Source organism: Sphaerisporangium melleum (genome assembly GCF_014646695.1).
In the GTDB taxonomy this organism is placed as follows: Bacteria; Actinomycetota; Actinomycetes; order Streptosporangiales; family Streptosporangiaceae; genus Sphaerisporangium; species Sphaerisporangium melleum.
The window spans coordinates 1-57671 of record NZ_BMNT01000011.1 but is presented as its reverse complement, the minus strand read 5'-3'; the positions used below and the strand labels follow the sequence as shown (position 1 = coordinate 57671).

50 protein-coding genes and 2 riboswitches (1 of these 52 running past the window's edge) are annotated in these 57671 nt (G+C 71.5%); of the genes, 14 read left to right on the top strand and 36 right to left on the bottom strand.

What is annotated here, in order from left to right:
- From IEY93_RS11570 to IEY93_RS11545, 6 genes are all read right to left on the bottom strand, one after another.
- On the bottom strand, positions 1–2164 hold the 5' portion of the coding sequence (locus IEY93_RS11570; protein WP_189163010.1) for an ATP-dependent Clp protease ATP-binding subunit. It extends 383 nt beyond the left edge of the window; only the first 2164 of its 2547 coding nucleotides appear in the window; its start codon is at positions 2162–2164; its stop codon lies beyond the left edge, outside the window.
- 312 nt (positions 2165–2476) lie between these two features.
- Positions 2477–2812 (bottom strand): histone-like nucleoid-structuring protein Lsr2, encoded by a 336-nt coding sequence (locus IEY93_RS11565; protein ID WP_189163009.1) that lies wholly within the window; start codon positions 2810–2812, stop codon positions 2477–2479.
- Between the two features lie 118 nt (positions 2813–2930).
- A complete protein-coding gene (locus IEY93_RS11560) occupies positions 2931–3080 on the bottom strand; it encodes a hypothetical protein (protein ID WP_189163008.1) in 150 nt (49 codons plus the stop codon).
- Positions 3081–3367: 287 nt separating this feature from the next.
- Positions 3368–4096, bottom strand: a complete 729-nt coding sequence (locus IEY93_RS39340; protein ID WP_189163007.1) for an RDD family protein — start codon at positions 4094–4096, stop codon at positions 3368–3370.
- Between the two features lie 166 nt (positions 4097–4262).
- Positions 4263–5561: an RDD family protein gene (locus IEY93_RS11550; RefSeq protein ID WP_189163006.1), complete on the bottom strand. Its 1299-nt coding sequence runs from the start codon at positions 5559–5561 to the stop codon at positions 4263–4265.
- A gap of 116 nt (positions 5562–5677) precedes the next feature.
- Positions 5678–6223, bottom strand: a complete 546-nt coding sequence (locus IEY93_RS11545) for an amino-acid N-acetyltransferase (RefSeq protein ID WP_189163005.1) — start codon at positions 6221–6223, stop codon at positions 5678–5680.
- Positions 6224–6593: 370 nt separating this feature from the next.
- Positions 6594–6801: riboswitch (cyclic di-AMP (ydaO/yuaA leader) on the top strand.
- Positions 6802–6806: 5 nt separating this feature from the next.
- On the opposite strand from IEY93_RS11545, the gene IEY93_RS11540 reads away from it, so the two are divergent.
- Entirely contained in the window at positions 6807–7877 is a 1071-nt protein-coding gene (locus IEY93_RS11540) for a C40 family peptidase (RefSeq protein ID WP_189163126.1), read from the top strand.
- Positions 7878–7962: 85 nt separating this feature from the next.
- Here the strand turns inward: IEY93_RS11540 and IEY93_RS11535 are convergent, their stop codons facing one another.
- From IEY93_RS11535 to IEY93_RS11515, 5 genes are all read right to left on the bottom strand, one after another.
- Positions 7963–8154 carry a helix-turn-helix domain-containing protein gene (locus IEY93_RS11535; RefSeq protein WP_307784623.1) on the bottom strand — a complete coding sequence of 64 codons (192 nt, stop codon included), beginning with the start codon at positions 8152–8154 and terminating at the stop codon, positions 7963–7965.
- Between the two features lie 642 nt (positions 8155–8796).
- Positions 8797–9579: a type III pantothenate kinase gene (locus tag IEY93_RS11530; RefSeq protein WP_189163003.1), complete on the bottom strand. Its 783-nt coding sequence runs from the start codon at positions 9577–9579 to the stop codon at positions 8797–8799.
- On the bottom strand, positions 9579–12131 hold the full coding sequence (locus IEY93_RS11525; RefSeq protein WP_189163002.1) for an L-aspartate oxidase: 2553 nt from the start codon (positions 12129–12131) through the stop codon (positions 9579–9581). The genes IEY93_RS11530 and IEY93_RS11525 overlap by 1 nt, the downstream gene beginning before the upstream one ends.
- Positions 12132–12256: 125 nt before the next feature.
- Positions 12257–13039 (bottom strand): pantoate--beta-alanine ligase, encoded by a 783-nt coding sequence (gene panC, locus IEY93_RS11520; RefSeq protein WP_229691068.1) that lies wholly within the window; start codon positions 13037–13039, stop codon positions 12257–12259.
- A 403-nt stretch (positions 13040–13442) separates the two neighbouring features.
- The gene (locus IEY93_RS11515) at positions 13443–14333 is read right to left on the bottom strand and encodes a Rossmann-like and DUF2520 domain-containing protein (protein WP_189163001.1); all 891 of its coding nucleotides are present in this window, start codon (positions 14331–14333) and stop codon (positions 13443–13445) included.
- A 421-nt stretch (positions 14334–14754) separates the two neighbouring features.
- On the opposite strand from IEY93_RS11515, the gene IEY93_RS11510 reads away from it, so the two are divergent.
- Complete coding sequence (locus IEY93_RS11510) at positions 14755–15744, top strand: SAM-dependent methyltransferase (RefSeq protein WP_189163000.1); 990 nt, start codon at positions 14755–14757, stop codon at positions 15742–15744.
- Between the two features lie 7 nt (positions 15745–15751).
- Here the strand turns inward: IEY93_RS11510 and IEY93_RS11505 are convergent, their stop codons facing one another.
- Positions 15752–16954 (bottom strand): cytochrome P450, encoded by a 1203-nt coding sequence (locus IEY93_RS11505; RefSeq protein ID WP_203968578.1) that lies wholly within the window; start codon positions 16952–16954, stop codon positions 15752–15754.
- A 181-nt stretch (positions 16955–17135) separates the two neighbouring features.
- Complete coding sequence (locus IEY93_RS11500) at positions 17136–17960, bottom strand: TerC family protein (protein WP_189162998.1); 825 nt, start codon at positions 17958–17960, stop codon at positions 17136–17138.
- Positions 17961–18444: 484 nt separating this feature from the next.
- A riboswitch (SAM riboswitch) is annotated at positions 18445–18560 on the top strand.
- A 280-nt stretch (positions 18561–18840) separates the two neighbouring features.
- Here IEY93_RS11500 and IEY93_RS11495 point away from each other — a divergent pair.
- Together IEY93_RS11495 and IEY93_RS11490 are read left to right on the top strand one after the other, a co-directional pair.
- Positions 18841–20082, top strand: a complete 1242-nt coding sequence (locus IEY93_RS11495) for an aminotransferase class V-fold PLP-dependent enzyme (protein ID WP_189163124.1) — start codon at positions 18841–18843, stop codon at positions 20080–20082.
- A 416-nt stretch (positions 20083–20498) separates the two neighbouring features.
- Positions 20499–21671, top strand: a complete 1173-nt coding sequence (locus tag IEY93_RS11490; RefSeq protein ID WP_189162997.1) for an NADH-quinone oxidoreductase subunit D — start codon at positions 20499–20501, stop codon at positions 21669–21671.
- A 650-nt stretch (positions 21672–22321) separates the two neighbouring features.
- Here IEY93_RS11490 and IEY93_RS11485 read toward each other — a convergent pair.
- The 11 genes from IEY93_RS11485 to dacB all read right to left on the bottom strand — a co-directional run bounded on the left by IEY93_RS11485 (position 22322) and on the right by dacB (position 32640).
- Entirely contained in the window at positions 22322–22777 is a 456-nt protein-coding gene (locus tag IEY93_RS11485) for a DUF3180 domain-containing protein (RefSeq protein ID WP_189162996.1), read from the bottom strand.
- A 314-nt stretch (positions 22778–23091) separates the two neighbouring features.
- Positions 23092–23598, bottom strand: coding sequence for a 2-amino-4-hydroxy-6-hydroxymethyldihydropteridine diphosphokinase (gene folK, locus IEY93_RS11480; RefSeq protein WP_189162995.1), 507 nt, complete (start codon positions 23596–23598; stop codon positions 23092–23094).
- Positions 23595–23954, bottom strand: coding sequence for a dihydroneopterin aldolase (gene folB / locus IEY93_RS11475; protein WP_189162994.1), 360 nt, complete (start codon positions 23952–23954; stop codon positions 23595–23597). Before folB ends, folK begins: the two co-directional genes overlap by 4 nt.
- 84 nt (positions 23955–24038) lie before the next feature.
- Positions 24039–24479, bottom strand: coding sequence for a nuclear transport factor 2 family protein (locus tag IEY93_RS11470; RefSeq protein ID WP_189162993.1), 441 nt, complete (start codon positions 24477–24479; stop codon positions 24039–24041).
- Positions 24476–25333, bottom strand: a complete 858-nt coding sequence (gene folP / locus IEY93_RS11465; protein WP_189162992.1) for a dihydropteroate synthase — start codon at positions 25331–25333, stop codon at positions 24476–24478. Before folP ends, IEY93_RS11470 begins: the two co-directional genes overlap by 4 nt.
- 255 nt (positions 25334–25588) lie before the next feature.
- Positions 25589–26176, bottom strand: a complete 588-nt coding sequence (gene folE / locus IEY93_RS11460; protein ID WP_189162991.1) for a GTP cyclohydrolase I FolE — start codon at positions 26174–26176, stop codon at positions 25589–25591.
- Between the two features lie 3 nt (positions 26177–26179).
- On the bottom strand, positions 26180–28201 hold the full coding sequence (gene ftsH, locus IEY93_RS11455; RefSeq protein WP_189162990.1) for an ATP-dependent zinc metalloprotease FtsH: 2022 nt from the start codon (positions 28199–28201) through the stop codon (positions 26180–26182).
- Between the two features lie 282 nt (positions 28202–28483).
- Entirely contained in the window at positions 28484–29041 is a 558-nt protein-coding gene (gene hpt / locus IEY93_RS11450) for a hypoxanthine phosphoribosyltransferase (protein WP_189162989.1), read from the bottom strand.
- 13 nt (positions 29042–29054) lie between these two features.
- Entirely contained in the window at positions 29055–30065 is a 1011-nt protein-coding gene (gene tilS, locus IEY93_RS11445) for a tRNA lysidine(34) synthetase TilS (protein WP_189162988.1), read from the bottom strand.
- Positions 30066–30125: 60 nt separating this feature from the next.
- Positions 30126–31217, bottom strand: a complete 1092-nt coding sequence (locus IEY93_RS11440; RefSeq protein ID WP_189162987.1) for an Rv3626c family coenzyme F420 biosynthesis-associated protein — start codon at positions 31215–31217, stop codon at positions 30126–30128.
- A 28-nt stretch (positions 31218–31245) separates the two neighbouring features.
- A complete protein-coding gene (dacB, locus tag IEY93_RS11435; protein WP_203968579.1) occupies positions 31246–32640 on the bottom strand; it encodes a D-alanyl-D-alanine carboxypeptidase/D-alanyl-D-alanine endopeptidase in 1395 nt (464 codons plus the stop codon).
- 103 nt (positions 32641–32743) lie between these two features.
- Here dacB and IEY93_RS11430 point away from each other — a divergent pair, with 103 nt between their 5' ends.
- A complete protein-coding gene (locus tag IEY93_RS11430) occupies positions 32744–33286 on the top strand; it encodes an inorganic diphosphatase (RefSeq protein WP_203968580.1) in 543 nt (180 codons plus the stop codon).
- Between the two features lie 188 nt (positions 33287–33474).
- On the opposite strand, the gene IEY93_RS11425 is transcribed toward IEY93_RS11430, so the two are convergent.
- From IEY93_RS11425 to IEY93_RS11395, 7 genes are all read right to left on the bottom strand, one after another.
- The gene (locus tag IEY93_RS11425; protein WP_229691053.1) at positions 33475–34101 is read right to left on the bottom strand and encodes a C40 family peptidase; all 627 of its coding nucleotides are present in this window, start codon (positions 34099–34101) and stop codon (positions 33475–33477) included.
- Positions 34102–34280: 179 nt separating this feature from the next.
- Positions 34281–34934: a hypothetical protein gene (locus IEY93_RS11420; RefSeq protein WP_189162986.1), complete on the bottom strand. Its 654-nt coding sequence runs from the start codon at positions 34932–34934 to the stop codon at positions 34281–34283.
- On the bottom strand, positions 34918–36405 hold the full coding sequence (locus tag IEY93_RS11415; RefSeq protein WP_189162985.1) for an RNA polymerase sigma factor: 1488 nt from the start codon (positions 36403–36405) through the stop codon (positions 34918–34920). The genes IEY93_RS11420 and IEY93_RS11415 overlap by 17 nt, the downstream gene beginning before the upstream one ends.
- A 355-nt stretch (positions 36406–36760) precedes the next feature.
- Entirely contained in the window at positions 36761–37942 is a 1182-nt protein-coding gene (locus IEY93_RS11410) for a saccharopine dehydrogenase family protein (RefSeq protein WP_189162984.1), read from the bottom strand.
- Between the two features lie 86 nt (positions 37943–38028).
- Positions 38029–38853 (bottom strand): FxLYD domain-containing protein, encoded by an 825-nt coding sequence (locus IEY93_RS11405; RefSeq protein ID WP_229691052.1) that lies wholly within the window; start codon positions 38851–38853, stop codon positions 38029–38031.
- A gap of 90 nt (positions 38854–38943) precedes the next feature.
- Positions 38944–40554, bottom strand: coding sequence for an ABC-F family ATP-binding cassette domain-containing protein (locus tag IEY93_RS11400; RefSeq protein WP_189162983.1), 1611 nt, complete (start codon positions 40552–40554; stop codon positions 38944–38946).
- A 150-nt stretch (positions 40555–40704) separates the two neighbouring features.
- Complete coding sequence (locus IEY93_RS11395; RefSeq protein WP_229691051.1) at positions 40705–42111, bottom strand: multicopper oxidase family protein; 1407 nt, start codon at positions 42109–42111, stop codon at positions 40705–40707.
- 504 nt (positions 42112–42615) lie between these two features.
- Here IEY93_RS11395 and IEY93_RS11390 point away from each other — a divergent pair.
- Positions 42616–43101: an MSMEG_6728 family protein gene (locus tag IEY93_RS11390; RefSeq protein ID WP_189162981.1), complete on the top strand. Its 486-nt coding sequence runs from the start codon at positions 42616–42618 to the stop codon at positions 43099–43101.
- Positions 43102–43546: 445 nt separating this feature from the next.
- On the top strand, positions 43547–44884 hold the full coding sequence (locus tag IEY93_RS11385) for a glycoside hydrolase family 6 protein (RefSeq protein ID WP_189162980.1): 1338 nt from the start codon (positions 43547–43549) through the stop codon (positions 44882–44884).
- A 219-nt stretch (positions 44885–45103) separates the two neighbouring features.
- Here IEY93_RS11385 and IEY93_RS11380 read toward each other — a convergent pair whose 3' ends face one another.
- The 4 genes from IEY93_RS11380 to IEY93_RS11365 all read right to left on the bottom strand — a co-directional run bounded on the left by IEY93_RS11380 (position 45104) and on the right by IEY93_RS11365 (position 48311).
- Positions 45104–46078, bottom strand: coding sequence for a hypothetical protein (locus IEY93_RS11380; RefSeq protein WP_189162979.1), 975 nt, complete (start codon positions 46076–46078; stop codon positions 45104–45106).
- Between the two features lie 128 nt (positions 46079–46206).
- Complete coding sequence (locus IEY93_RS11375) at positions 46207–47367, bottom strand: CU044_5270 family protein (protein WP_189162978.1); 1161 nt, start codon at positions 47365–47367, stop codon at positions 46207–46209.
- Entirely contained in the window at positions 47364–47891 is a 528-nt protein-coding gene (locus IEY93_RS11370) for an RNA polymerase sigma factor (RefSeq protein WP_229691050.1), read from the bottom strand. The genes IEY93_RS11375 and IEY93_RS11370 overlap by 4 nt, the downstream gene beginning before the upstream one ends.
- A 234-nt stretch (positions 47892–48125) precedes the next feature.
- Positions 48126–48311 carry a hypothetical protein gene (locus tag IEY93_RS11365; protein ID WP_189162977.1) on the bottom strand — a complete coding sequence of 62 codons (186 nt, stop codon included), beginning with the start codon at positions 48309–48311 and terminating at the stop codon, positions 48126–48128.
- Positions 48312–48659: 348 nt separating this feature from the next.
- On the opposite strand from IEY93_RS11365, the gene IEY93_RS11360 reads away from it, so the two are divergent.
- Positions 48660–49535 (top strand): helix-turn-helix domain-containing protein, encoded by an 876-nt coding sequence (locus tag IEY93_RS11360; protein ID WP_189162976.1) that lies wholly within the window; start codon positions 48660–48662, stop codon positions 49533–49535.
- A 55-nt stretch (positions 49536–49590) separates the two neighbouring features.
- Here the strand turns inward: IEY93_RS11360 and IEY93_RS11355 are convergent, their stop codons facing one another.
- Entirely contained in the window at positions 49591–49788 is a 198-nt protein-coding gene (locus tag IEY93_RS11355) for a DUF397 domain-containing protein (protein WP_189162975.1), read from the bottom strand.
- Positions 49789–49832: 44 nt separating this feature from the next.
- Between IEY93_RS11355 and IEY93_RS11350 the strand changes: the two genes are divergently transcribed.
- The 6 genes from IEY93_RS11350 (at position 49833) to IEY93_RS11325 (ending at position 57524) form a co-directional block, all read left to right on the top strand.
- The gene (locus IEY93_RS11350; protein ID WP_189162974.1) at positions 49833–50930 is read left to right on the top strand and encodes an AfsR/SARP family transcriptional regulator; all 1098 of its coding nucleotides are present in this window, start codon (positions 49833–49835) and stop codon (positions 50928–50930) included.
- On the top strand, positions 50927–53164 hold the full coding sequence (locus IEY93_RS11345) for a hypothetical protein (protein ID WP_189162973.1): 2238 nt from the start codon (positions 50927–50929) through the stop codon (positions 53162–53164). The genes IEY93_RS11350 and IEY93_RS11345 overlap by 4 nt, the downstream gene beginning before the upstream one ends.
- 37 nt (positions 53165–53201) lie before the next feature.
- The gene (locus tag IEY93_RS11340; protein ID WP_189162972.1) at positions 53202–54086 is read left to right on the top strand and encodes a hypothetical protein; all 885 of its coding nucleotides are present in this window, start codon (positions 53202–53204) and stop codon (positions 54084–54086) included.
- Positions 54083–55345: an OmpA family protein gene (locus tag IEY93_RS11335; protein ID WP_189162971.1), complete on the top strand. Its 1263-nt coding sequence runs from the start codon at positions 54083–54085 to the stop codon at positions 55343–55345. Before IEY93_RS11340 ends, IEY93_RS11335 begins: the two co-directional genes overlap by 4 nt.
- Before the next feature lie 10 nt (positions 55346–55355).
- Positions 55356–56738, top strand: a complete 1383-nt coding sequence (locus IEY93_RS11330; protein ID WP_189162970.1) for a hypothetical protein — start codon at positions 55356–55358, stop codon at positions 56736–56738.
- A gap of 150 nt (positions 56739–56888) precedes the next feature.
- Positions 56889–57524, top strand: coding sequence for a DinB family protein (locus tag IEY93_RS11325; protein WP_229691049.1), 636 nt, complete (start codon positions 56889–56891; stop codon positions 57522–57524).
- Positions 57525–57671 lie beyond the last annotated feature (147 nt).

Below are 57671 nucleotides of genomic sequence, written 5' to 3'. Positions count from 1 at the left end.
CCGGAGTGAGCTGGTGGAAGACCACGACGTCGTCGACGCGGTTGAGGAACTCGGGCCGGAAGTGCTGCTTGAGCTCCTCCTGGACCTTGGACTTCATCCGGTCGTAGTTGCCCTCGACGTCGTTGTTCTTCGCGAACCCGACCCCGATGCCCTTGGAGATGTCCCTGGTGCCGAGGTTGGTCGTCATGATGATGACGGTGTTCTTGAAGTCGACGACGCGGCCCTGGGCGTCGGTCAGGCGACCGTCTTCCAGGATCTGCAGCAGCGAGTTGAAGATGTCCGGGTGCGCCTTCTCGATCTCGTCGAACAGGACCACGGAGAACGGCTTGCGCCGGACCTTCTCGGTGAGCTGGCCGCCCTCTTCGTACCCGACGTAGCCGGGCGGGGAGCCGAACAGCCGTGAGACGGTGTGCTTCTCCATGAACTCGGACATGTCCAGCATGATCAGCGCGTCCTCGTCCCCGAAGAGGAACTCGGCGAGCGCCTTGGACAGCTCGGTCTTACCGACACCGGACGGACCGGCGAAGATGAACGAGCCACCGGGACGGCGCGGGTCCTTCAGGCCCGCACGGGTGCGGCGGATCGCGCGGGACAGCCCCTTGATGGCGTCGTCCTGGCCGATGATCCGCTTGTGCAGCTCGTCCTCCATGCGGAGCAGCCGCTGCGACTCCTCCTCGGTCAGCTTGAAGACCGGGATGCCGGTGGCGGTCGCGAGGACCTCGGCGATGAGCTCCTCGGTGACCTCGGCCACGACGTCCATGTCGCCGGCCTTCCACTCCTTCTCACGGCGGTCGCGCTTGAGCTGGAGCTGCTTCTCCTGGTCGCGGAGCGCGGCGGCCTTCTCGAAGTCCTGCGCGTCGATCGCGGACTCCTTGTCGCGGCGCACCTGGGCGATCTTCTCGTCGAACTCGCGCAGGTCCGGCGGCGCGGTCATGCGGCGGATGCGCATGCGCGAGCCGGCCTCGTCGATGAGGTCGATCGCCTTGTCCGGCAGGAACCGGTCGCTGATGTAGCGGTCGGCGAGCTGGGCCGCGGCCACGAGCGCCGCGTCGGTGATCGTCACGCGGTGGTGGGCCTCGTAACGGTCGCGCAGACCCTTCAGGATCTCGATCGTGTGGCTCAGCGAGGGCTCGGCGACCTGGATCGGCTGGAAGCGGCGCTCGAGCGCGGCGTCCTTCTCCAGGTGCTTGCGGTACTCGTCGAGCGTGGTGGCACCGATCGTCTGCAGCTCGCCGCGGGCCAGCATGGGCTTGAGGATGCTGGCGGCGTCGATGGCGCCCTCGGCGGCACCGGCGCCGACGAGGGTGTGCAGCTCGTCGATGAACAGGATGATGTCGCCGCGGGTGCGGATCTCCTTGAGGACCTTCTTCAGGCGCTCTTCGAAGTCACCGCGGTAGCGCGAGCCCGCCACGAGCGCGCCGAGGTCGAGAGTGTAGAGCTGCTTGTCCTTCAGCGTCTCGGGCACCTCGCCCTTGACGATCTTCTGGGACAGGCCCTCCACCACGGCGGTCTTGCCGACGCCGGGCTCTCCGACCAGAACGGGGTTGTTCTTGGTCCTGCGGGACAGGACCTGCATGACCCGCTCGATCTCCTTGTCACGCCCGATCACCGGGTCCAGCTTGCCCTCGCGGGCGGCCTGGGTCAGGTTCCGGCCGAACTGGTCGAGCACAAGGGAGGTCGACGGTGCGGACTCCTGCGGGCCTCCAGCGGCCGCCGGCTCCTTGCCCTGGTAGCCGTGGAGCAACTGGATGACCTGCTGGCGCACCCTGTTGAGGTCGGCACCAAGCTTCACCAGCACCTGAGCGGCAACGCCCTCGCCCTCACGGATGAGGCCCAAGAGGATGTGCTCTGTGCCGATGTAGTTGTGACCCAGTTGCAAGGCCTCGCGGAGCGACAGCTCAAGGACCTTCTTGGCGCGCGGGGTGAAGGGAATGTGCCCCGACGGCGCCGACTGCCCCTGGCCGATGATCTCCTCGACCTGCTGGCGCACACCTTCAAGACTGATGCCGAGGCTCTCAAGTGCCTTGGCGGCGACACCCTCGCCCTCATGGATCAAGCCAAGAAGAATGTGCTCAGTGCCGATGTAGTTGTGGTTGAGCATCCGGGCCTCTTCCTGGGCCAGGACGACAACACGCCGTGCGCGGTCAGTGAACCTTTCGAACATCTCGTCGCTCCTCACAGAGCGGTCAGGCAGCTCGGGATATCCGGGCCCGCCGCATCCGCATGCTAGCCCCGACCGGTGACCGCTCTAGACAGGAGACGTTCCCCGAGAGCAGGGCGTTCACGCTCCATCCAACTACTGTTGGGGGGTCACATGTTCCCACTACGCCGCAAGCGAACGACGTTTAGCACCGGCGTTTTACGTGAAGTCCCGGACCGCGCCCCGGACGATCACTCCGGCATAACTCGATCATCCGGCTATGGCGGCGAATCACGGCCTGCCGCCGCCATAGCCCGATGATCTCCAAAGAGCCCGTCAGTGCGCCGCTTCGTACTGCTCGACCACGGAGGACGCAATACGACCGCGCTCGCTGACGGAGATCCCGTGGGCCTTCGCCCACGCCCTGATCTCCGAGCTCTTTTCCCGAGACGGACGCTGACCACCGCCCCGCTTGCGGCCCCGGGCGCTGGTGGCACCCTCGGCACGGCGGGCGTGGGAGACGAAAGACGCCAGCGCGTCACGCAGACGCTTGGCGTTATCGCCGCTCAGGTCAATCTCGTAAGCGGAGCCATCAATCGCGAAGGTGACAGTCTCATTGGCCTCGCCACCATCGAGGTCGTCGATGAGTATCTTCTGGATCTGCGTGGCCATCTGGCAATCCTTTCGCAGAGCATTGTTCGATTCAACAGCCAAAGATATACCCGCTAACCCCGGCTGACAATTCGCGGAACCCACAGCTTCAGAAGGCGCGCGGGGCCCGGGCCGTCGGTCAGTCCGAAGAAGCCTCGGACGACTTCTCCGGAGGCTCCGCTTCCTGGCGCGGCCCTCCCGCCTCGGAACGGAACAGCTTGACGACCGCGATGATGACCACCGCCGCGACCACCAAGGGTGGTATCAACGCGGACAATACATCGTTCATTGATCCTCGCTCCACGCGGGGGGTGGCATTCCGGCACCTCCCACGTTAATTGTCACACGAGACTCCCTCGCTCCGTGCCATGGTCGGCTGATCCGGGAGTCACGATCCGACTCTAGCCCCACAGGAGGTCAGCGGGGTTGCCGGGCGGGGACCAAAGCCGCCCACGGACCGTTCCACGGCATTCTCCGTCTCTCCAGCCGTCTTACCGGATGCCCGGGGAAAGGTGATCGCGTGGAAAACACGGACGGGGCGGCCGCAGCGCGGCCGCCCCGTCAATAAAGCCGATCTCAGGCTAGAGCCTTGACGACAACCGTGCCCGCGACCTTGTCGTGCGGGCCCTGCCGTAGCGGCTTGTCGGTGAGGATAAGCACACCGAGGACGAGGACGAAGATGCCGGCGAGCGTGCCAAGGAGGGGAATGCCGTACAGCACCATCACGCCCGGGAAGATAGCGCTGCGCTTCAGCAGGGCCGCCGAATCAAGCGGAGCGCCGCCGACGCCGGCCAGCCGGATCTTCATCACCTTCTTGCCGATGGTCCGGCCGTCCTTGGAATGGAGCAGGTAGTCATAGACGGCGTACGCGCCGTAAGCGATGATCCCGGCGACCAGGGCCGGAATCACCGATGCGCCGCCCAGCGCGGCCGCCGGATCGGCCCTGATCTCCTCGGCCGACGGCACGAACATCGGCGCCAGGATGAAGCTGACGATCATGTAGAGCACGAAGGGGACGAGGGAGTCGATGATCCGCGCGACCCACCTCTCCCACCACAGCGCCAGCGGCGCCGGGGCGCCCGGGGGCAGCGGCTCGCCATAGGGGGCGCCGTAGCCGGCCTGCGGGGCTCCGTAGCCCTGCGGACCACCGTAGGGGCCCTGCGCGGCCCCCTGGCCACCCTGAGGAACACCGCCATGGCCCGCGTTCTGCGGCGGGGCGTACTCGCCGCCCCTCGGAGCCGCGTACGGGTCACCGGCCCCTGGCGCGGGACCGTGCGGACTCCCGGGGGGTGGTTCTGTCGTCATGTGATCACCTTTCGCGACAGGCGCAGGACGCTACGGTTCGTGCAAGGTCCTATCGCACATAGAGGGATGTCCGTTACCTTTTCCGGAACTTCACCCATCGCGACGCGTCGGGCACGGAACGCGAACGGGGCCGGAGGATGCCCCTCCGGCCCCGTCGACCAACGCCTTACTTGATCTTCACCACGATGGTGCCGCCCACCTTGTCGTGCAGGCACTGCTGAAGCGGCTTGTCCCAGAACTGCCACAGGACGTTCACCAGGTAGAAGATGTAGGTCAGGAACCCGACGAACGGGACCCACGACAGCAGCTGCGGGCCGAACAGCACGCCGGCCCGCTTGACGGCGGCGTCGGAGGTCAGCCCGCCCTCGACGGTGCCGCCCACCGGGACGACCTTGATGCCCATGACGATCTTGCCCACGGTCTGGCCGCGCTGCTTGAGCATCAGGAACTCGTAGGCGATCCAGATGGCACCGCCGACGAGCGCGGTCAGCAGGGTGGCCACGAAGAGCCCGCCGCCCTGGGTGATCGCCCCCGTGGTGGGGTCGAAGCTCGCCTGGGTCACGATCACCGCGGTCACCACCGCGCTGATGATGAAGTACGGGATCCCCAGGATGACGCCGTCGATGATGCGGGCGACCAGGCGCTGCCACCACTCCGCCAGCGGCGCGGGAGCGCCCGGCGGCTGCACGCCCTGCACGCCGTACGGCTGCTGGTAGCCGGGCGCGCCGTACCCGGGCTGGCCGTACTGCTGCTGGCCGTAACCCTGCTGCCCGTACTGCGCCGGCTGCTGTTGCCCGTACTGCTGCTGCTGGCCATAGGACCCCTGCTGGCCGTACTGGGCCTGCTGGTCGTAGCCGCCCTGCTGGCCGCCGTACTGGGCCTGCTGGTCATAGCCCTGCTGGTCATAGCCCTGCTGGCCGTACTGCGGCTGCTGCCCGTACTGCTGCTGCTGGCCGTAGCCGCCCTGACCGTAGGAGCCCTGCTGACCCTGCTGACCCTGCTGGCCGTACTGCGGCTGCTGCCCGTAGCCCTGCTGCGGCTGCCCGTAGGCACCCGTGCCGCCCTGCTGGCCCTGCTGGCCCTGCTGTCCGTAGGAGCCCTGCTGGCCGTAGCCCTGACCTGTGTCCTGACCGTAGGAGCCCTGCTGGCCCTGCTGCCCGTACTGCGGCTGCTGCCCGTAGCCTCCCTGGCCCTGCTGGCCCTGCTGGCCGTACTGCGCCTGGGGCTGCTGGGGATAGCCCGGCTGCCCGTAGGCGCCCGTGCCGCCCTGCTGTCCGTACGCCCCCTGCTGGCCGTACCCCTGCTGCGGATAGGCCGCGTTCTCCGAGGTCGGCTGGGGACGGTGGACGACGGTTACCTCCGGATCGATGCCCGGGGGGTTCTGCTGCCCATATTGCGCAGAACCGGACGACGAGTGCCCGTCGTCCGGTTCATCGCGTGGGTACGGCGGCTGTCCGGTGCTCACCGTGTCACCTCACTTCGGCTTCGCACGTGGCCTTCGGTCAGGCGCACATGCCATGGTGTTGCCAAGGTAGCGACAGCGGCATCAACAGTCACCTTTCCAGCGCGTCACTCCCGGCGTCAGGAGCGCGGCGCGAGGTGCAGCAGCATCCGCGTGTTGCCCAGAGTGTTCGGCTTGACGTGCTCCAGGTCGAGGAACTCCGCCACGCCCTCGTCGTAGGAGTCCAGCAGCTCGGCGTACACCTCGGGGGACACCGGGGTGCCCTGGATCGGCACGAAGCCGTGCCTGGCGAAGAAGTCGACCTCGAAGGTCAGGCAGAAGACGCGCCGAACCTCCAGCTCGCGCGCGGCGTCGATGAGGGCTGCGACGATCTTGTGGCCGACGCCCTTGCCGCGGCAGCTCACGTCGACGGCGACGGTGCGGATCTCGGCGAGGTCCTCCCACAGCACGTGCAGTGCCCCGCACCCCACCACCCGGCCGTCCCACTCGGCGACCCGGAACTCCTGGACGTCCTCGTAGAGCGTCACCGTGGACTTGCGCAGCAGCCGCGGCCCGTCGCCGGAGTAGGTGTCGACCAGTGCTCTGATGGCCCGGACGTCCGAGGTGCGGGCCCGCCTGACGACGGGCGCCCCCACGGCGGGTACCGGCTGCGCGGCCTGCTCCATGAGGCGTCAGCGTATCCGCCCGACCGGTGGCGATCGCTTCCGGCCTTTCCGGCCGAGGCCCAATATCGGCCCGACCGAAACCCCGACAGCCTTCCTTCCTGCATCACCACAAGTGATCGGAGAGGCACGGTCGGTACGCCGCGTCCGTGAGACGGGCCCGGGGAAACCCACAAGCCGCACCACCTGGGAATTCGCCGGGGAAGAACGGCCGACGGACGGGTTGTCGCAGCTCGGCGGGGTGACCGCGCCGCCCCGGGCGTGATCTCGCCGTAACAGGGCGGTTGTGCGACCTCTACAGATTTCTCAGTTCTGGTTGAGCAGGAACCTGAACTGCACTAATGTCCAGCGTCAATGTCGGCCATCGTCCACGATGGCCGCTCCGCCTAATTTCCGGCCGGCCCCCACCGCCGGAAAACCGGGGACCCAAAGGCAGGCGACGGGGATGATCTCCGGCGATCCCGCCACCCCTGGGGTGAATCCGAGAGGGAGGCGTCGAAACCTCCATGTCCAGGTGCTCGGTAGGGCTTCTCCGGCCCGAACCCGTCAGCTAACCCGGTAGGCGACCGAGGAGAGGAGCTCGTTGGTGCAGCCTAGGCGCACGCCTGGAGGACGCGCGGGCAGACACGCCCGCGAACGCGGATCCCGTTTCCGGCTCGGCGGAGCCGCGGGGCCGTCCTGGCGCCTGCCCCGCCGCATCGCGCTGGTCACCGCCGTGCTCACGGCCCTCACGTTCGGCTCGCCCCTGGTGGCGGCGACGGCCGAGCCCAAGCCCAGCCTCACCCAGCTGAAGAACCAGGTCGAGAAGCTCTACGAGCAGATCGAGTCGCTCACCGAGCAGTACAACGGCCAGCGAGAGCGGTTCAAGCAGGCGCAGCGCTCGGCCGAGTTGGCCAAGAAGACGCTCGCGAAGAGCGAGAGCGAGCTTGAGGACAAGCGCCGCAAGGCCGGGCTGTACGCCCAGGACGCCTACATGACCGGCGGCATCGGCAATCCGCTGGCCCTGGCCATGTCCGGCGACCCGGACGCCTACCTGGACCGGGTGGCCACGACCTACGCGTTGCAGTTGCAGCAGGGCGAGGAGGTCTCCCAGATCGCCAAGGCGATGGCCGCCGCCGAGCGCGCCAAGGCCGGCGCCAAGGCGCGCGAGGCCGAGGTCAAGAAGCTCGTGTCCGAGCTGTCGGCGCAGCGCGACAAGATCCGCGGCCTCATCGCCAAGACCGAGAACAACCTGTTCCGCCGTGCCCTCGCCAAGACCAGCGGCGCGTCCCGGGCGGTCAAGATCGATATCCCGATCCCCGGAGACGGCAAGGCCGCGCAGGCGGTGCGGTGGGCGCTCACCCAGCAGCTCAAGCCGTACGTCTGGGGCGCGGCGGGGCCGAGCTCCTTCGACTGCTCGGGTCTGGTGCTGTGGGCCTACCAGAAGGTCGGCATCAGCCTGCCGCACTACACCGGGGACCAGTGGACCGCCGGCACGCACGTGTCACGCGAGGACATGCGCCCCGGCGATCTGGTCTTCTTCTACAGCGACCTGCACCACGTCGGCATCTACATCGGTGGCGGCATGATGGTGCACGCGCCGCGCACCGGTGACGTCGTCCGGGTGGTGCCGCTCGGCAACCGTCCGTTCGCGGGAGCCGTGCGCATCGCCGACTAGCGTCGCCCGCGCGGGCGCGTCGCATGCGGAGGTTCCGCTCGGCGCGCCGCGCGCGAAGGCGCCGCCCGACGGGGTGGCACGGGTGTCAGATGAGTCGGCGTCGCGCCGCCCAGGCCACGGCCTCGATGGCGGTGGCGACGCCTATGCGGTCGCAGATGCCCCGCAGGCGGCGTCGCACGGTGCGGCCGCTGACGTCGAGCCGCCGCCCCACCCGGTCGACGGTCACGCCCTTGGCCAGTTCGGCGAGCAATAGAAGATCATCGTCGCTCAGTCCCACACCGTCTGATCCCGAAGGAAAGCCATTCCCTCGGGAAACCAGATCCGGATACGCCATCGGGTGTCCTCCCCCACGACGAACTCGGCAACATACTGAATGCTTCGGCCCGCCCGTCAGGAACGTTAAACGCCGCGTTGAAAGGTCGTCAAGCTCCGACCTCGATACCCATGACGTTTGTGATTGACATACCACCGCATATGTGAACTACTCATGACATGTCCCCGACCCATCGGTTCGGGGTGATGCCGACGGAGATCACCAACGCCGGCGGGGCGGCCGGCGACGCGAGGGCGACCGCATCGCTGGTGGAGGCCGGGTTCACGGAGTGACCGCCCCCTGGGTGCCCTGCGTCGGGTATATGCCGCCGGCGTGCTATCCACCGAATTCGCCCGGCGAAACCGCTGCCGCTTTCTGCCCTTTTCCCCCGGCGCGGCCGACGGCGTAACATGCCCGCCACATCGGATTTGCCGGAGTGGATCATCATACGCGGTCCTATTCGGCGGACCTGGCCCGTGCGGTGACCGCCGGGACACCGGTTTTCCGATCTCCACCCCCCTCGATCACCGGCTCCGGCCCGGCGTCGCAGGGCACGGCGCGCCGCCATGATGGAGGCGCACCGGCTCGCCCGCTGCTACGGCCCGGTCAGGCGGTGTTGCGGTTGTAGATCAGCCGCAGCCCGATGAGCGTGAGCCAGGGCTCGTGCACGTCGATCGAACGCGCCTCGTTCACCAGCAGAGGCGCCATCGAACCGGTGGCCACGACCGTCACGTCGTCGGGGTCGGTGGCCAGCTCGGGGGCCATGCGCTCGACGATGCCGTCCACCTGCCCGGCGAAGCCGTAGATGATGCCCGCCTGGAGAGCCTCGACGGTGTTCTTGGCGATCACCGAGCGGGGGCGCACCAGCTCGACCTTGTGCAACTGGGCCCCCGCGGCCGCCAGGGCGTCCACCGAGATCTCGATGCCCGGAGCCGTCACCGAGCCGACGTACTCCCCCTTGGCCGACACCGCGTCGAAGGAGGTCGCGGTGCCGAAGTCGACGATGATGCACGGCCCGCCGTACAGGGTGACGGCGGCGAGCGCGTTCACCACGCGGTCACTGCCGACCTCCTTGGGGTTGTCCATGCGCACCGGCACGCCCGTGCGCACCCCCGGCTCGACGATCACGGCGCTGACGTCGCCGTAGTAGCGCCGGCACATCTCGCGCATCTCGTTGAGCACGGAGGGGACGGTCGAGCAGATGGCGATGCCGCTGATGTCGGCGTCCTTCAGCAACGGGCTCTGACCGAGCAGCCCCTGCAGGACGACCGCGATCTCGTCGGCGGTGCGCCGCGCGTCGGTGGCGAGGCGCCAGTGCTCGAAGACCTCCTCGCCCTCGAAGAGGCCGAGCACCGTGTGCGTGTTGCCGACGTCGATCGTGAGCAGCATCAAGCCCCCCGAAGGTCCAAAGCGATGTCGAGTGCGGGCGCCGAGTGGGTCAGCGACCCCACAGCAAGGTAGTCAACACCTGTCTCGGCGACCTCACGGGCGGATTCCAGGTCGAGCCCACCGCTGGATTCCAGCCGGGCCCGGCCGCCGACCAGCGCGACCGCGTGCGCGAGCTCCTCGATGGTGAAGTTGTCCAGCAGGATCTCCTCCGCCCCCTCGGCGAGCACCGGCTCGATCTGGTCGATGCGGTCGACCTCCACTTCGATCGGCAGGTCCGGGTAGGCCTGTCGTACCGCGCGGAACGCCTCGGCGACGCCGCCCGCCGCCACGACGTGATTGTCCTTGATCAGAGCCGCGTCCGACAGGGACATCCGGTGGTTCACCCCGCCGCCGCACCGCACGGCGTACTTCTCCAGGGCCCGCAGGCCCGGGAGGGTCTTGCGGCTGTCGCGGACCCGGGCGCCGGTGCCGCTCACCGCCTCGACCCAGCGGTGGGTCAGGGTGGCGACGCCGGACAGGTGGGTGAGCAGGTTGAGCGCGGTGCGCTCGGCGGTGAGCACGTCCCGTACGGGCCCGGCGACCGTCATCAGCACGTCACCCCGCTCCACCCGCTCGCCGTCCTTCACGTGGCGTTCCACGGTGAGCCGCCCCTGTGAGGAACGGTGGAACACGGCCGCGGCCACCGCGAGCCCCGCGACCACGCCGCCGGCCCGGGCCACCACGTCGGCCACCGCCGCCTGGCCGGCGGGCACCGTGGCGATCGTGGTGACGTCGCCCTCGCCGGTGACGTCCTCCTCCAGCGCGCCGCTGATCAGGGCGGTCACCGCGACGGGGTCCAGGCCCGCCTCCGCGAGGTCGGCCTCGATCTGGGCCGGTAGGCCGCCCGTCCGGTCGTCCTCGTGCTTGACGTAGGTCATGGTCAGTCCCTCCTCGGCCAGGGTCACGTCCAGGTGCCCCAGCCACCAGGCGTCGTCGCGTTCCGGGAAGTCCTCGCGCCAGTGGGAGCCGCGCGTCTCCTCACGGGCCCGGGCCGCGGTGACCACGGCCGTGGCCACGGTGAGCAGGTTGGTGGCCTCCCACGCCTCGGTGCACGGCTCGACGGCCACCGGAGTCCAGCGGGCGTCCAGCAGTCCGTGGCTCACCTCGGCCAGGCTCCGCCCGCTGCGCAGCACCCCCGCGCCGGTGCTCATGCGGGCCTGCACCCGCGGCCGGACCCGGGGATCGACCAGGCCGGTGGCGCGGCCGTCATCGACCGGCTCCCCGGGCGCGACCCGCGGCAGGCAGGCCAGGTCGGCCGCGATGCGCTCGGCGAAGACCAGCCCCTCCAGCAGCGAGTTAGACGCCAGGCGGTTGGCGCCGTGCACGCCGGTGCAGGCGACCTCACCGCAGGCGTACAGGCCAGGGACGCTCGTCCGGCCGTGCAGGTCGGTGCGGACGCCGCCGCTGGCGTAGTGCGCGGCGGGCGCGACCGGGATGAGCTCGCGCGCCGGGTCGATGCCGTGTTCCCGGCACACCGCGTAGATCGTCGGAAAGCGCGTGCGCCACTTCTCCTCGCCGAAGTGCCGGCCGTCCAGCAGCACGTGGCTCTCGCCGGTCTCCAGCATCCGCCGCATGATCGCCTTGGCCACCACGTCGCGCGGCGCGAGCTCGGCGAGCTCGTGGACCTCGGTCATGAACCGCCGCCCGGACGCGTCGAGCAGCACGGCGCCCTCGCCGCGCACCGCCTCGGAGATCAGCGGCTGCTGGCCGGTCGAGCCCTCCCCGAGCCACAGGACGGTCGGGTGGAACTGGACGAACTCCAGGTCGCGGAGCACGGCGCCCGCCCGCAGCGCCAGCGCCACACCGTCCCCCGTGGAGACCAGGGGGTTGGTCGTCGCCGCGTACACCTGCCCCATGCCGCCGGTGGCCAGCACGACGGCGCCCGCCCGAACGGCCCCCACGCCGTCCCGCGCGCCCTCGCCCATCACGTGCAGGGTCACCCCGCACGCGCTCCCGGAGGCGTCCTTGAGCAGGTCGAGGACCAGCGCGTGCTCGATGACCTCGATGCGGCCCGCCGGAGACCCGCCCGCGCGGACGGCCTCGGCCAGCGCGCGCTGCACCTCCGCGCCGGTGGCGTCGCCCCCGGCGTGGACGATGCGGTCTCTGCGGTGGCCGCCCTCCCTGGTGAGCTGCAGCTCGCCGTCGGGGCGGCGGTCGAACCGGGCACCATGCGCCATCAGCCGCCGCAGCGCGTCCGGTCCCTCGGTCACCAGTGCCTGGACGGCCTGCGTGTCGCACAGGCCGACCCCGGCGATCAGCGTGTCGCTCAGGTGCTCGGCCCAGGAGTCGGCGGGGTCGAGGGCGGCGGCGATGCCGCCCTGCGCCCACCGGGTGGAACCGGCCGACAGCACGTCCTTGGTGACGACCAGGACACGGGCGTCGGGCACCAGCTCGGCGTACCGCAGCGCCACCGTGAGACCGGCGATGCCCGAACCCACGACGACGATGTCGGCGCGGACGGTCCAGCCGGGCTCGGGCGCGGTGAGTCTGCGGGGAATCGGCGGATGGGTCATGGGGGCTCCCTTATTTCGTCAGAATGACGATAAAGCATGGGCCGCCGGCGTCGCCACACGGGGTCCCGACGCTGGTACAGGAGGTACGGGAGGGGCGCGGCGCCCTGGCACGGGGGGCAGGAGGGTCAGGAGGAGAGATCCAGGACGACGTTGTCGATGAGGCGGGTGGCGCCCACCTTGGCCGCGACCGCGAGGATCGCCTCGCCCCGGTGGTCCTCGGCCGCGGCCGTGAACGTGGCGGGGTCGACCAGGCTGAGGTAGTCGAGCACCAGCGGCGGGTCGGCGAGCGCGGCCTCGTCCAGCACGGCGTGGGCGGCGTGCAGGATGTCCTTGGGCCGGTCGTGCCGGGCGCCCTCGCGCAGCGCGGCCGACAGCGCCAGGGCCGTGACCCGGTCGGCCGGCGAGAGGTAGCGGTTGCGGCTGGACAGCGCCAGACCGTCCGGCTCGCGCACGGTGGGGCCGCCGACGACCGTCACCGGGAGGTCGAGGTCGGTGACCATCCGGCGGATCAGCGCGAGCTGCTGGGCGTCCTTCTGCCCGAAGACGGCGACGTCCGGGCGGACGAGGTTGAACAGCTTGAGCACCACGGTCAGCACGCCGTCGAAGTGCCCCGGCCGGAAGGCGCCCTCGACGATGGTGCCCATCTGCCCGGCGGAGACCCCGACCTGCCGGTCCGGGAGGTACATGTCGCCGGGCGCCGGGGCGAAGACCAGCTCGACGCCTTCGGCCGCGCACACCTCCAGGTCGGCGTCAAAAGTACGGGGATAGCGGGAGAAGTCCTCGTTCGGCCCGAACTGCAGCGGGTTGACGAAGACACTGACCGCCACGTGGTCGGCGTGCTCACGCGCCAGGCGGATCAGCGACCGGTGCCCCTCGTGCAGCGCCCCCATGGTCGGCACCAGCGCCAGCGTCCCGCCGCCACCTCCCGGGCCTGCCGCGCCTTCCGGCGTGCCGCCGGGCGGACCTACCTTCCGGACGGTCCCGGAACCACTCCGCGGGCCGGTCCCTGCGACGCCACGACCGCCGCTTCCGCCCTCGTCCGCGGTGCCGCCGTCACCGCCCGCCCTGGGGCCGCGGACGCCTGCCACGCCCAGCGCGGCCAGCGCCGCGCGCAGCTCCGAGCGATCACCGGCGACGATCACGTCCACGAGTTGCCTCCCTGCCACCGGGCCGACGCCCGGCCACCTTTACCCCGAATCCGCGCATCGCGAATCCTGGAATCCACGAAACCGCTCGGGACGCCCGAACGAGCGCCCGCTACGAGTGTGCCAAAGCCGTCCGCGAAAGCCCGCCCGCCCCCGCACCGCGGCGTCAGGCCCAGGTGTTGCCCTGGAGGGCGTCGAGCAGGCGTTCGGCCGCCTCCGGCTTGAGCAGCCCGGCCGCCAGCGCACGGTCGGCGGTGAGCCGCGCCAGGGCGACGTACGCGTCCGCGGCCTCCGGCGCGGCCAGGATGAGCGCGTCCACGTGCTTGCGGACGGTGCCCGCGTCGCCGCGCACGACCGGCCCGGTCAGGCCGGCCAGGCCAAGGCGCAGCGCGTTGTCCAGGGCGGCCCCGAGCAGCGGGCCGAGCATGCGGCCCGGGTGCTCGACGCCGATCTTGCGCAGCAGCTCCTGGGACTCGGCGATCAGGGTGACCATGTGGTTGGCCGCGCCCGCGAGCGCGGCGTGGTAGAGCGCGCGGTCCTCGTCGGCGATCCAGATCGGCTCGCCGCCCATCTCGATCACCAGGGCCTCCGCCACCGGCCTGAGCGGCTCGGGCGCGGTGACGCCGAACGAGCAGCCCACGATGCGGCGCATGTCGTCGTCCCGGCCGGTGAAGGTCATCACGGGGTGCAGCGCGACCGGTAGCGCGCCGGCGGCGGTCGCGGGGTTGAGCACGGCGAGCCCGTACGCGCCGCTGGTGTGCACGAGCAACTTCCCGCGCAGGTCGACTCCGGCGGCGGCGAGCCCGCCGACCAGACCGGGCAGCGCGTCATCGGGCACGGTCAGCAGCACCAGGTCGGCGCGGCGGACGACCTCGTCCGGCTTGGAGATGTCCACCCCGAGGCGGTCGAGCGCCCTGCGGCGCGAGGCGTCGGAGACCCCCGCCGCGGCGACGAGGTGGTGACCCGCCTGCGCGAGGGCCGCGCCGAGGACGGACCCGACGCGTCCGGCGCCGAGCACTCCGACCGCGAGCCGCCCGGGACGGTCGCTCGTCTGCATCAGAGGCTCGGCAGCGGTCCGGCGCCTTCGGGCGACCGGCGGACGATGCCCCTGACCAGGTTTCTCCGCACCCTCACTTCACGGGCTCCTTTCTCCGGGAAAGCCACTCCCCGAGGTCCCTCCAGGGAGCGGAGGAGTCATCACGTTCCCGACCAGGGTTCGAGGACCAGGCCAACAGTCAGCGTAACCGCCGCTCCGCCCCCGGTCCCGCCCGCCTCGCCACCGTCTCGGCACGCGCCCCCTGCGCCCCTCTCCCTGACACCCGTCATCCCCGTTCCGGCCCCCGGCTCCCTCGCTTCGGCGCCCACACAGATCCTGTCCGGCCAGGCCCGGGACAGGGGGATCGGCCGGGTGGTCGTCCACGGCTCACGGTCGCGGCCGGCGTTGTCCACAGGGTCACGCGATCGGTCCGGGCCTGGAGATGGAGTTGATAGCGTCCCGTCTCGTGTGGATCACCTGGCGCGAGGCCATGCAGCAGGCGCTCTACGGCGAGGGCGGGTTCTACCTCCGCGAGCGGCCCTCCGGTCACTTCCGCACGTCCGTCGGAGCCTCGCCGGCGTTCGCCGAGGCGGTGCTGCGCCTGCTCGCCGAGGTCGACGAGGCTCTCGGCCGCCCCGCCGCGCTCGATCTCGTGGACGTCGGCTCTGGGGACGGCGCTCTGGTGACCCAGGTGCTGCGCGCCGCCCCTCCCGAGATGGCCGAGCGGCTGCGCGTCACGGCCGTCGATCTGTCCCCGCCGCCCGCCGACCTGGACGAACGCGTCATCTGGACGTGTGACGTGCCCGCGGGGACCACCGGCCTGGTGGTCGCCAACGAATGGCTGGACAACATCCCGGTGGACGTCGCCGAGCAGACGCCCGACGGTCCACGCCTGGTGCTGGTCGATCCGGAGACCGGCCGCGAACGGCTCGGCGGCCCGCCGGAAGACCCGGACCTGCGATGGCTGGAGCGCTGGTGGCCGCTCCCGGTCGCCGGGCTGCGGGCCGAGCTGGGCCGGCCCAGGGACGAGGCGTGGGCAGGGGTCATCGACCGCCTGGGGCACGGCCTGGCGGTGGCCGCGGATTATGCACACCCTGTGGATAACCGCCCGCCGCTCGGCACGCTCACCGGCTACCGCGACGGAGCCTGCGTGGCCGCGATTCCCGACGGTTCCTGCGATATCACCGCACACGTGGCGCTGGACGCGTGCGCCGCGGCGGGCGAGCGGGCCGGCGCGATATCCACAACCCTGACCACGCAACGACAGGCGCTTCGCGATCTCGGCCTCACCGGCGTCCGCCCCCCGCTCGACCTCGCGACCACCGATCCGAGCGGCTATCTGCGCGCTCTGGCGCGCTCCGGCCAGGAGGCCGAGCTGATCGACCCCGCCGGCCTCGGCGGCTTCGGCTGGCTCGCCCAGCGCAAACCCTGACCCGCCGTCAGGTTGTGGTGATCTTGAGGGATTCGAGGCCGCGGATGACGTAGTTCGGCTTCCAGACCGGTTCCTCGGCGAGCTCGATCTTGGGCGCGGTCCTCAGGAGGGCGCCGAAGGATTCCACGAGCTCGACGCGCGCCAGGGGAGCGCCGAGGCAGAAGTGAATGCCCGCGCCGAACGAGATGTGCGGGTTGTCCTTGCGGCCGACGTCCAGCCGGTCGGGCTCGGCGAACACCTCCGGGTCCCGGTTGGCCGAGCCGAACAGCAGGGCCACCTCGACGCCCTTGGGGATGTCGACCCCGCCGATCGTGATGTCCTCCAGCACCCAGCGCTCGAACATCTGCAGCGGGGTGTCGTAGCGCATCAGCTCCTCGACCGCGCTGGGCAGCAGCGACAGGTCACCGCGCAGCCGCTCCAGCTCGCCGGGGTTGCGCAGCAGGGACCACCAGCCGTTGCCGGTCACGTTCACCGTCGCCTCGTGGCCGGCGTTGAGCAGCAGTACGCAGGTGCCGATGAGCTCGTCCTCGCTCAGCCGGTCCCCCTCGTCCACGACCTGGGCGAGCGCGCTGATCAGGTCGTCCCCGGGCCGGGCGCGGCGTTCGGCCGCCAGCGCGCGCAGGTAGTCCGAGAACTCCGTGGCGGCCCGCACCGCCGTGTGCTGCGCCTCCAGCGACGGCGCGAGCTCGTACATGCCGCAGATGTCCGCCGACCAGGGCCGCAACAGGTGCCGGTCGGACTCCGGCACGCCGAGCATCTCGGCGATGACCGTCACCGGCAGCGGTTCCGCCACCTCGGCGAGCAGATCACCACCGCCGCGTTCCACGAAGCCGGTCACCAGTTCCCCGGCGATGCGGCGCACTCGCGGGCGCAGCTCCTCGACCATGCGCGGGGTGAACGCCCTGGAGACCAGCCGGCGCAGCCGGGTGTGCACGGGCGGTTCCACGTCCAGCATCCCCGCCCGGGTCATCCGCCAGAACGGCTCCTGGAAGTCCGGTTCCGGCTCCCTGCCGAACTCCTCGTGCGAGGCGACGTGCAGGTACGACCGGCCGAGCCTGCGGTCGCGCAGCGCCGCGTTGACGTCCTGGTGCCGGGCGACGAGCCACTGCCCGGTCGGCTCGAAGAAGCTGACCGGCTCGTTCTCCCGGAGCCAGTGGTAGACGCCGTAGGGCTGGGCGACGAAGTCCGGATTCCAGGGATCAAATCGCACCAAGTCATCGTAGATGCAGATATCAGGCATGGCCCAGTCGCCGGCCCGATTCCCCTCCGCCTGCTGATCCGCCAATGCCGCGATCGCCCCATCCGGCCTCCGCCGGCCACGCTCCGCTCCCTGGTGCGAGGCCCGAAGCGGAGCACTGTGGCCGGTGGAGCCGGACGGGCGACCGGTCAGGTCACAACGTGTCGTCCGGCCTGGACGCGGGCGGGGCCGCCGGAGCCGCCACGGGAGAGGCCGAGGACTCGGGAGCGACGGCCTCCCCGTAGCGCTCGCGGAGTTCCACCGGCTGCTGGACGCCCGCCTTCCTGCGCGCCCGGATGTTGAGCAGTTCCACGACCAGCGAGAAGGCCATCGCGAAGTAGATGTAGGCCTTGGAGATGTGCTGATCGAAGCCCTCGGCGATCAGCACGACGCCGATGAGCAGCAGGAAGGACAGGGCCAGCATCTTGATGCTCGGATGCTTCTCGACGAACGCGCTGATCGGCCCGGCGGCGAACAACATGATCACCACTGCCACGATCACCGCTGCGATCATGACACCGATCTCGTCCACCATGCCGACGGCGGTGATGACCGAGTCCAGCGAGAACACCACGTCCAGCACCATGATCTGCAGGATCACCGCGGTGAACGACGCCGCCACCCGCCCGCTGGAGTGGCCCGACGCCCCCTCCAGGCTGTCGCCGATCTCGAAGGCGCTCTTGCCCAGCAGGAACAGCCCGCCCAGGATCAGGATCAGATCTCGCCCTGATATCTCATGGTCGAACACCGCGAACAGCGGCTCGGTCAGCCGCACCACCCAGGACAGCGCGAGCAGGAGCAGCAGCCGGCTCACCAGGGCGAGCCCCAGCCCGACCTTCCTGGCCCGGTCACGGCTCTCCGGCGGCAGCTTCCCGGCGAGGATCGAGATGAAGATGATGTTGTCGATCCCGAGGACGACCTCAAGGGCGACCAGGGTCAGGAATCCGATCCAGATCTCGGGGTTGGTGATCCAGTCCATCGCGCCTCCACGGCCGGCGTAACGTCACGTCGCGGCCCCAGGGGAGGAGACCGTCCCCTGTCAACGCGCGATGGTCGGCCGAAGTTCGCCTTTCGGATAACGAAGACCTACCGAAAACCCGCGAAATCGCCACCGCGAGGTCCGGCCTCGCATCGCCGCCTCGTCCCTGACCCTGGACGGTGGCGGCAGGCACTCACCCTGCACCAGGGAGGTCAGTGCCGAAGGGCGTCCGGCCGGGAGCACTCATGGGCACGGACTTGCACCGCATGGACCGCCGCGTCACGGCACCGTCCGCCATGGCCCGGGCGGACACCGGAATGAGCAACGGCGGGAGGCACCGGACGGGCCACACGTCGCCGCTACCAGGGCGCCGGACGGCGGGGGTGCCGCCGGGGCGGCTATGGGGGAACGCCACGAGTGTGGGACAGATCACGCCGGTCCGGAGGTTGCGGAGGCGCGGGGACCGCGGGTTATAGTCCCGGTAGGTCATGAGTGCCAGCACCAAGCCCCGGCTTGCTGGCCGGCAACCCTCGCGCTCGCGGCGGGGTGCCCCGGGTGAGGACCAGGTTCGGCACGAGGTGTGCCGGGCAAGCGCGGGCTCCGCCGTCCCAACGCCATGGCCGGGGTCCCCGACCTCTGGAGGCCGGCGTTGTCTGCTCTCACGATCCTGGAGAACTCCTCTTCCGCGGTGACCGGTACGTCCCCCGCCGCCACCGGCATCTCCCCCGCAGGTACCGAGACCTCGCCTGCCCGTACCGGCACGGCCACTCTCAGCGGCGCGTCCCCCGTCCAGGGCGGCGGCACGACTCTCGTCCCCGGCTCCCCCGCTCTCGGTGACCGCTCGGCCCCGTCGACCCGCGGCGGGGCTCCGACCCCGGCGGTGCTCGGCGCCGATCTGGAGGTGCCGGTGCGGGGCGGCAGGCTCGTGCCGTACGCCAACTTCGACTACGCGGCGAGCGCGCCGTGTCTGGCGCCGGTCAGCGCGGCGGTCACCGCCGCGCTGCCGGCCTACTCCAGCGTGCACCGCGGCGCCGGGTACGCCTCCCAGCTCACCACCGCCCGCTACGAGCAGGCCCGGCACACGGTGCGCGCCTTCGCCGGCGCCCGCGCCGACGACGCCGTCGTGTTCACCCGCAACACCACCGACGCCACCAACCTGCTGGCCCGCTGCCTGCCGGACGGCGCCACCGTCGTGGTCTTCGACAGCGAGCACCACGCCTCCCTGCTCCCCTGGCCGTCGGCCGTACGCCTCGCGCCGCCCGCGTCGCCCGGCGAGGCGGTGCGCGCGGCCGACGAGGCCCTCGCGGCCATCGACGGCCCCGCGCTGCTGGTCGTCACCGCGGCCTCCAACGTGACCGGCGAGCTGTGGCCGATCGCCGCGCTCGCCCACATCGCCCACGGGCACGGCGCCCGGATCCTGGTGGACGCCGCCCAGCTCGTCCCGCACCGCCGGCTCAACCTGACCGCGCTCGACCTGGACTACGTGGCCTTCTCCGGGCACAAGCTGTACGCCCCGTTCGGCGCGGGCGCCCTGATCGGACGGGCCGACTGGCTCGCCGAGGCCGAGCCGTACCTGCGCGGCGGCAGCGCGTCCAAGGCCGTCACCGGTGGCGCCGGCCTCGGCCTGCCGCTGGAGACCGAGTGGAGCGCCGATCCCCAGCTGCGGCACGAGGCCGGCACGCCGAACGTCCTCGGCGCCGTCGCGCTCGCCGCCGCCTGCGACGCGCTGTCGGCCACCGGCTGGACGCCTCTGGTCGAGGAGGAGGAACGCCTGCTCGGGCTGCTGCGGGACGGGCTCGCCGGCATCGACGGCGTCCACGAGCTGTCGCTGTGGGGTCCGCACCACCCGCGCGTCGGCATCGTCTCGTTCGTCGTCGACGGCTGGACGGCCCGCGAGGTCGCCGAGGCGCTGTCGTCGGAGTACGGCATCGGGGTACGGGACGGGAAGTTCTGCGCCCACCCCCTGGTCCGGCACCTGATCAGCGGCATCGGCCGGGATGGCGGCGGCGACTGCGCGGACGGCACGACCGGCGCGGTGCGGGCCTCCATCGGCATCGGCACGACCGAGGAGCACGTCCGCCGCCTGGTCGCCGCGCTCGCGGACCTCGCCTCCCGCCGCTGAAGCCCTCTCGGCCTCCGGCTCCCGACCGATTCCCGATCGCCGTCCTCCACCGTGGTCAAGCCCTCACCGGCACCGGCCCTCCGCTGGATCTGAGGAAGGCTCCCAGGGCCCGTGGCCCCCGGAATCGCCCGGGTAGCGCGGGCCATCGAGCTCAGGAGGTGGTGGGGTCACGGGTCGCGTGGGCACCGAGTCCGGTGGGTACCGGAGGTCGGCACGGTCACCCGGCCCCTCCGGCACGCTCGGGCGTGGCCGACTCGTGGCGTCACGGGTCGCGTGCGTACCGAGTCCGGTGGGTACCGGAGGTCGACACGGTCACCCGGCCCCGCGGGCACGTTCGGGCGTGGCCGACTCTCGGGGCCGCGCTCCCGGTCCCGGCGCCGCATCTCCTCCACCGGCGGCGTGACAGCATTGGGTGCATGACGGAACCTCGCACCGGAGCCGCGGGCACCGAGCGGGTGGTGGCGGTCGGGGCCGGCGCCAAGGAACTCGCCACCGAGGACATGATCCTCAACATCGGGCCCCAGCACCCCTCGACCCACGGAGTGCTGCGCTTGCGGCTGACCGTGGACGGCGAGCGCATCACCGCCGCCGAGCCGGTGGTCGGCTACATGCACCGCGGCGCGGAGAAGCTCTTCGAGGTCCGCGACTACCGGCAGATCATCGTGCTGGCCAACCGGCACGACTGGCTCTCGGCGTTCGCCAACGAGCTGGGCGTGGTGCTGGCGGTGGAGCGCATGCTCGGCATGGAGGTGCCGGTACGCGCGGTGTGGGCGCGCACGCTGCTCGCCGAGCTGAACCGCGTGCTCAACCATCTGATGTTCCTCGGGTCCTATCCTCTGGAGCTCGGCGCGATCACCCCGGTGTTCTACGCCTTCCGTGAGCGCGAGACCCTGCAGGCGGTCATGGAGGAGATCTCCGGCGGCCGGATGCACTACATGTTCAACCGGGTGGGCGGGCTGAAGGAGGACCTGCCGTACGGCTGGCTGGGCCGGGTGACCGAGGCGGTCGCCGAGGTGCGCAAGCGGCTGCCCGACCTGGAGGAGCTGATCTACGGCAACGAGATCTTCCTGGCCCGCACCCGTGGGGTGGGCGTGCTCGACCGAGAGACGATCATGCAGTACGGGGTCAGCGGCCCCATCGCCCGCGCCGCCGGCGTCGATCTTGACCTGCGGCGGGACGAGCCGTACCTCGCCTACGGCGAACTGCCGGTGCAGGTGGTCACCCGTACGGCCGGCGACTGCCACGCCCGGTTCGAGGTGCTGCTCGACCAGGTGAAGGCGTCGCTGGACCTGGCGGACGCCTGTGTGGAGCGGCTCAGGTCGCTGCCGCCGGGGCCGGTCAACCAGCGGCTGCCGAAGGTCCTGAAGGTCCCCGAAGGACACACCTACGCCTGGACGGAGAACCCGCTCGGGCTCAACGGCTACTACCTGGTGTCGCGGGGCGAGAAGACCCCCTGGCGGCTCAAGCTGCGCAGCGCGTCGTACAACAACGTCCAGGTGCTCAGGGAGATGCTGCCCGGCCACCTGATCGCGGACATGGTGGCGATCCTCGGCTCGATGTTCTTCGTGGTCGGCGACATCGACAAGTGAGCCCGAGCCCCGGGTGAGCGGCAGCGAGCCGACGTTCCGCGGTACGGGTCGGGCACATGGCCTTGTGGCGGCACCCCCGCGCATCGGCGACGACCCGGGAGCGGAGCGCGCGCATCCGGCGCGCCTTCGCGCACTTTGCCACTCTGACCTGCGGTTTCCCGGCCGGACGCGACCATGATGTTTAGACGGCCGCTCCTGGTGCAGAAGAACGGTGCGTTAAGGGACAGGGATTCAGGGTGGCTCCGCGTGAGGCGGGGCCCGGCACCGGCCGGGCCCCGCCTCGTGCGTCCGAGCACCGCCACACTCCCGGACCGCCCCCGAGCACCGGCCCTCAGCCTCGGCGTCCGGCCGGCGTCCCCCGGGCAGCGGCGAGCCCCGTGCCAGGACGCGTCCCGGTCTTCGCCACCGCCGGGACCGCCGCGATGACCCTGCACGCGGCGGTCTTCCTCGCCTTGGTGGCGGTGTGGTGCACCGCCGGTCGGGCGGGTGTCCGTCGTACGGTCGCCGTGCTCGGTGCGATGGGGCGAGCTCATTTCGCGAGCTGCTCGACCGTTCGGACGCACGGACAGCGGGCCACCCCGCCCTGACCCTCGTGGGCGCCGATCCACTCCGGAGCCATACCGGTATCTCGGGAGGGCGCCCTGCCGCGGTCAGGCGAGGGGGTCGTCGTCGGGCTTGCGCGGCACGCGGCAGCAGTGCTCCAGGTAGAGCGCCGCGCAGACGAGGATCACGCAGGCGACGAGCGAGCCACCGGCCAGGAAGAAGTCGCGCCGCGGCGTGTCCTGGTCGAGCAGCGCCGCGACATGGAAGACGAACCCGGCGAAGATGCCGGCGAACACCGCGCCGACGTACGCCGACGCCTTGGCCAGCGCGGCCAGGCGGGCCACCGCCAGCGGCTCCACCGGTTTGGTGTCGGGTCTGCGCTCGATGCGCGCCCGGGTCATCCACCCGCTGTACGCCTCGCCGATCGCCAGGAGCAGCACGGTCGGGATGGCGGTCCACGGGACGGTCGGCAGGTCGGAGTAGACCCGTTGCAGCAGGAGCCACGTCACGACCGCGAAAGCGACCAACAGCAGGACGAGCACGCCGGGACGGCTCGGTTTCACGCGATCCTCCTCGTTCGCCGACGGCGGCCCGTGCCCGGCCGCGCCGTCGGGTTCACCGTCATCGCGGGCCATCCGCTAAGCGGGTCACGGCCCTGCGCACAACAACCTCGCATCATGCGGAAAACGTCCGGCCCGTACGCCGAGTGCCCACCGTCCCACATCGCAGGCCCGCACGGCGACCCACCGGCCCTTGGCCCGGAGGAAGGACCTGCCCTTCCCCGGCGCCACAGACCGGCCCTGCGCGCCTGCACCGGCCCAGCGTGCGTGTGCCTCTGCGGGCCGGTGGCCGAGCCCTGAAGCCCGGCGCCGCCGGGTCAGCCGGGAGGCTGGAGCGCGAGGTCGGGGCGCAGGCTCACGCCCTGCTGGTCGACGTCGGCGAGCAGGCCGGCCACCGAACCCCGGCCAGGGAGCACCGCCCCCGGGTCGGCCTGCGACCACGGAACGAGCACGAACGCCCGCTCGTGCGCGAGCGGGTGGGGCAGCGTGAGCTCGGGATCGTCCGACAGCAGGTCGCCGACCATGATCAGGTCGACGTCCAGCGTGCGCGGCCCCCACGGCTCGGTGCGCACCCTGCCGAACGCGGTCTCGACGCCCAGCGCGCGTTCGAGGATGGCCCGCGGCCCGAGCGTCATGGTGTTGCCGATCACCACGGCATTGAGATAGGAGCGCTGACCGGGCGGCCCGCCGACCGGTTCGGTCTCGTACACCGGGGACACCGCCACGAAGTCGAGCCCTGGCGCGTCGAACAGCGCGTCCACGGCACCCTGCAACGTCTCGAAGCGGCGGCCGACGTTGCTGCCGAGCGCCAGAACGACCTTCATTCCCTCCTCCTCCTGATGGTCACGACGACATCGTCGAACGGGAGCGGGATCGGCGCCGACGGCTTGTGCACCCGCACCTCGGCCTCCTCGACCAGCTCAGCGGCCAGGCAGGCGTCGGCCAGGCGCTGCGCCAGCGTCTCGATGAGATTGACCGGCTCGCCCTCGACGATGGCGGCCAGCCGGAGCGCCAGCTCGCCGTAGTCGACGGTCTTGGCCAGGTCGTCGCCGGCGGCGGCCGGGGCGGTGTCGAGGTGGAGGGTGACGTCGACCACGAACTCCTGCCCCAGCTCGCGCTCGGCCGGAAGGCACCCGTGCCTGCCCCGTGCCCGCAGGCCCACCAGGCTCACGGTGTCCATGCCGTCAACTCCCGAACTCGTGGCCACCGGCCTCGCCGGCGTGGGCGCCTGCCGGGGACGCCGTGGAGGACCGCCACGGGGCGCTCACTCCTCGGCCTCCTCGTCATCGTCGCTCTCGCCCTGCAGGACCGGAGAACCGTGGTGGAACCAGAGCCGCCAGCCCGTGGGGGTGCGGACGAAGGTGTTGGTCGCGACGACGCGGCCGGCGGCGAAGGTCGCGTCGTCGGTGTCGGCGGCGGTCAGGATGTTCTCGGCGCAGGTCAGCACCGCGACGTCGCCGATCACCGTGGTGTGCACGTCGGTCAGCACGAACTGAATGTACGGCGTGTTGGCCATGATCAGCGCCCATGAGCGCAGCACCTCGGCGCGCCCGGTCAGCATGGGCCACCCCGGGTGGACGCACATGGCCACCCTTCCCGGCTCGTCGTCGGCCCAGACCTCGGTCATCCGGTCGAGGTCGCCGCCCTCGATGGCGGTGTAGAACGCCTCGTTGAGCTTCTCGATCTCAGCGGCGGTCGTGCTCATCGAACCTCCTCTCCGCTGCGCCAGGCCGCGGCCACGCGGACGGCGTCGGCATTCGGACGCACCTGGTGGACGCGGACGCCCCAGGCACCGGCATGGGCGGCCAGCGCGGTGACGGCGAGCGAGGCGTCGTCGGACTCGTCGAACGGCCGCGGCACGCCGTCAGGGCCGGCGAGCAGGCGGCCGAGGAAGCGCTTGCGGGACGCCCCGATCAGCAGTGGGAACCCCAGCTCGCTCAGCCTGCCGATGCCGGCGAGCAGAGCCCAGTTGTGCTCGGTCCGCTTGGCGAAGCCGAGGCCGGGGTCGATGATGATCTGGTGCTCGGCCACCCCCTCGGCGAGCACGGAGTCGACGCGCTTGCGCAGCTCTTCGGCGACCTCGACCAGCACGTCGGAGTAGACGGCCCGGGCGTCCATCTGGTGGCTGTGGCCGCGCCAGTGCATGACCACGTACGGCACGCCGGACGCGGCCACCACCTGGGGCATCACGGGGTCGGCCAGCCCGCCGCTGACGTCGTTGACCAGCGCGGCACCGGCCTGGACGGCCGCCTCCGCCACCTCGGCGCGCATGGTGTCGACGCTGACGGTCACCCCCTGCGCCGCGAGGGCGCGGACGACCGGCTCGACCCGGCGGAGCTCCTCGTCGAGCGGCACGCGCGCCGCGCCCGGCCGGGTGGACTCGCCGCCGACGTCCACGATGTCGGCGCCCTGCTCGACGAGCTGGAGGCCATGGCGCACCGCGGCGTCGGGGTCGAACCACCGGCCGCCGTCGGAGAAGGAGTCAGGGGTGACGTTGACGACGCCCATGACCAGGCAGCGCCCCTTGTACGGCAACCCGGGCACCCTCCATGTCGTCATGGCGTCAAGCCTAGGTGGTCCCGGGTGACGATCTGTGCCATGGGTCCGGCTTGTGGATAACGAATCGACCCGGCCGGACCCGCCCGCGATATCCCCGCTCCCCGGCCTGGCAAACCACCCACTAACCCCACAAGCCGGGTAAGAGCCCACCGAAACCACGAACCATGCCTTCGCGGGCGCCGCACGGAGGCCGGGCACCACCCACGCGAAAACGCCGCGCGCCCCCCTGAGCAGGGGGCGCGCGGCGTGGAGATGTCAGCGGTGGCCGAGGATGAGGGCCATCGCCTCGGCGCGGGTCTTGTCACTCTCACGGAAGTCGCCGCGCACCGCCGAGGTGATGGTCTTGGCACCCGGCTTGCGCACGCCCCGCATGGTCATGCACAGGTGCTCGGCCTCGATGACCACGATCACCCCGCGCGGCGCGAGGACCGCCATGAGCGCGTCGGCGATCTGCGAGGTCATGCGCTCCTGCACCTGGGGGCGCCGGGCGTAGACGTCGACGAGCCTGGCCAGCTTGGACAGGCCGGTGATCTGCCCCTTGTCGTTCGGCACGTAGCCGACGTGGGCGACGCCGTGGAACGGGACGAGGTGGTGCTCGCAGGTGGAGAACACCTCGATGTCCTTCACCAGGACCATCTCGTCGTGGTCGGCGTCGAAGACGGTGGTCAGCACGTCTTCGGGGGTCTGCCCCAGCCCGGCGAACTGCTCGGCGTACGCGCGGGCGACCCGGGCCGGGGTGTCGAGCAGGCCGTTCCGGTCCGGATCTTCGCCGATCGCGAGCAGGATCTCACGAACGGCCTTCTCGATCCGGGCCGAGTCGACCTTGAGCGGCTTCACGGACACCCGTCAGGCCTCGTCCTGCGGCGACGGGTGGTGGTCGTTGGTGAGCGAGGAACCCGGGGTGGACTGGCCCGCCGGAAGCGCGGCGCCGTTGCCGTTGCCCGCGACCGCGATCTCCTTGGGGGTCAGGATGGGCGGCCGGTCGGACGGGAGCCGCTTGCCGTAGCCGGAGTAGGAGGGACGCTTCTCGCGCACGACCACCGGGGCGAAGATCTGGAGGACCTGGTCGCGGGAGAGGGTCTCCTTCTCCATGAGCTCGAGGACGAGGTTGTCCAGCACGTCGCGGTACTGGACGAGGATCTCCCACGCCTGGTCGTGCCCGGCCTCGATCAGCCGGCGGACCTCCTCGTCGATCGTGGAGGCGATCTTCTCGGAGTAGTCGCGCTCGTGGCCCATGTCACGGCCGAGGAAGACCTCGCTGTTGCCGGTGCCGAACTTACGGGCGCCGAGGTGCTCGCTCATGCCGTACTCGGTGACCATGCGCCGGGCGATCGAGGTGGCCTTCTCGATGTCGTTGGCCGCGCCGGTCGTCGGCTCGTGGAAGACGAGCTCCTCGGCGGTGCGCCCGCCGAGCAGCATCGCGAGCTGGTCCATCATCTCGGACCGGGTCGCGAGGAACTTGTCCTCCATCGGCAGGGTCATCGTGTAGCCGAGGGCCCGGCCGCGGGACAGGATCGTGATCTTGTGCACCGGGTCGGAGTTCGGCAGGGCGTGGGCGACCAGCGCGTGCCCACCCTCGTGGTAGGCGATGATCTTCTTTTCCTGGTCGGACATGACCCGGCTCTTGCGCTCGGGACCGGCCATCACGCGGTCGATGGACTCCTCGAGGGTGTTCATCGTGATGAGCTTCTGGTCCTGACGGGCGGTCAGCAGCGCGGCCTCGTTGATCACGTTGGCCAGGTCGGCGCCGGTGAAGCCGGGGGTGCGCCGGGCGATGACGTCCAGGTCGACGTCCTGGGTGAAGGGCTTGCCACGGCCGTGGACCCGCAGGATGCCCTTGCGGCCCTCCAGGTCGGGCCGGTCGATGACCACCTGGCGGTCGAAGCGGCCGGGGCGCAGCAGCGCCGGGTCGAGGATGTCGGGCCGGTTGGTGGCCGCGATCAGGATCACGCCGCCCTTGACGTCGAAGCCGTCCATCTCGACGAGGAGCTGGTTCAGCGTCTGCTCGCGCTCGTCGTGGCCGCCGCCGAGGCCCGCGCCACGGTGCCGGCCGACGGCGTCGATCTCGTCGATGAAGATGATCGCCGGGGCGTTCGCCTTGGCCTGCTCGAACAGGTCACGCACGCGGGACGCGCCGACGCCGACGAACATCTCGACGAAGTCGGAACCGGAGATCGAGTAGAACGGCACGCCGGCCTCACCCGCGACCGCGCGGGCCAGCAGGGTCTTGCCGGTGCCGGGCGGGCCGTAGAGCAGCACACCCTTGGGGATCTTGGCGCCGATCGCCTGGAACTTGGCCGGGGCCTGCAGGAACTCCTTGATCTCCTGGAGCTCCTCGATGGCCTCGTCGGCGCCCGCGACGTCGGCGAAGGTGGTCTTGGGGGTGTCCTTGGTGATCAGCTTGGCCCGGGACTTGCCGAAGTTCATCACCCGCGAGCCGCCGCCCTGCATCTGGTTCATGATGAACAGGAAGATCAGGACGATGATCACGATCGGCAGGAAGCTGATCAGCAGGCCGACCAGGAAGTTCTCGGTCGGCACGGTGACCTTGTAGCCACCGGGGAGCTTGTTGGCGTCGACCTGGGCCTGGAGCTCACGCTGCAGCTCGACGCCCTGGCCCTGGACCCAGGAGGCATAGAAGCGATCTTCGCCCGCGACCTTCGTGCGGGTCTTGATCTCGATGCGCTGGTCTTTGTCGACGATCACCGCGTTGTCGACGTTGCCCGCCTTGATCTGGCTGACGACGAACGAGGTGTCCTTCTGGGCATAGTTGCTGTTGCCGCTCCAGAATGTGCTGGCGAGCAGGAGCAGCACGACGATGCCCAGGATCCACAGCAGTGGCCCACGTGTAAATCGCTTGAGATCCATCCGATGCGGAACCCCTGCGGGCCCGTCCCTTCCTGAACACGGCCTGACGCCCCGGGCGAACCCGGGGTTAGCGGCATCCCGAACCGCTCCTGCTAGTGACCACCCGGAGGCGGTCGAACCTCCGGAGTGATCCGAAGGTACACCGGGCCGCCGCGCAGGGTCACTGCCCCGGCGACACCGGCTTTGTCCTACCAACGTACGTCAGGGCGCCCCGTGTTCCCCACGGGGAGACCGATTGACGGTGTATTACAGCACTTGGCGAGACGGAACTTCGCTCAGGGCTTACTCCCCGCCATAGACATGACGCGCCAGGGTGCCGATGAACGGCAGATTACGGTAACGCTCGGCATAGTCGAGCCCGTACCCGATCACGAATTCGTTGGGGATGTCGAACCCGACATATTTCACATCGATCGGGACCTTCACCGCCTCCGGCTTACGAAGGAGCGTGCAGATCTCCACGGAGGCGGCGTTGCGCGACTGGAGGTTGTGCACCAGCCACGAGAGGGTCAGCCCGGAGTCGATGATGTCCTCCACCACCAGGACGTGCCGCCCGGCGATGTCGGTGTCGAGATCCTTGAGGGTGCGCACCACGCCGGACGACTTGGTGCCCGCGCCGTAGGACGAAACGGCCATCCAGTCCATCTGAACGTCGATGTGCAGAGCACGCGCCAGGTCGGCCATGACCATGACCGCTCCCTTGAGCACCCCCACGATCAGGAGGTTCTTGCCCGCGTAGTCCGCGTCGATCTGCCCGGCGAGCTCCTTGATCTTCGCTTGAAGTTCTTCCTCCGGAATGAGGACCTTCTCCAGGTCCCTGCCCATGTCGGCTGCGTCCACCTGCGGTTTTCCTTCATGTGTGGGTGCTGGCGAGTATCAGGGTGCCATACCGCCTGACCACCCCCACCCCCCCGGGTAGCTCCACCCTGCGCTGGCCGCGCCACGCGGTGACCAGGCGGTCCGCCTGCTCGATGTGCACGGCCGCCAGCGCGGAGCCGTCCGCGCCCGCGGCCAGGGCCGCCCGCTGGAGCACCCGCCGGCGCACCGCCGCCGGCAGCCCTTCCAGCCCCGCCACCGGCAGTTCGACCGCGCCGCCCTCAGCGCCCCCAGTGCCCGCGCCGGCCTCCCGCCGCAGGCGCTCGTACGCCTCGCCGGCCCACGCGTCCAGGGCGTCGGCGTCGTCCCTGCACAGCGCCGCCGTGCGGGCCAGCGCCTCGGTCACCCCCGGCCCGAGCGCCCCTTCGAGCACCGGCAGGACGTCGTGGCGGACCCGCACCCGGGTGTAGGCCCGGTCGATGTTGTGCGGGTCGTCCCAGGGGAGCAGGCCCAGCGCCTCGCACGCCAGGCGGGTGGTGCGGCGGGCGACGCCGAGCAGCGGCCGCCGGTAGAGCCCGGCCGACGCGGGCATCCCGGCCAGGGATCGGGTGCCACTGCCCCGGGCCAGCCGCAGCAGCACCGTCTCGGCCTGATCTTCGCGGGTGTGCCCGAGCAGCACGGCCGCCGCGCCCAGCCGCCCGGCCGACGCCGACAGCGCGGCGTACCGGGCATCGCGCGCCGCGGCCTCCGGCCCGCCGGCCGTCCCCACCGTCACGCTGATCGCCTCGGCGGGCGCCAGGGCGAGCTTCCCGGCGAGGACGACGACCTCCTCGGCGCGCTCGCGCGAGCCCTCCTGCAGGCCGTGGTCGACGCTCACCAGCCCGGCGCGCAGGCCGAGCCGGGGCGCGCCGAAGGCCAGGCAGGCCGCGAGGGCCAGCGAGTCGGCGCCGCCGCTGCACGCGGCCAGCACCAGGGCGCCCTCGGGCAGGTCGGCCAGCGCGAGGCGCACGGCGCGGCGGATCTCGGCGACGGCGGGATGTGGTCCCATGCTCCCTAGTCTGGCGAGTGCGGCCGGCCCGCCGCACTCGCGTGCCCGCCCGGCGGGCCGTCAGGCGTGGCCGTTGGCGGCGGGGAGCTCGGGGGCGCGGGCGACCCGGGAGATCCACGCCTCGGGGTTGCGGATCTCCTCGTGGTCGGGCAGCGTCGCCGGTGAGCCCCAGACGCGGTTGAACCCCTCGATGCCGACCTCGTCGACGACCTTGCGCACGAACGCCGCGCCCTCGGCGTACTGCTTGAGCTTGAGGTCGACGCCGAGCAGCCGCCGGACGGTCTTGTCGAACCGCGAGCCGCCGTGCCTGCGGTGCTGGAACTTCGCCCTGATGTCGGCCACCGTGGGCACCACCGTGGGCCCGACGGCGTCCATGACGTAGTCGCCGTGCCCCTCGACCAGGGTCATCACGGCGGTCAGCCGGTTGAGGATCTCCCTCTGCTCGGGGGTCTGGATGGCGTCGATGAGGTTGCCCTCGCCGCCCCTGATCGCGTCGGTGACGGCGTCGGAGGCGGCGCGCAGGCGTTCGAGCATGGTGCTCAGGTCGATGTCGGAGGCGAGCAGGAACTCGGTCATCTGCCCGCGGACGTACTCGCGCAGCCAGGGCACGCCGGTGAACTGCACCCGGTGGGTCTCCTCGTGCAGGCAGACCCACAGCCGGAAGTCGCGGGGATTCACGCCGAGCTCGCGCTCGGTGTGCACGATGTTGGGCGCCACCAGGGTGAGCCGCCCCGTCGGCGCCTCGCCACTCGGGTCGGGCGGCAGGAACAGCTCGTACTGCCCGAGCACGCGCGTGGCCAGGAAGGCCAGCACCGCGCCGACCTCGACGCCGGTGACCCGCGAGCCGACGGCCCCGACGATCGCGGGGATCTGCGAGCGGCGGGCGTTCATGCGCTCGGTCAGCGGCTCCAGGACGACCCGGAACCCCTCCACGTTGGCGCGGATCCAGCCGGGGCGGTCGACGACCGTGGCCTCTTCGGGCTCGGCGGCGCCGTCGATGCGGCTGAACTCCTGCACATGGCCCTCGGCCTCGCGCGAGAGACGCCTCAGCTCGGTGACGGCATGCCGGGCCTCCTCTCGGCTCACCTGCGGCCCTGGACGGACAAGGCGGACACCGGTCGAGACGGCCAGCTCCCAGTCGATCACCTGCATGTTCACCACCGTACGTCGTGAAGCGCGGTCACGAGCAACCGCATGTGGTGACGAGCGCGGCCAGCCGGTCGAGCGCCGCCACGGCCCCGTCGGGGTCGGCCACCTTGTCGGCCATGAACGCGAAGGCCACGAGACGGCCGTCGGCGGTCCTGGAGAGCCCGGTCAGGGTGTTCACCCCGTTCAGCGTGCCCGTTTTGGCCCGTACCACTCCCGCTGCCGGCCGGCTGTCCTTCTTGTCGTACCGGTGACCGAGCGTGCCGGTGAACCCGGCGACCGGCAGCCCGCTGATCACCGGGTGCAGGCGCGGTTGGGCCGGTGAGGCCGCCAGGGACATCAGGCGGGCGAGGGCGGCCGGGGTGATGCGGTTGCGGGTGGACAGCCCGCTGCCGTCGTAGACGGTGACCCCCTGGGCGACGCCGAGCCGCTTCAGCGTGGCCTGGACGGCCTGGGCGACGCCGGAGAAGGTGCCCGGCCTGCCCTCCTTGACCGCCACCAGGTGGGCGAGCGCCTCGGCCAGGTCGTTGTCGCTCTCGGTCAGCATGTGCTCGACCAGCTCGTACACCGGCGGCGACTCGACCCTCGCGATCTCCGTCGCCGTGGCGGGGGCCTTGGCCCGGGCGGCCGACCGGCCGACCTTGAGGCCGCTGCGCCTCAGTAGGGAGGCGAACGCCTCGGCCGCGGAACGCGGCGGGTCGGCGTACCGGGACGAGCGGCCGGGCTGCTCGCGGCCCTCGTCGATGGTGAGCGCGGTCACCGGCGCGACGCTGCCCTCGGGCACGTACCCCGGCTTCCAGCCCGGCGCCGTACGCGGCCCCTGGAACAGCGAGTCGTCGTAGGACAGCGAGACCGACGACACACCGGCGGCCTTCAGCGCCCGGGCGGTGCGGGAGGCGAGCGCGGCCAGGGAGGCGAATCGGGGATAGGAGTCCGACCGGCCGGCCTTCGGCCCGGCGAGCGTCGGGTCGCCGCCACCGACCAGCGTGATCGAGCCGTCCTTGCCCCGGACGACGCGCGTGGCGATGCGGGCGTCCGGGCCGAGGGAGGTCAGCGCGGCGACGGCGGTCGCGACCTTGGTGGTGGAGGCCGGAGTGAGACCGGTGTCGGCCCTGCTGGCGTACAGTGTGGACCCGCCGGCGACGTCGACCACGACCGCGCCGACGCTGCCGCCGAGCGCGGAGTCGCCGAGCGCGCGGGACAGCCGCGCGGCGAGTGACGCCTTGCCCGGCGGCCGTCCGTCGCCGGCCGACGCCAGCACCGGGCCCGCGGTGACGATCGGGACCGGCGGCCGGGAGGGGGCGGTGGTGGCAGGGGGCTTCGCCGCGATGTCGGGCCGGTCGCTCACGAGGAGGTACGCCCCGGCCGCGCAGACGAAGAGCTGGAGCAGGGCGAGGGTCGTCATCGCGACCAGACGCTCGCGCCGCACCACCTCACCGACCTCTTTCCCGAATGCGTCATCCTGGATATACGCCTACGAGACATTAACGCCCACCCCGGACCCCCCGGGAGGCTTGAGCGGAGGAACCGCAGTGGAGTTCGACGTTGTCGTTGAGATCCCCAAGGGACAACGCAACAAGTATGAGGTCGATCACAAGACGGGCCGCATCCGGCTCGACCGTCTTCTCTTCACCTCCACGCAGTACCCCGCCGACTACGGCTTCATCGAGAACACCCTGGGCGAGGACGGCGACCCGCTCGACGCGCTCGTGCTGCTGCAGGAGCCGACGTTCCCGGGCTGCCTGATCAGTTGCCGGGCGGTCGGGATGTTCCGGATGACCGACGAGAAGGGCGGCGACGACAAGGTGCTGTGCGTCCCGGCCACCGACCCGCGCATGGAGCACATCCGCGACATCCACCACGTGCCGGAGTTCGACCGGCTGGAGATCCAGCACTTCTTCGAGGTCTACAAGGACCTGGAGCCCGGTAAGTCCGTCGAGGGCGCGAACTGGGTCGGCCGCAAGGAGGCCGAGGTGGAGATCCGGCGCTCGATCGAGCGCCACCTGCGGCACGAGGAACACGAGCGGGAGGCGGCGGCCGCGGAGGAGCCCCTGGCGGACGACGACCACCACTGAGCCCGGCCGCCCGGCGTGGCCCGCGCGGCGCCTGCTCCGGCACGCCTCGGAGCGGGCACGGCACGATCTCACCGCGTCGCACGACGCACCCACCAGGTCCTGGCGCGCCCGCGATCGGACTGGCCTTGCCAGGTGCCGGCCTTTCCTCCGGTCGCGGCACGGCCTCGCCGGGCCCTGGCGCGGCGTGCTCACGCGGGGCCCTGGCGCCGGGGGCGGACGACCCCGACGAGGTTCGGCCGCCACATGGTCGCGATGCGCACCACGTCGCCGGTCCTCGGCGCGTGGACCATCTGACCGCCGCCGATGTAGACGCCGACGTGGCCGATGGAGCGCGGGTCGAGCGGGCTGCGCCCGAAGAACAGCAGGTCTCCGCGGCGCAGCCCGTCGGCCGTGACGCGCGGCCCTGAGAGCCACTGGGTGCCCGTCCAGTGCGGCAGGGCCACCCCGGCCCGCTGCCAGGCGCGCATGGTCAGGCCCGAGCAGTCGTACGCGTGGGGCCCGGCCGCCGCCCAGACGTACGGCTTGCCGAGCTGGGTGAGCGCCCAGTTGGCGACGCGGTCGCCGGGGCCCGCGCCGGTGTGGCGCCGCCGCGCCCAGGACGCCGCCCACGGGCCGGGTGTCCAGATCGCCCCACCGCCGGGCAGCGCGGCCACGCGGGAGCCGGCGGTGCGAAGACCGATGGCATGGGCGCCGGCGGCGAGGCGGGCGACCGGCGAAGACCGGGCGGCGACGGCGCCCCAGGCGGGGCCCGGGCACGCTCCGGCCGCGCCGAGGACGCCGGCCACCAGGGTCGTCACGGTCGTCACGGTCGTCATGGCCGACATGGCCGCCGCACGGCGGAGCACGGCGTGTGGCATGCGCACCCCTCTCAGGCTCGCCACGCGGGAAGTCAGGCCGTGGGCACGGGAGGGTGCGCGTCCCACATCCGGCAGATCTTCCCCGTCGTGACGTCCCGCACACTCCCGGCCGCTACTGTCCGTGACGCCCCGATAGCTCAGGTGTCGAGCCGGAGCAGCCGGGCGATCCAGGGGCGCACTGCGGCGGCCGGGGGGAGCGGGCCGCGCGGGTAGGTGAAGACCGGCGCCGCGCGGCCGTACGCGGCGCCCAGCTCGGCGGCCTTGCACCAGTCGGCGACCGTGCGGCAGGCCGCCCAGGCGGCGCCCAGCGCGGGCCTGGCCTCGGCGTGCCGCTCCCAGATGCGCATGAGCGTCACGGTCGCCTGCGCCGCGGTGTACCCGTCGTCCGGATAGGCGGTGCCGGCGAGGTAGGGCCCGACGACCTGCCCGGCGAACCGGGTGTCGAGCACCCACGTCCAGTTGGCGACCACCAGGCCGAGGACGGGGTCGGGCACGGCCGTGGCCGCGGCGTACATGAGCTGCTGGCGCGGCCCGGTGAGACGGCGGCCCGGCCACAGCCACGCGACGTCGGCGGGCGCCTCGCCGCGGGCCAGCCAGCACAGCACGGCGAGCCCGCGGGCGGTCTGCAGGCGGCACAGCTCCAGCACGTCCCGCAGCATGCGCGGCCCGGGATCCAGCCACACCGGCCAGGCGGTGCGGTGGATGCGGGGGACGAGCGCGGTCAGCTCGGGGGCGGCCGCACGCGGGCAGACCCGGCCGCCCAGCGGAGAGTCGTCACTGAGGGTGAACACGACCGGCGGCCTGGGCTGAGGGCGCCGGGACCGGCGGCGCGGTCCGCCCGGAGGGCGCGCCGTCCGCCGCCGAGGGTGCCGGGGTGGCCGCCGGAGCCTGCGTGGTGGGGCTCGGGCAGGGCGTGCGCCGCGGGCCGTGCTGCGGCTCGGTGGTCGGCGCCGGGACCGGCGGCCGCTCACGTGGCGGCCGGGGCGGCTGGGGCACGGTCGGCGGGGGTGTGACCGCCGGAGGCCCGCCGTGCGTCGGGACGGAGTGCGGCGGCGGAGGCGTGGGCCGCGGTGCCGGGGAGGCGGGCGAGGACGGGGTGGGGACGGGGACGGAGGGGGACGGCCGTGGCGGACGCACCGTGGGGAGCGGCGCCGCGGGCGGGCGCGCCGGCGCGAAGGTCCGGGCGGCCGGACCGACCGCGGCGACCGGCCGGGCCGGGAACGGGTGCGCGCGGGACGGCGTGCCGCCGGCCGCCGGCGGCGTGGGTGGGCCGGAGACGGCGGCGGCCGGTGGCCCGGCCGAGGGTGGCGCGATGTGCTCCCCACCCGAGATCGGCCGCTCGGCGTCGCGCACGGCGCCGACCAGCACGATGCCGGCTACGACGATAGCGAGCGCCGCCACAGCGCCCACCAGGACCGCAGGAGCCCGCTGAGCCCTTTTGGGCACCCCCGCGGGAAACCCGTCGGCGTCGAGCAGCCCGGCGCGCCGGGCGACGAAACGACGGTAGGGCAGCAGCTCGGGGTCGATGAAGCAGCTCATGACCCGCACGCGCAAGGTCTCGGGCGGCTCGGCGACGGGCAGCAGGTCGAAGACCTTCGCCACCGAGACCTGGCGCTCGCGGTGCGGGGCGCAGTCGGCGCAGTGGTCGACGTGCTCCAGCAGCAGCTCGCGCGTCTCGTCGTCCAGGCCGCCGGAGGAGCCGGCGAGGACGTCGGTCCTGCCCGCGCACTCCGGAGCGACGCCGCGCGCGAGGATCTCGGCGGTGACCAGATCTTGCAGGCGGGCGAAAGCGGTCTGCCGGAGCTCCTCGGCGTGCGCGGCGGTGACGCCGAGAACGACGGCGAGCTCGTCCTCGGGGATGTCGTGCCGCGTGAGCAGGTCGAGGACCTCCCGTTCGTCCTCCGGCAGGGCGGCGACCGCGCTCGCGGCCACCAGTCGCAGGCCGGAGCCCGCGGCGGGCGCGGGCTCGGTGACCGGCTCGGCTTCGTCGCCGGCCGTCCCCTGGAGTGCCGTACGCCTGCGCACGCACTCGCCACGCGCGAGCGCGTAGAGCCACACGCGCAGCCGCCCGGGGTCGGTGAGGGCGTGGATGTGGGCCTCGGCCGCGATCAACGTGTCGCGCAGCGCCACCTGGGCGGTGTCCGGGCTCCCCAGCAGGGCCAGGGCGTAGCCGTAGAGGCTCTCGGCGTAGGTGTCGTAAAGGGCAGCGAGGGCCCCAGGATCGCGGGCGCGGAGCGCCTCGACCAGGACGCTGTCATTCATGTCACCGACAGTAAATGCTCGGTAACCAGCAGCTCCACCGTTTCCCGGGTAATGACCGGGCTTGTAGTGATTCCGTGATGGAATCAGCGGCGATTCTCCGCCCGATTCACGCTCGATATGCCGCCATATTCGACAAGTCCCGGCAGCGGCCCAGATCGCGGGCAAGTCCTAGCATGTGCCGACAAATAGCCAGGTCACCGGCATCACATCTCGATGCCGGACGTTACGATATAGCGGCATTCATCATCGTGAATGACGACCGATGATGAGAAGCCGGGCGGAACACCAGAAGGACCGGAAAGGTGATTTCTAGCGACCGTAACGACTTTCTCCGAGCCACGTGCCCTCGTCGTGGTCAGGCGGCGAGCAGGCCCGCGTTCGCGCAGCCGCGAGCCAGGACGTCCAGCCCGAACGCCTCGACCGGGCCCACCGCTCCGCACGCGTGCACGCCGCCGGTGGCGGCGGTGGTGGCCGCCCACGCCAGCACGCGCGCGGTGAAGTCGTACGGATCACCGCCGTGCAGCTCCACCGAGGCGATCTTCCTGCCGCGGTCGTCGTACGCCTCGGCGACCACCTGCGAGGTGAGCCCCGCCCCGTCCGGCGCCGTCCCGGCAGGTCCCGAGGCCGCGTCACCGCGTCCCGGAGCGCCGTCGCCCGCCGTGGTCGCGGTACCGGGTTCCGGTGCCGCGGTGGCCGGTCGCGGTGAGCGGAGCATGCGGTCGGCCACCGCCTCGGTCAGCCGCTTGGCCCCGGGGATCGCCGCAACGAACGGCGTCGCCTTGGCCAGCACTCCGGCGGCCCGGGTCAGACCGCCGAGCCAGCCCAGGTAGACGTTGACCTCCCGCAGCCCCGTATGGGTGCGCGGCAGGGCGAAGTGCTCCGACGCTCCCACCGACAGGGCGTGCCTGGCCCGCCCGTCCACCTGGAAGACGCGGGTGCGGCCGTGCTCGCGCAGGATGCGGCCGTCACGGAAGCCGTACATCGGCGCCAGGAGCATGCCGAGCGCCGACGCCCGCGTCCCCGCGCTCGCCCGGCGGGCGAGATTGCCCCGGAGGAAGTATCCGACGTCCACCCGGACGGCGTCGGGCCCCGCCTTGCGCAGCGCCAGCGACGCCGCGAGGTTGCCCGGCACGTAGTCGTAGCCGAACGCGGTGAGCAGGGTGGCGCCGGCCGCGGCCGCCGCGGGCCCGTACCGCTGGAAGATCCGCCTGATGAACGCCGGCTCGCCCGTGGAGTCCAGGTAGACGCCTCCGGCCTCGATCGCGGCCTCGACGGCGGGCTCGCCCCAGCGGGCGAACGGCCCCACCGTGGAGATCAGCACGGTGCCCGGTTCGATGATCCGCCGCAGCGTCGCCGGCCGGTGCACGTCGGCGACGGCCGTCGGCAGCTCCACCGGCAACGACGAGGCCAGCGCCGAGAGCCGCTGCTGGCTGCGGCCGGCCAGCACCGGACGGGCGCCGCAGGCCAGGAGCGCGTCGACGGTCAGCCTGCCGGTGAACCCGGTGGCACCGAACAGGACGATCCGGGGGGAAGTCATGTAAGTACCGTAACCCGCGGGTGATTTCAAGATCCATAGTGCGGCCGGCTCGCGGTCGCCGGTGACGGGAATCGTCAACCCCACGCTCACGGCCGTCGGTCGAGCGGCATCGCCTGGTACCCGCGGTCCCGGGCGAACGGCGGGGTCCGCGGCTTGGCGGTGCTCGCCGGCAGCGCGCCGCTCATGGCCAGCTCCTCGTACGGCCGGCCGCTCGACCCCCACGTGCGAGCGGTGATGTCCGTGCGCGCCACCGGTCCGGCGCCGCTCAGGCCGTCCACGGTGAGGACGAACCGGCGAGGAGCCCCCGCGTGCACGTCGTCCACGTACGTGCTCGCGCCGCCGATGAGTTTGCCCGCCTTGTCGCGCAGCAGGGCGGTCACCACCAGGCTGGTCGCCGCCCGCTGGAACGGGTTGGCGACCGCGCCGGTCACCAGGTAGGAACCGTTGCCGAGCTTCTCGGTGCCGGCCGAGGAGATCGGGAACGGCACGTACGCGGACGGGATGCGCGACGCCTTGCGCCACACCGCGGGCCGGTAGGTGAGCCGGACGTCGACCGGGCGTGCCGAGGCCGTCGCCTGGCCGGTGAACTTCAGCGCGCCCGACGGCGGGACGGCGTCCAGCGGCTGCTCCATGCGGACGACCTCCTTGCCGGAGGCGTCCCGCCCGACCACGGTGGCCGCGACGTTCTCCCCGAAAAGCCAGCGGTTGGGATTGACGAGGACTCCGGCCCACGTCACCACGTACCCCCCGGTCCCCTGGCTGACCGACGAGGTCTGCTCTTTGACCACGAGCGGCTTGGGCTCCGCCCGCTTCTGCTCGGACTCGTCGCCGCCGCACCCGGCGAGCAGCGCCGACGCCGCCAGTCCGAGTGCCAGTGCGAGCGCTGTAGTGTATCGACTACGGTGGGTCACAAGGCCGTCATAGCCCGGCCGGTAGCACGCGACTCCTCCGACACGCGCGCCCCGCACCGAATCTTTACGGCCGAGCCCCCCGGCGCGGGGTCAGCGTTCCCGCGCCACCCGGCCCTCGTCCCAGACCGGCTCGGGCGCCTCGTACACCCGCCCGTCGGCGCCGAAGACCAGGTAGCGGTCGAAGTCGGCCGCGAACCACCGGTCGTGCGTGACCGCGAGCACCGTCCCGTCGAACTGCCCGAGCCCGTCCTGCAACGCCTCGGCACTGGCCAGGTCGAGGTTGTCGGTGGGCTCGTCCAGCAGCAGGAGCGTCGCGCCCGACAGCTCCAGCAGCAGGATCTGCAACCGGGCCTGCTGACCGCCCGACAGCGTCTCGAAGCGCCGCTCGGCGACCGGCCCCGCCAGCTCGTAACGGGCCAGGGCCTTCATCGCCTCGTTCTTCAGCTTGGCGTGCTCGGCCATCACGATCTCGCACGGCGTGCGCCCCCGCAGCTCGGGACGGGCGTGCGTCTGGGCGAAGTGCCCGGGGACGACCCGCGCGCCGAGCCGGGCGACGCCCTCGTGCCCGATGCCCTCACCGGCCAGCAGGCGCAGGAAGTGTGACTTGCCCGACCCGTTGGAGCCGAGCACCGCCACCCGCTCGCCGTACCAGATCTCCAGGTCGAACGGCCGCATCAGCCCGGTGAGCTCGAGGCCCTCGCAGATCACGGCCCGCTTGCCGGTGCGCCCGCCGCGCAGGCGCATGCTGATGAGCTGGTCCTTGGGCGCCTCCTCGGGCGGCCCGGCCTCCTCGAACCGCCGCAGCCGCGTCTGGGCGGCGTGGTAGGCCGAGGACATGCCATCGTTGTAGGTGGCCTTCTGCTTCAGCATGGAGACCAGGCGTTTGAGCTTGGCGTGCTCCTCGTCCCAGCGGCGGCGCAGCTCGTCCAGCCGCTCGTTGCGCTCTCTGCGGGCGGCGGCGTAGGTCGCGAAGCCGCCGCCGTGGATCCACACGCCGCCGGACTCGACGGTGACGATGCGCTCGGCGGCGTTGGCCAGCAACTGGCGGTCGTGCGAGACGAGCAAAACGGTCTTGGGCGTCTCTCTGAGCGCCTGCTCCAGCCACAGCTTGCCGGGCACGTCGAGATAGTTGTCCGGCTCGTCCAGCAGCAGCACCTGGTCGGGGCCGCGCAGCAGGGCCTCCAGCACCAGGCGTTTCTGCTCGCCGCCGGACAGCGTGCCGACCTCGCGGTACTTGACGTTGTCGTACGGGGCGCCGAGCGCCGCCATGGTGCAGGTGTCCCAGAGGATCTCGATGTCGTACCCGCCGGCGTCGGTGAAGTCGGTGATCGCCTGCGCGTAGCGCATCTGCGTCTTCTCGTCGTCGCGCTCCATCATGGCCAGCTCGGCCTCGTTGAGCCGCTCGGCCACCTCGCGCACCCGCTCGGGGGCCACCGACAGCAGCAGATCCTGGACGGTGCGGCCGTCGCGGATGCCGCCGATGAACTGCCGCATGACGCCGAGGCCGCCGGAGGAGGCCACGCTGCCCTCGACGGGTCGCAGATCGCCCGCGATGAGCCGCATCAGCGTGGTCTTGCCCGCGCCGTTCGGCCCGACCAGGGCCGCCTTGACCCCCTCGCCGACCCGGAAGGACACCTCGTTCAGCAACGGCCGCCCGTCCGGAAGGACGTAGGTCAGCCGGCCGACTTCCACATGCGCCACGACGATCCTCTCCGAGCCTTTCCCCGCGGAGGGTATCCAGCCCGGCGGCCTGCGCGCACCTCGTTATAGCGCCGTCCGCCCGTGGACGACAGGGCGGACGGCGCTACGCGCCCGGACGGGACGCGGAGGCGGAGGCGGCGGGGAGACGCGTCAGGGGACGATCTCGACCTGGGCCATCATGCCGATCGAGGAGTGCTCCAGGTAGTGGCAGTGGTACACGTACTTGCCGAGATAGTCGCCGAAGGTGACCTGGATCTGCACCGACTCGTGCGGCGGGAGGTGGACGGTGTCCTTGCGCCCCTGGTCCTGCGGTAGCGGCGGCCCGCCGTTGCGGCCGATCACCCGGAACTGCTCCAGGTGCAGGTGGAAGGTGTGGTCGATGTCGAAGGTGTCGGTGTTGATGACGTTCCAGATCTCGGTGGTCCCCCTCTTGACCTGGAAGTCCACCCGGCTCGGGTCGTAGGGCAGCCCGTTGACCAGGCCGACCGGCGCCTCCCCGCTCAGGTCGAAGTTCATCCGCACCTCGCGGTTGACCGTCGCCGCGGGCATCGCGGGCAGCGGGCGCAGCGTGGCGGGCAGCAGGCTGTCGTCGTAGGCGTTCTTGGTGACGTCGAAGCGCAGCACCGGGTCGCTTCCGTTGGACAGCTCGAGCCGGGTGCCGATCGGGTAGCGGGCGAAGTCCACGACGATCTCGACACGCTCGGCGGAGGCCAGCACCATCTCGGTGACCGGCACCGGCGCGGGCAGCAGACCACCGTCGGAGGCGATCTTCATCATCGTCTCGCCACCCAGGTTGAGCTTGAACACATGCTCGTTGGAGGCGTTGAGCAGCCGGAAGCGGTACTTGCGGCGGGCGACCTGGAAGTAGGGCTTGATCTTGCCGTTGGCCAGGATCGTCGTGCGCTCGGCCGGGTCGCCGAAGAAGAGCAGCTCGTTGTTCTCGTCGAACGCGGAGTCGCGCAGCATGATCGGCACGTCGTAGGCGCCGGACGGCAGGCGCAGGGCCTTCTCCGCCGCGTCGTCGATCAGGTAGAACCCGTGCAGGCCGCGGAAGACGTGCTCGGCCTCCATGTGGTGGCTGTGGTCGTGGTACCACAGCGTCGCACCCTGCTGCTTGTTCGGGTAGTCGTACAGCCGCACCTGACCGGGCTGGATGAGGTCCATCGGGTGGCCGTCGCTGGTGGCCGGCGTGTGCCCGCCGTGCAGGTGGACGTTCGCCGGCATGTCCAGGGAGTTGCCGTACACGATCTTCACGGCGCGGCCCGTCTTGGCGCGGATCGTCGGCCCGACGAACTGACCGCCGTAGGTCAGCACCTGGGTCGCCACACCGGGGATGATCTCGGTCGCGGCGGGCTTGATGACCATCTTGTAGATGTCGGCGGTGGCGGTGGTCTGCGCCGGCTGCAGCACCTGCGGGACGGGCATCTTCACGGTGAACGGCGTGACGACCGGAGCCACCGCGGGCACCGCGCCCTTCCGCGCGAGCCCGGGCGCCCTGCTCGGAGCCGCCGCTCCGGTGGCCTTGGGCAGGCCCAGCCCGGTGAACGGGAGCACCATCGCACCACCCACGGTGGCGCCCGCAGCCAGTAATCGTCGTCGGTTCAGCATCTGCTCCCCAATCAATCCGCGTCTACGCGACCGGGCGCGGCGCCCATGCGAACCCCGCGTCACTCCCCCGGCACGCCATTCGCCCACGAAGAACGTCCCATCGACGGGGATCGCGGTGCTTCCTTCAAATTGCTCGGCAAACCTGACTGACATTTGGTCAAGACGACCATCAGAAATCGTCACCACGCGCCGGCACCCGCCCGACCTCCGCCTTCGTCGCGCGGAGAGCGGGATTTCACCGGCGAATGCCGCACAACGGGTCCTGACATCCGGCCCCCTGGCCCGTCAAGCCGGTCTGCGGCTAGGGGAGGCCCGGATCCGCATCCGGGTAGGACACCGGGTACGGCCTGCGGTGTCCCGGCTACGACGAGGGCGGGTCAAGGCGTCCAGCGCAGGGACGGGAGACGACGGACGGCGAGCGGCGCCGGCCGCGTGCGGGGAGGGCGGCGATCGGTGCAGACCTTCCTTCCCTATCCGGACTTCGCCGCCACGGCGGGCGTACTGGACCCGCTCCGGCTCGGCAAGCAGCGGGTCGAGGCGCTCCAGGTGCTGCGCGCGCTCACCGTGCGCGGGTACGGCTGGCGCCACCATCCCGTCGTCGGCATGTGGGCCGGCTACGAGGAGGCCCTGGTCGCCTATGGCCTGGCGGTGTGCCACCACTGGTGCTCCCTTGGCCGGGCGGACACCTGCGCGGCGACCATGAGCAGGGAACTGGCGGAGCACTGCGATGTCGCGGCGCCACGCCCGCAGTCGCTGCTGCGCGGCGCCGGCGAGCTGCCGCCCTGGCTCGGCGACGAGGCCCTGCACCTCAGCCACCGGTCGGCCCTGCTCCGCAAGTACCCGGAGTTCTACCGGCCGATCTTCGGCGACGAGCCGGACGATCTGCCCTACGTCTGGCCCGTCTCCGACCGTCCGCCCCGTTGCCTACCGCCGGCCTGAGAGCGGGACCGCGCCGCCTTCTCCAGCCTGGCGGCACCAGCCACCGAATCCTGAAAAGCCCGCACATTTCGCCGGCCGGCGCAGGCCGCCCTGTACTAGGCGGGCTGAGGACGGCCCGAAGAGAGGCGTGCGGGCACAGACCCCGGGCCACCGGCGGACGGGGCCGGCGGACGTCCGCGTGGACCGCGGCTCGTCGGTGCGCGAGCCGAGCCCACTGTCCCGGACGAGAACCTGAACTCACCCGACCTGGACCGATCACAGCCGCCATCGGGCCGTTGTGCTGAAAGTTTCAGCTGATGAGATGGCCTTGGAGGCGCTCTTCCTGCGGGGATGAGGCCACGGATCTTCACCGGCCGCCCCGGCCCTTCTGGCAACGGCATAAGCCTACCTACCATCCGGTCAAAGCCGGTGGGAGCGCTCCCACCTAACGGACGGGAGTTATCGCATGGCTCGTACTAGGCCCCTGACGGCAGCGATCGCCGCCGCCGCGGCCATGGCCGCGGCCGGGGCGGTCGTCTTCGCCTCATCCCCCGCCCAGGCCGCCGACTCGGCGTTCTACGTCGACCCGAACACCAACGCCGCGAAATGGGTCGCCGCCAACCCGTACGACAGCAAGACGGCCGTCATCAGGGACCGGATCGCCGCCGTGCCGCAGGGCCGCTGGTTCGCCAGCTACAACCCCTCCGCCGTGCGCTCGCAGGTCGACGCCTACGTCGGCGGCGCCGCCGCGGCGGGCAAGATCCCGATCGTGGTGGTGTACGAGATGCCGAACCGCGACTGCGGCGGCCCGAGCGCGGGCGGCGCGCCCGACCACGCCTCGTACCGCTCCTGGATCGACCAGGTCGCGGCCGGCCTCGGCGGACGTCCCGCGACCATCATCCTGGAGCCCGACGCGCTGGCGATCATGCCGAACTGCATGAACTCCTCCCAGCAGGCCGAGGTGCAGGCCTCCATGGCCTACGCCGGCAAGAAGTTCAAGTCGACCTCCTCCCAGGTCAAGGTGTACTTCGACATCGGCCACGACGCCTGGGTCGGGGCCTCGGACGCCGCGAACCGCCTGCGGGGCGCCGACATCAACAACAGCGCCGACGGCATCTCGGTCAACGTCTCCAACTACCGGTCCACCTCCGGCCTGGTGTCCTACGCCAAGAGCGTCCTGTCCGCGCTCGGCAATGGGAACCTCAAGGCCGTCATCGACACCAGCCGCAACGGCAACGGCGCGGCGGGCAGCGAGTGGTGCGACCCGGGCGGACGTGCCACCGGCACCTGGAGCACGACCAACACCGGCGACTCCGCGATCGCCGCTTACCTGTGGGTGAAGCCCCCGGGCGAGTCCGACGGCTGCATCGCCCCGGCCGGCCAGTTCGTGCCGCAGCGGGCCTACGACCTGGCCATCGCCGCGCCGCCGCCCACCAACACCCCGACTCCGACGCCCACCCCGCAGAACCCGACGCCCACCCCGACTCCGACGCCCACCCCGCAGCCCGGCGGATGCTCGGGCACCTACCGGGTCACCAGCAGCTGGTCGGGCGGCTTCCAGGGTGAGGTCACCGTGCGGGCCGGCAACTCGGCGATCAACGGCTGGCGGATCCAGTGGACCTACGGCAACGGCCAGTCCATCAACCAGCTGTGGAACGGCACCCTGTCGGCCAGCGGCTCCAACGTCACGGTGACCAACCTGAGCTACAACGGCAATCTCGCGGCCAACGGGACCACGACCTTCGGCTTCCTCGCCAGCGGAAGCACCAACGTCCCCTCCAACGTGACCTGCATGGCCTCCTGACCCACGGCCGGATACCGAACCGGAGCCGCATGGCCCGTCCCGTTCACCCGCTGAAGGCCGTCTCCGCACCTCGGCCTTCAGCGGGCCCCGGACGGAACACCTGAACGGCTCCCCCCGGGACGAACGCGACGAACGACCGCCGCGTCCCGGGTCCCGCGCCGCCGAGCCTCTGCGCACCGCCCGCCGCGCAGAGGCTCGGTCACGCGCGAGCACAGCCCCTCAGGCCGGCGGCGGCGGGTCCGCCTCGCGGGCATCGAGCTCCTCCGGGCCGTCCAGATGGCGGAAGGCGTGCCGAGCCGAGCGCACGCTCTCCCGTAACGCCTCCTCCAGCCGTTCGGCGTCCTCCGCCAGCGCCCGCAGCTCCGGTACGGCCATGCGGTCGGAGCCGGCCTCCGCCAGCAGGTCCTCGTACCGGGGGAGCCGCGCGTGCAGTGCCTCGATCTGGTCGCGAGCCTGGTAGGCGCGCTCGGCCTCGGCGACGTGACGTGCGTAGCGTTCCACCGCCTTGACCCGCGCGACGACGGCGGCCTCGCCGGCGGCCAGCGCCCGCTCCAAGGGAGCCGTCACCGCCGACAGCTCGCGGGTGGTGGTCGCGCCGACGATCTCGTTGTGCTCGGTCCGCAGCGCGGACAGCTTGGCCAGCAGACGGGCGATGTCCCACTCCTGGGCCGGCAGGACGACCGCGTCGCGCACGTCGTCCAGCAGCCCTTCCCGGTGCACGCGGGACCGCAGCACGAACGAGACGGCGCTCCTGGTCCGCATGAGGAGCTCCCGGCTCGCGAGATCGAAGTCCTCGGGAAGCAGATAACGCCCCTGGTAGCGCCGGGCGTGCTCGTACACGCGCCGTTCCGCATCGTCGGGCCGCTCGTCTTCGTCCCCGACCTCGCCGCCACGCGTGAGCAGATAGGTCAGCAGGACGAGGGCGAACAGGAAGGTGAACACCACCCTGTCGATGAGGCCGGCGATCAGGAGCGCCACGAGCGCGAGCCACACCCCGCCCGCGATCAGGATCCGCAGGCGGCGCATCGGCGACTTCTCGAGCTCGGCCGGCGGCGGCGGGATCCAGCCGGCGCGCACCCGGGAGAGCATCCGGGCGTTGCCCCGCAGCAGGCCTGCGACGTCGTCCGGCAGTTCGGGATCCACGATCGCGCTCGTCCACCGTTCGCCCGAAGGGCCACCGACGGCTGCGACCATGCGCTCCCCCTCCCCGGCCCGCAGGCCTGACCCCCGATCCCGAGGGCCAACCTAACCGGGAGGAAGAACGCAAGGAACGCTTATCGCACATCGAGCGGGGCAGCGGCGACCCCTCATGCGGGCGCCCGTTACGGCTTGACGGGCTTGGTGTCGGTCCACTCCGCCTTGACGACGGACGACCACCAGGTGGCCGTGCCGGGCTTGGCCCAGGCGTACGAGCCGGTGGGGTGGACCGCGACGAGCTGGTCGGTGAGCAGGAGGCCGGTCTCGGGGTCGATGATGAGCTGCCGTTCGAAGCCGCCGCCCGACCATGCCTCGGCCCGTGCGATGCCCTGGCCCTCGCGGCCCAGCGCGTCGGTGACCGAGCCCAGTGAGCGGACGCCGTCCAGGCCGGCGAGCACCCGGTAGGCCGCGGCCCGCACGGCGGGTTTGACCGGCATGTCGCTCAGCAGCCCGGCGGTCACCTGGTAGAGCCAGGTGTCGGCGTCCATCTTGTCGCCGGTGGACTCGGTGCCGTGCCCGGCGTACCCGCGGAGCAGGTGCTCCTTGAGCGCGCCCGGCGTGCTGGGCAGTGCCTGCAGTTCCGCGACCGACACGTTGCGCCCGGCCAGGTCGAAGACCTTGTCCCCGATGTTGATCGGGTTGCCGAACGGCCTGCCGGCCTTCGTGTCCAGTTCCAGGAGCTTCCTGCCGTTGCCGCCGGCCGATGCCTGGATCGTCCACTTGGCGGGCGATCCGTCACGCCGCCAGGCGTCCTCCGCGCCGGGCGCGGGCTTGGCGCCGAGGTTCTGGCTGACCCACCAGCTCGTGCCGTGCGGCGAGCGGGCCACCCAGGTCCGGCTGCGACCGGTGCTGTGCACGATGTACCGCTCGCTCTCGCCCGTCTCGTACGCCGAGCCGCTCACGGTCTCGACGTACCAGTACGCGCCGGTGGCGGCCGGGGCCTTGAGGGACGACTCGGCCGCGGCGAGCAGGACCTGCCGCGCGGAGAGCCGGACTTCCGGCCGACCGGCCGAGGTCACGGGCAGGGCGGCGCTCGGCGGGGACGTGGGGACCACGCCTCCGGTGCCGGCCATGCCGATCGCCACGGCGGTGGCCGCCGCCGCCGTCGCAAGGCCGCCGAGGGCCCACAGCGGCCGGGCGCCCGCGGTCCGCCGGGCGCGGGTGTCGCGTCGCGGCGGCCTGGGCGCGGCCATGGCGGCCGTGAGCTCGGCGGCCCGGGTGCGCTCGTCCACCGGGGTGTCCAGGTGGGCGGGACGGGCGGCCCGCAGCTCGTCCATCGGGTTCATGACCACTCCTCACTGAGATCGGGCACCCGGGAAGGGCGGCGCGCGGCCGGCGCGGCCTTCATCGCCTGGGCCAGCCGTTTGCGGGCCCGGTGCAGCCGCACGCGGAAGGTCGCCTGCGAGCAGCCGACGACGCGCGCCGCCTCGCGCGGGCCCAGACCGTGCCAGGCCACGAGGAGCAGCAGTTCGCGGTCCTCCTCGCTCATCGCCGCCACGGCCTTCAGCACGGCCAGCCGCTCGGTCACGTGCTCGGCCGGGTCTCCCTCGGTCCAGCCCCGCAGCTCGGCGGCCAGTGACTCCCTCCTGGCCTCGGCGCGGATGGTGTCGCGCAGCACGTTGCGCGCGACGACCAGCAGCCATGGCAGGGCGGGGTCCGGCACGTCGTCGAATCGGCGCCAAGCGATGGCGAACGTCTCGCTCACCACCTCGTCGGCGACCTGCCGTCCCGCCTGGGCCACCACATAGGCCCACACACGCTGACGACATTGGTCGTACATGGTGGTGAACCGTTGAGCCTCGTCCGTCACCGCCCGCTCCCTCTGTCCCCGATGTTGGTATCGACACCAGGAAGTGGTCCGAGCACGACGAGTGTTACCCATGGATTCCTGAACGCCCCGGCACCGACCGTACCTGCCACCACGAACGGCGTTCCGGCAGCTCCCGCCGGCCTGCTCGCCGCGACCGGTTTCTCCCGGAGCCCGCTCCCGTCGCGAGCGGGCTCCATCCTCCGTCTGATCACCGCCTGCGGCGCGCCGCCCCGCCTAACCCTCAGCCCCTTCCTCCTCCGCGGGCCGCTCCCCTCTCCGGGTGATCCATGACCTGCGCACCAGATTCCAGGCGTCCAGCACCTCCACCACTTTCATCAGGACGTCGCGCACCTGGGTCAGGAGCAGGCCGGCGACACCCGCCGCGGCGATGATCGCGAGCGCGAACGCATCCCATGTCATCCGACATGCGCCTTGGCCGATCCGGACAGCGACCCGGCTGCCCGAATGGTGACATCACCGTCACCGGAACCTCCGGGGCCACCATCGTCCCGACCGGCCGAGGCGCGCCGCTGTGGACGCCGGTGATTCGGCGTCACCTCGGCGAACCATGCATCATTTCGCATCGATTCACCTCCTTGTCCCCCTCTCCTGACTCAGTGTCACCAGAACTCTCAGTTGTGGAACGGTGCATTCCGCTTGACAACCCCGAACCACGCTGGTCTAGTAAGCACCTCCGCGAATAGCGCAGAATCGTCCTGATGGGGAGATAGGGCGATTCATCCTGATATGTACGCGATTCGGAGTCACATGGTGCACGACCAGATGGACGGCCTCGACGACGGGCGGCGGAGGCTGGGGGCCGAACTGCGCCGCCTTCGCGACCTGGCGGGGCTTTCCGGCCGTGACCTGGCCCAGCGCGTACGGATCAGCCAGTCGAAGGTCTCACGCATCGAGTCGGGCGCGGTGGTGCCCAGCCTGCCCGAAGTGCACGACTGGGCGGAGGCCGTGCACGCGTCCTCGGAGGCCCGTGACCTGCTGGCCACGCTGACCGAGGCCGCGCACACCGACATCCGTTCCTGGAAGACCGAACTTCGGGACCGCCCTCACCTGCAACATGAGATCGGTGCGACCGAGAGCGCCGCGAGGTGCTCGTTCACCTTCCAGCCGACGATCGTGCCCGGCCTCCTGCAGACCGCCGAGTACGCCCGCCGGATCTTCTCGATGTTCCAGGTGCCCTACAGCAAGGAGGAGGCCGCCGCCGCGCTCGCCGCACGACTGGACCGCCAGTTGCTCCTCTACGACGAGAGCCGGTCGTTCCACTTCCTGATCACGGAGGCGGCTCTGCGCTGGCGGCCGGGCCCGCGGGCGATGCTGGCCGCGCAGCTCGACCGGATCAGCTCGGTGAGCACACTCGGCAACGTGTCGATCGGGGTGCTGCCGATCGACTGCGAGTCCCGCGCGCCCAACTCGCACGCGTTCACCATCTACGAACCCGCCGATGAGGAGTCGGACGATTTCGTGACCGTCGAGACCATCCATTCCCGGGTCAAGGCCTACCACCCCTCCGATGTCGAGCTCTATCGGAGCCGCTGGTCCATCTACGGCGAGTCGGCGCTGTCCGGGGACGACGCACGACGGTTCCTGGGCGAGCTGATCGCCGAGTTCCGGGGGGACGGCCGATGAGGCCGGCCGAGGGGGCCCTTCGGGGCCGGGTGGCTCCCGGCCCCGAGGGGGACCCCTACCGGACGTCGAACTCGCCGAGCTTCACGCCCCAGATGAACGCGGCCCATTCGGCGGTGGTGAACCGCAGCACCGGGCCCGTGGCGTCCTTGGAGTCGCGGACGCACCACACGCCGTCCTTCTCCGCCACCTCCACGCACTCGCCGCCCTCGCAGGCGGCCCTGAACACCAGTTCCTCGCGGTCGAACCCGTTCATTCGATGACCTCTTTCGTTTCGGTTCTCGTGACCCGCTCGGTCACGTGAACCAGTCCAGCAAGGCCGTCTGCAATTACTCTGGGCAGATCTGGAGTTCTCCGGAAATGAATCTGGAAATCAGAATTCTGGGCACCATGGAAGTGCTGGTCGAGGGACACAAGGTGTCCTTCGGTGACCGTAAGCAGCGCCTGGCCACAGCTCTTATGGCCGAGCGCGGGGGGAGGCTGGAAAGGGAGTCCTTCATCCGTTCACTGTGGCCGGAAAGCGATCCTGTGAAGGCGCAGGGCCTGCTGGACGGCTGCATCTCGGGCATCCGGAACTCACTGAGGGAAACAGCGCCGGAAGCCGCCGGCCTGGTGCGCACCCATCACGGTGTCGGCTACGAGTTGACGGCCGATCCGGCGCGCGTCGACTACCACCGGTTCACCCGGTCGCGCATCAGGTCCAAGTCCGCCACCTCGCCATCCGAGAGGCTCGATCTGACGCGGCGGGCCCTCGCGGAGTGGGGATCGCGCCGGCTGAGCCTGCCCGGCCCCATCCCGTTCGGCGGCGACGTCCCGGAGTCGATGCGCGGCATCGCCGACCGGATGCGCAGGGAGTACCGCGAGGTGCTCTTCCTCCACCTGCGAGCCCGGCTGGTGTGCGAACCGCCGCAGTTGCTCGCGCCGGAACTGGACCAGCTCGCCTGCGACGAGTTCGGTGTGGTGGAGCACCGCGACCAGTGCGAAGAGCTGACCCGGCTCCGCATGGAGGCCCACTACCGGTCGGGCGACACGGCAGCGGCGGACGCGGCGTTCGGGGAGCTGGCGAGTGCCCTGGCCAGGAAACGTAACAGCGCTTCCCGGCAGACCCTGGAACTGAGGAGAAAAATCATGAACAACGAGATCCCCCTCCGGCTCGTCACCGACTCCCCGGCGGCCGGCACGACCGGTCCGGAAGGTGACACGGCCGCCGGCCGCTCCAACGGGAACCCGCTGCCGGTCACCGGCAAAGAGGACGGCCCGTCCGAGGACGCCGCCGCGAGCGCGGCGAAGGAACCCGGCGGCAGCGTCTTCGGCCACACCATCGTGACGGGCACACAGGCACGGGTCTTCCATCTGGCACCGCACGCGAACTACCACGAAGGCGGCGAGAAGTTATGAACGACGACACCGCTCCGGCGTGGGACGAACCGCCGGACGCCCCGGACCCGGCCGGTACGCCACCGCCCGAGACCGCCGATCCCGTGGTCGACCTCGACGGGGACCGACCGGTCGGTGACACGCCGCAAGCGGAGCCGGGAACGGCGGAGAACGGCCCGCCGCGGGCGGACGGCGGCGAGGACACGGCCGACGCCACCGCGGAGCGGCTGGAGGGGGACGAGGCCGACGCCGACGACGAGGACGCCCACACCGCCCGGATGAACGGCCTGCGCGCGCGGGACGACGCGACGCACGTCTCCGGAGAGCACGCCCACGTCTTCCAGGCCGGCCACCTCAGCTATTTCGGGGGCGAGGTCCGCGCGCGGCCCCGGCACGGCCCGCTGCCGTCGGCGTTCATCACCCGGCTCAAGGAGACCTACGCAGAGACGCCCTCCGCGGAGCTCCTGCTCGAAGCGCTCGGCCACTCGCCCGTCCAGTGCTATGTCGGCGCGCCGAACCAGGGCCGTACCACCGCCGCCATCGCCACCGCCATCGTCCATCTGGAGAGCAGCGGCCGGTCCACGGCGGGCAACCTGCGCATCCTGGCGTCCGAACGGGGACTCTCGGCGATCGATGCGGGGACGGTGCCGAAGGGCTGCGCGCTGATCCTCTTCCTGGGCCCGGACGAGCCGGCCCCGGACCTGGCGTGGTTCGCCCCGATCGCCGCTGATCTGCGGACGCTGAAGAGCATCCTGATCATCGTCACCGCGAACGAGCCGGGCGGTTCGGGCAGCATGAAGGACGACTGGGTGGTGGCGCACCGGCCGCCCACGCCGAAGGCGGTGTTCGGCCGGCATCTGGCCGCCGGTCTGCGTCCTCACCGTGCCAGGGAGATCCTGTCGCTGCCCGCGGTCGAGCGGGAGGTCCTGCGGTGCGTGTCGCCCCGGCAGGCCGCGGCCCTCGCCGCGCAGGTGCTGACCGCCGTGCGCAACGACGTACCCGACGACGAGCTGGTCTCCCTGCTGGACCCGACCGAGCACCTGCGGCAGGCGGACGCCGAACTGAACGGCGGCGACCTGTGGCGCAAGAGCTTCCTCATCTGCGCGACCGTCCTGCACCGGCAGCCGGCCGGCACGGTGGCCCGGGAGGCCGCGCGGTTCGCCGCCTTGCACGTGACGGACGCGGGGGACGGTGACCTGCGCCAGAGCGAGTGGTTCACCGGGCCGATGAGCACGTGGTCGCGCTGCGTGGAGTTCGCCGATGACACCTCGGGCAACGGCGCGGGGCGGAGCGTCCGGCTCACCCACGAGTCCCTGGAGACCAGGATCCTGGAGATGGTCTGGCAGGACCATCTGGGCGAGCGGGACACGCTGATGAGGTGGCTCGGCGAGCTCGGCCACCACCCTCGTGCACCGGTGCGGGTGAAGGCCGCGCACGCCGCGGCCAAGCTCGCCTGCTACGACTTCGACGTCATCATCCGCGAGCTCATCCAGCCCTGGGCCGCGGACGGGGGCTACCGTCCCCGGCAGACCGCCGCCTGGGCGCTGGAGTGGCTCGGCGAGAGCGGAGTGGCGAAGAGGACCCGCGGCCTGGTCGGCAGGTGGGCCCGGGAGGGCCGCGTCCAGACCCGCGCCACCGCCATCGCCGCGTACGGCACCCTGCTGGGCGCGCAGGACCCCGACGAGGCGCTGCGCGCGATGCGTGAGGTGGCCGGCGGACGCTCCCGGCGCGGGGACGGCAGGCGGGACCCGGCGATCGACCGCGCCGAACGCGAGCTGTCCGGCATCGTGCAACAGGCACTGCTCAACGTCTTCCGCGACGGTGACGAGGAGAAGACCGTCCAGGAGCTGGCCGAGTGGACCCGGTTGCCGCACCGGCGCTGGCGGCAGGCGGCGGCACGGTGCCTGTTGCGTCTCGCCTCCTACAGAGGAAGAGACAGTGGCTGGCCCCGGCTGGCCGAGCTCGCCGCCGACCAGCCGCGCGTCCGCCACGACCTGACCCGGCTCTGGTGCAACGCGCTCAGCCCCGACCAGTCCAACGAGAAGGCCTGGGACGCGCTGCGTCAGTGGCTGCTCCTGGCCGGCTCCGGGAAGGCCGCGGCCCAGCCCACGGTCATCGCTCCCGGTCTCGACGTCGTGGTGAAGACACTGCTCGCCGGCATCGCGGCCGATCCGGCGATCCGCCGCAGTCTCGACTTCCATCTGCGCCTGTGGCGCTTCCGTGACGACCGCCGGCAGGCGGCCGACACCATCTGATCTCCCTGACCCACGAATACAGAGGTGGACCATGTCCATGCACGACCACGATGCCTCACGGCCCCGCGGCGGGCCGGTACGCCGGTGGCTGTCCCGCGTGACGCAGGCCGTGTTCGGCCGGGAACCGCTCGACACCCAGACCCCGGCGCCGATCCTTCCCGTCACCTCCACCACGCGAGTGACCAGGACTCTTTCGTTCCCGACGCCCGCGAAGAGCGACGCCTACGACTTCACCATCGAGGTGGACTTCTGTTTATGCGTGACGGGAACGCTCCAAGGTGAGCCACTCCGGGCCAAGATCGACCGCCGGCTGGCCGATCTGCTCACCGTGGCCCAGGCGGCCGCGCGCCCGGTGGCCCGGACATTCCCGCCCTTCCGCCCCGGCCCCGCCGAACCCGCGATCGCCGCGAGCGTGCGGCAGGCGGTCGGCCAGGCGCTGGTCAGCGCTCCCGACGAGGACGGCCTCGTGTTCGAGTGCACGACGGCCGTCCGCGTCCACATGGACCCCGCCATCCGTGACCTGCAGCGCCGCTCGGTGACCGAGCAGATCCAGTTCGAGTCCCGCTACGAGCTGAGTGAGCAGGCCGCCGACCGGCTCGGCGAGCTGCGCGGAGTGTGGTCGAAGTTCATCAAGGACGGCCTGCCCCACTGGGAGACCCCCTACGCCGTGGTCATGGCACAGAAGCCCGCGCAGGCCGCCGACACGCTGTTCCGGATGCGCAAGGACCGCCAGGCGGAGGCCCGCGACCTGGTGGGGACCGTCGCGAAGGTGGCGGAGGGGCACGAGCGCATGGACCTGCTGGAGTTCGTGCTCGCCACCGACAGCGCCCTCGGCAGGACCTACGACCTGCTGGGCATCGCCCATCCGGAGGCCGGCCCGCAGAGCCTGTTCGACGAGGCCGAAGAGGTGACCGGCCGATGAGCGGGCGAGTGAGACGCGGGGCCCGCCTGCTGCTGCTGGCCTGCCTGCTGCCCACCGCCACCGGCTGCGCCGGCCTTGGGGAGGCACTGCTCGGACCGGACTCCGCGACCGGCCCGCAGACGGCCACGGTGGACGAGCGCCGCTGCGCCGAACTGGTCAAGGCGCCCACCGGCGTCCCGGACGTCAACGGCGTGACGGTCCTGCTCGCCGACGGTTCGGCCACGAGCTACACGCGTAAGGAGCCGCGAAAGCAGCAGGACTGGGCGAAGCCGCTCCTCGAACGACTGCCTGATTCGCCAAGGATCGCCGTCGTCGCCGGGGTGTTCGGCGGGACCGTCGACTGGAAGCTGGAGAAGACGACTCCGGGCGACAGCAAGAACGCCGCCCGCACGCGCGAGGACCGGGAGGACACGCGTGCCTGCCTGTCACAGGAACTCGGCGAGAAACTGCACGCCGGCGCGCAGAGACCGCAGACCGACGTCCTGCGTGCGGTCAGTACGGCGGCCCAGCAGATCGGCAAGTACGGCAAGCTGCCGAAGACGATCGTCGTGGCGACCGACGGGCTGAGCAACACCGGCTGCGCCGACCTGCGGGCGGCCGACATCGGCGACCGCACGGTCATCCCCGCCATCGTCCGGGACTGTGCGGACGAGCTGCCCCGGCTGGACGAGAGCTACACGGTGCGGTTCATCGGGATCGGCAGCCCCGCGGACGGCTGGCCGGACGTGAAGACCCCGCACCGCGTGTGGCTGCTCGACCTGTGGAGCCGTATGTGCCGGGCGACCGGCGCGAACTGCCCCGAACCGACCGCGGAGACGCCACAGACGGCCGACGCGGCCACCGCGCCGCCGGCCAAGGACGCCGAGGTGAGCATGCCGGGGATCACCGTCAAACCCGGCAACCCCCTGGTCATCACCATGCCGGCGTCCATCCTCTTCGACCTGGACAGCGCGCGCCTGACGGCTCGCGCGCAGGAGGCGATGGGATCGGTGATCGAGCAGCTCGACCGGCTGAGGTACCGCAGGATCGCCGTCGCCGGCCACACCGACTCCACCGGCTCTCCCGCGTACAACCGCCGCCTCTCGGCTCAGCGGGCCGAGGCGGTCCGGCAGGCGCTGCGCGCCCGCGGGATCACCGAGGTGACCGCCACCGGATACGGCTCACGCAAGCCGGCCTGCTCGCCCGAGTACAAGGGCGGCATCCCCGACCGCGTCGCCATGGCGTGCAACCGGCGCGTAGAGATCATCGTCTACACCTGATCGAGGACTCATGAGCGAACCATCTCCGCCCGCGAGCTCGCCCGACCCCTTCGCCCAGTGCCCTTCGGGATGCGTCTGCGGGGTCCGCGAGCTGGTCGCCCGGGCCGCGGACACCGGGCGGCGTGAAGCCGAGGACGTCGACGCCACCGAGATGCGGGCCATGCTGTCCGCCGTGCGCAGCGGCTTCGAGACGATCTGCCGGGACCCGCGGCTTCCGGTACGCCGGCACGCCGCCTCCGGCGCCTACTCCCGCGCGGAACGGCAGCTCAACCGGCTGCATCTGATGCTGACCGCGAACCGGCTGGGGCAGGCCGCCGTGCGGCTGGCGGACGCGCAGCGGGCCGCCGACGCCTCTCCCCGGCGTTCCCGCTGGCTGCGCCGGGTGCGCTGGCCGGTGGTGATCGGCGTCGGCCTGTTCGACGTCTGGTACTTCAACCAGGTGTTCCGCTACCTGACATCGCAGACCGGGGACGCCGACCAGGTGAGGGTGGCCGCGCAGGCGTCGTTCGCCGAGCAGGCGGGGTCGGGGATTCTGGATGCCTGGGAGTCCCTGGCCTCCATCGTCCCCGGTGTCGCCCTGGCCGTGATCATCGCGGTCACCGGCGAGCTGATGCTGCGGCCCCTGGCCACCTGGCGGGCCGCCGCCTTCCGGCGGCCCGTGGCCCGCCCGCAGAGCCGGTCGGAACGGGTCGGCGCCCGTCTGGCCGCCTTCGGCCGCTGGGCATTGCGGCTCGCCTGGTGGCTGCTGCCCGTCTGCTTCCTGGTGATGCTGCTCTTCGTCATCGGCACCTGGGCCGGCATCCGCGCCGTGCACCCTTCGGGCGGGTATCAGCCCCTCCCGGTGATCATGCTGATCGTGATGCTGTCCCTCGGCGCCATGACGGTGAAGGTGGCCGCGGCCGACCGGGAGGCGGAGGACCTGGCCGCGGCACGGCGGCGACTGTGGTGGATGAACAGGGCCTACCTGCTGCAGTCCCGGAAGGCGGACCGGCTCATCGGTGCCTACGACTCGTCCTGGAGCGACCTGCGCACGCTGCGGGACGAGCTGATCGGCCTGCTCCGGCTGAAGATGATCTCGGCGTGGGAGGGGTTCATCCTGCGCATCCGCTCACTTCACCGGCAGACCGGCAACGTGACCGTCGCGGAGGCGGGGACGGTCGCGGACCGGGCGCTGACCGGTCCGGAGTTCGAGGGCGTCGTCCAGCCGCGGATGGAGGCGGGGCCGCTGCTCGAAGTGTGCCGGCTGGTCGAGGAGCGGCATCCCGACCAGCTTCGGGAACGCAAGCGGCTGCTGGACGAGGCCTATGGCAGGCAGCTCACCGCGACCCGCGCCCCGGTGGCCGTACTCCCGTCCCCCGTGCATCCGCCGCACGTCATCCTCCCGCCGTCGTGAACGGTCCGGGGCGCTCCCGCCCCGGACGCCCACCCCGCTGGTTCCGCACCGGTGGCGTCCGGGGGAATGGGTCCGCCGGGAAAGAAATCGCGCGGGCGGCGAGAGCGGACGATGATGACCGGTATGTCCACTACTTCTGGAGAAGAACCGTTGGCCGGCCACGCAGCCGAGGCCGGGGAGACGTCCGGCCGCCCCGGCGGCACAGCACCGGTCGCCGGGCCGGATCCCTCCGATCTCGTCCCGGTGTTCGGGTGGTCCAATGTGTTCGTCCACCCCGATGACGATCCGCGCTCCGACGGAGGCTTCCAGGACGAGCGCTCGATGCTCGTGGGATACCTGCGCGACCATCGCCTCACGCTGGAGATGAAGTGCTCAGGGCTCGACGCCGAAGCCCTGGCCCGCCGCACCGTACCGCCCTCGAAGATGTCGCTGCTCGGCCTGGTGCGCCACATGGCCGACGTGGAGCGCAACTGGTTCCGGAACCACATGGACGGGCAGGACGCGCCGTCGCACTTCTCCGCCGACGAGCGGGACGGCGACTTCGACGGCGCTGTGGCCGACCCCGAGGTGGTCGCGCAGGCCTGGGACACCTGGCGGGCCGAGGTGGCCTTCGCGGAGCGGTTCGTCGACCAGGCGCCCGACCTCGGTATCGTCGGGAAGGGCAACCGCAAGCACGGGCAGCTCGCGCTGCGCGAGGTGCTGCTCCACATGATCGAGGAGTACGCCCGGCACAACGGCCACGCCGACCTGCTGCGAGAGCGGATCGACGGGCGAGTGGGCGCTTGACACGCTCCCCGGCCTGAAGGCCGGGGGTTCAGCCTGTGCCGTGTCATGCGGCACCTCTGTGGCTTCCTGTTTCGTCGACCTGTGCCACCGCGAGCGGTGGTCTTACCTGGTCTCCACAGGCGTTCAGCCTGTCCGCCCGCCCGGCGG

Coding starts and splice junctions, on each gene's coding strand:
- IEY93_RS11355 (WP_189162975.1), bottom strand. CDS start 49,788: ATGAACGGGTTCGACCGCGAGGAACTGGTGTTCAGGGCCGCCTGCGAG.
- IEY93_RS11380 (WP_189162979.1), bottom strand. CDS start 46,078: ATGGTCGCAGCCGTCGGTGGCCCTTCGGGCGAACGGTGGACGAGCGCG.
- IEY93_RS11490 (WP_189162997.1), top strand. CDS start 20,499: ATGACGGAACCTCGCACCGGAGCCGCGGGCACCGAGCGGGTGGTGGCG.
- IEY93_RS11345 (WP_189162973.1), top strand. CDS start 50,927: ATGAACGACGACACCGCTCCGGCGTGGGACGAACCGCCGGACGCCCCG.
- IEY93_RS11395 (WP_229691051.1), bottom strand. CDS start 42,111: ATGGTGCTCCCGTTCACCGGGCTGGGCCTGCCCAAGGCCACCGGAGCG.
- IEY93_RS11525 (WP_189163002.1), bottom strand. CDS start 12,131: ATGACCCATCCGCCGATTCCCCGCAGACTCACCGCGCCCGAGCCCGGC.
- IEY93_RS11470 (WP_189162993.1), bottom strand. CDS start 24,479: ATGAGCACGACCGCCGCTGAGATCGAGAAGCTCAACGAGGCGTTCTAC.
- IEY93_RS11365 (WP_189162977.1), bottom strand. CDS start 48,311: ATGACATGGGATGCGTTCGCGCTCGCGATCATCGCCGCGGCGGGTGTC.
- IEY93_RS11565 (WP_189163009.1), bottom strand. CDS start 2,812: ATGGCCACGCAGATCCAGAAGATACTCATCGACGACCTCGATGGTGGC.
- tilS (WP_189162988.1), bottom strand. CDS start 30,065: ATGGGACCACATCCCGCCGTCGCCGAGATCCGCCGCGCCGTGCGCCTC.
- IEY93_RS11330 (WP_189162970.1), top strand. CDS start 55,356: ATGAGCGAACCATCTCCGCCCGCGAGCTCGCCCGACCCCTTCGCCCAG.
- IEY93_RS11440 (WP_189162987.1), bottom strand. CDS start 31,217: ATGCAGGTGATCGACTGGGAGCTGGCCGTCTCGACCGGTGTCCGCCTT.
- IEY93_RS11545 (WP_189163005.1), bottom strand. CDS start 6,223: ATGGAGCAGGCCGCGCAGCCGGTACCCGCCGTGGGGGCGCCCGTCGTC.
- IEY93_RS11515 (WP_189163001.1), bottom strand. CDS start 14,333: ATGCAGACGAGCGACCGTCCCGGGCGGCTCGCGGTCGGAGTGCTCGGC.
- IEY93_RS11530 (WP_189163003.1), bottom strand. CDS start 9,579: ATGCTGCTCACGATCGACGTCGGCAACACGCACACGGTGCTCGGCCTC.
- IEY93_RS11425 (WP_229691053.1), bottom strand. CDS start 34,101: ATGACGACCGTGACGACCGTGACGACCCTGGTGGCCGGCGTCCTCGGC.
- IEY93_RS11415 (WP_189162985.1), bottom strand. CDS start 36,405: ATGAATGACAGCGTCCTGGTCGAGGCGCTCCGCGCCCGCGATCCTGGG.
- folP (WP_189162992.1), bottom strand. CDS start 25,333: ATGACGACATGGAGGGTGCCCGGGTTGCCGTACAAGGGGCGCTGCCTG.
- IEY93_RS11340 (WP_189162972.1), top strand. CDS start 53,202: ATGCACGACCACGATGCCTCACGGCCCCGCGGCGGGCCGGTACGCCGG.
- ftsH (WP_189162990.1), bottom strand. CDS start 28,201: ATGGATCTCAAGCGATTTACACGTGGGCCACTGCTGTGGATCCTGGGC.
- folK (WP_189162995.1), bottom strand. CDS start 23,598: ATGAAGGTCGTTCTGGCGCTCGGCAGCAACGTCGGCCGCCGCTTCGAG.
- folB (WP_189162994.1), bottom strand. CDS start 23,954: ATGGACACCGTGAGCCTGGTGGGCCTGCGGGCACGGGGCAGGCACGGG.
- IEY93_RS11375 (WP_189162978.1), bottom strand. CDS start 47,367: ATGAACCCGATGGACGAGCTGCGGGCCGCCCGTCCCGCCCACCTGGAC.
- IEY93_RS11335 (WP_189162971.1), top strand. CDS start 54,083: ATGAGCGGGCGAGTGAGACGCGGGGCCCGCCTGCTGCTGCTGGCCTGC.
- IEY93_RS39340 (WP_189163007.1), bottom strand. CDS start 4,096: ATGACGACAGAACCACCCCCCGGGAGTCCGCACGGTCCCGCGCCAGGG.
- IEY93_RS11410 (WP_189162984.1), bottom strand. CDS start 37,942: ATGACTTCCCCCCGGATCGTCCTGTTCGGTGCCACCGGGTTCACCGGC.
- IEY93_RS11360 (WP_189162976.1), top strand. CDS start 48,660: ATGGTGCACGACCAGATGGACGGCCTCGACGACGGGCGGCGGAGGCTG.
- IEY93_RS11500 (WP_189162998.1), bottom strand. CDS start 17,960: ATGGACTGGATCACCAACCCCGAGATCTGGATCGGATTCCTGACCCTG.
- IEY93_RS11385 (WP_189162980.1), top strand. CDS start 43,547: ATGGCTCGTACTAGGCCCCTGACGGCAGCGATCGCCGCCGCCGCGGCC.
- IEY93_RS11510 (WP_189163000.1), top strand. CDS start 14,755: ATGGAGTTGATAGCGTCCCGTCTCGTGTGGATCACCTGGCGCGAGGCC.
- IEY93_RS11560 (WP_189163008.1), bottom strand. CDS start 3,080: ATGAACGATGTATTGTCCGCGTTGATACCACCCTTGGTGGTCGCGGCG.